The sequence below is a fragment of the Vibrio sp. St2 genome, from assembly GCF_947311885.1.
Classification (GTDB): domain Bacteria; phylum Pseudomonadota; class Gammaproteobacteria; order Enterobacterales; family Vibrionaceae; genus Vibrio; species Vibrio coralliilyticus.
This window is the reverse complement of the sequence record NZ_CAMZNA010000003.1, coordinates 173,015-230,685: the sequence shown is the minus strand read 5'-3', so window position 1 is coordinate 230,685 and position 57,671 is coordinate 173,015. Positions and strand designations below refer to the sequence as shown.

General features: G+C 45.3%; 52 protein-coding genes and 1 tRNA gene (2 of these 53 running past the window's edge). 25 read left to right on the top strand and 28 right to left on the bottom strand.

Annotation, left to right across the window (positions count from 1 at the left end):
* Positions 1 to 266, bottom strand: partial view of a TerC family protein gene (locus QMA41_RS12795; protein ID WP_281629848.1) — the 5' portion only. It extends 499 nt beyond the left edge of the window; only the first 266 of its 765 coding nucleotides appear in the window; the start codon lies at positions 264 to 266; its stop codon lies beyond the left edge, outside the window.
* Positions 267 to 1,219: 953 nt separating this feature from the next.
* Here QMA41_RS12795 and QMA41_RS12790 point away from each other — a divergent pair.
* A complete protein-coding gene (locus QMA41_RS12790) occupies positions 1,220 to 1,672 on the top strand; it encodes a cytidine/deoxycytidylate deaminase family protein (RefSeq protein WP_006960656.1) in 453 nt (150 codons plus the stop codon).
* Here QMA41_RS12790 and QMA41_RS12785 read toward each other — a convergent pair.
* Positions 1,655 to 4,303 (bottom strand): ATP-binding protein, encoded by a 2,649-nt coding sequence (locus QMA41_RS12785; protein WP_281629847.1) that lies wholly within the window; start codon positions 4,301 to 4,303, stop codon positions 1,655 to 1,657. The genes QMA41_RS12790 and QMA41_RS12785 overlap by 18 nt on opposite strands.
* 123 nt (positions 4,304 to 4,426) lie before the next feature.
* Between QMA41_RS12785 and QMA41_RS12780 the strand changes: the two genes are divergently transcribed.
* The 7 genes from QMA41_RS12780 (at position 4,427) to QMA41_RS12750 (ending at position 10,274) form a co-directional block, all read left to right on the top strand.
* Positions 4,427 to 4,855, top strand: coding sequence for a hypothetical protein (locus tag QMA41_RS12780; RefSeq protein ID WP_281629846.1), 429 nt, complete (start codon positions 4,427 to 4,429; stop codon positions 4,853 to 4,855).
* A 4-nt stretch (positions 4,856 to 4,859) separates the two neighbouring features.
* Positions 4,860 to 5,909, top strand: a complete 1,050-nt coding sequence (locus tag QMA41_RS12775) for a porin (RefSeq protein ID WP_281629845.1) — start codon at positions 4,860 to 4,862, stop codon at positions 5,907 to 5,909.
* 321 nt (positions 5,910 to 6,230) lie between these two features.
* Positions 6,231 to 7,667 carry a glyceraldehyde-3-phosphate dehydrogenase gene (locus tag QMA41_RS12770; protein ID WP_006960652.1) on the top strand — a complete coding sequence of 479 codons (1,437 nt, stop codon included), beginning with the start codon at positions 6,231 to 6,233 and terminating at the stop codon, positions 7,665 to 7,667.
* A gap of 174 nt (positions 7,668 to 7,841) precedes the next feature.
* On the top strand, positions 7,842 to 8,051 hold the full coding sequence (locus QMA41_RS12765; RefSeq protein ID WP_082314678.1) for a hypothetical protein: 210 nt from the start codon (positions 7,842 to 7,844) through the stop codon (positions 8,049 to 8,051).
* Between the two features lie 22 nt (positions 8,052 to 8,073).
* On the top strand, positions 8,074 to 9,243 hold the full coding sequence (locus QMA41_RS12760) for an alpha/beta fold hydrolase (RefSeq protein ID WP_281629844.1): 1,170 nt from the start codon (positions 8,074 to 8,076) through the stop codon (positions 9,241 to 9,243).
* A gap of 157 nt (positions 9,244 to 9,400) precedes the next feature.
* Entirely contained in the window at positions 9,401 to 9,886 is a 486-nt protein-coding gene (locus QMA41_RS12755) for an acyl-CoA thioesterase (RefSeq protein ID WP_006960649.1), read from the top strand.
* Positions 9,887 to 10,028: 142 nt separating this feature from the next.
* Complete coding sequence (locus tag QMA41_RS12750) at positions 10,029 to 10,274, top strand: hypothetical protein (protein ID WP_006960648.1); 246 nt, start codon at positions 10,029 to 10,031, stop codon at positions 10,272 to 10,274.
* A gap of 339 nt (positions 10,275 to 10,613) precedes the next feature.
* On the opposite strand, the gene malG is transcribed toward QMA41_RS12750, so the two are convergent.
* The 3 genes from malG to malE all read right to left on the bottom strand — a co-directional run bounded on the left by malG (position 10,614) and on the right by malE (position 14,341).
* Positions 10,614 to 11,504: a maltose ABC transporter permease MalG gene (gene malG, locus QMA41_RS12745; RefSeq protein ID WP_006960645.1), complete on the bottom strand. Its 891-nt coding sequence runs from the start codon at positions 11,502 to 11,504 to the stop codon at positions 10,614 to 10,616.
* A gap of 11 nt (positions 11,505 to 11,515) precedes the next feature.
* Positions 11,516 to 13,087 carry a maltose ABC transporter permease MalF gene (gene malF / locus QMA41_RS12740; protein WP_082314680.1) on the bottom strand — a complete coding sequence of 524 codons (1,572 nt, stop codon included), beginning with the start codon at positions 13,085 to 13,087 and terminating at the stop codon, positions 11,516 to 11,518.
* Positions 13,088 to 13,159: 72 nt separating this feature from the next.
* On the bottom strand, positions 13,160 to 14,341 hold the full coding sequence (gene malE / locus QMA41_RS12735; RefSeq protein ID WP_006960642.1) for a maltose/maltodextrin ABC transporter substrate-binding protein MalE: 1,182 nt from the start codon (positions 14,339 to 14,341) through the stop codon (positions 13,160 to 13,162).
* Between the two features lie 679 nt (positions 14,342 to 15,020).
* Here malE and malK point away from each other — a divergent pair.
* Positions 15,021 to 16,142: a maltose/maltodextrin ABC transporter ATP-binding protein MalK gene (gene malK, locus QMA41_RS12730; protein WP_006960640.1), complete on the top strand. Its 1,122-nt coding sequence runs from the start codon at positions 15,021 to 15,023 to the stop codon at positions 16,140 to 16,142.
* Positions 16,143 to 16,205: 63 nt separating this feature from the next.
* Here the strand turns inward: malK and QMA41_RS12725 are convergent, their stop codons facing one another.
* The 4 genes from QMA41_RS12725 to hutW all read right to left on the bottom strand — a co-directional run bounded on the left by QMA41_RS12725 (position 16,206) and on the right by hutW (position 19,315).
* Positions 16,206 to 16,739, bottom strand: coding sequence for an ATP:cob(I)alamin adenosyltransferase (locus tag QMA41_RS12725; protein WP_021455402.1), 534 nt, complete (start codon positions 16,737 to 16,739; stop codon positions 16,206 to 16,208).
* 76 nt (positions 16,740 to 16,815) lie between these two features.
* Positions 16,816 to 17,346, bottom strand: a complete 531-nt coding sequence (gene hutZ, locus QMA41_RS12720) for a heme utilization protein HutZ (protein WP_281629843.1) — start codon at positions 17,344 to 17,346, stop codon at positions 16,816 to 16,818.
* 80 nt (positions 17,347 to 17,426) lie between these two features.
* Complete coding sequence (gene hutX, locus QMA41_RS12715; RefSeq protein ID WP_019277742.1) at positions 17,427 to 17,930, bottom strand: heme utilization cystosolic carrier protein HutX; 504 nt, start codon at positions 17,928 to 17,930, stop codon at positions 17,427 to 17,429.
* Between the two features lie 11 nt (positions 17,931 to 17,941).
* Positions 17,942 to 19,315, bottom strand: a complete 1,374-nt coding sequence (hutW, locus tag QMA41_RS12710; protein WP_281629842.1) for a heme anaerobic degradation radical SAM methyltransferase ChuW/HutW — start codon at positions 19,313 to 19,315, stop codon at positions 17,942 to 17,944.
* Positions 19,316 to 19,478: 163 nt separating this feature from the next.
* On the opposite strand from hutW, the gene QMA41_RS12705 reads away from it, so the two are divergent.
* The 6 genes from QMA41_RS12705 to QMA41_RS12680 are packed head-to-tail and all read left to right on the top strand — an operon-like array spanning position 19,479 to position 24,043.
* Positions 19,479 to 20,243, top strand: coding sequence for an energy transducer TonB (locus QMA41_RS12705; RefSeq protein ID WP_171346471.1), 765 nt, complete (start codon positions 19,479 to 19,481; stop codon positions 20,241 to 20,243).
* A 2-nt stretch (positions 20,244 to 20,245) separates the two neighbouring features.
* The gene (locus tag QMA41_RS12700; RefSeq protein ID WP_281629841.1) at positions 20,246 to 20,935 is read left to right on the top strand and encodes a MotA/TolQ/ExbB proton channel family protein; all 690 of its coding nucleotides are present in this window, start codon (positions 20,246 to 20,248) and stop codon (positions 20,933 to 20,935) included.
* Positions 20,932 to 21,348 (top strand): biopolymer transporter ExbD, encoded by a 417-nt coding sequence (locus QMA41_RS12695; RefSeq protein ID WP_038158278.1) that lies wholly within the window; start codon positions 20,932 to 20,934, stop codon positions 21,346 to 21,348. Before QMA41_RS12700 ends, QMA41_RS12695 begins: the two co-directional genes overlap by 4 nt.
* 8 nt (positions 21,349 to 21,356) lie before the next feature.
* The gene (locus tag QMA41_RS12690) at positions 21,357 to 22,211 is read left to right on the top strand and encodes a hemin ABC transporter substrate-binding protein (RefSeq protein ID WP_064486100.1); all 855 of its coding nucleotides are present in this window, start codon (positions 21,357 to 21,359) and stop codon (positions 22,209 to 22,211) included.
* Between the two features lie 12 nt (positions 22,212 to 22,223).
* A complete protein-coding gene (locus QMA41_RS12685) occupies positions 22,224 to 23,261 on the top strand; it encodes an iron ABC transporter permease (RefSeq protein ID WP_281629840.1) in 1,038 nt (345 codons plus the stop codon).
* On the top strand, positions 23,261 to 24,043 hold the full coding sequence (locus QMA41_RS12680; RefSeq protein ID WP_038158284.1) for a heme ABC transporter ATP-binding protein: 783 nt from the start codon (positions 23,261 to 23,263) through the stop codon (positions 24,041 to 24,043). Before QMA41_RS12685 ends, QMA41_RS12680 begins: the two co-directional genes overlap by 1 nt.
* A 39-nt stretch (positions 24,044 to 24,082) precedes the next feature.
* On the opposite strand, the gene QMA41_RS12675 is transcribed toward QMA41_RS12680, so the two are convergent.
* Positions 24,083 to 25,279: a sugar efflux transporter gene (locus tag QMA41_RS12675; RefSeq protein WP_281629839.1), complete on the bottom strand. Its 1,197-nt coding sequence runs from the start codon at positions 25,277 to 25,279 to the stop codon at positions 24,083 to 24,085.
* 189 nt (positions 25,280 to 25,468) lie between these two features.
* Here QMA41_RS12675 and QMA41_RS12670 point away from each other — a divergent pair, with 189 nt between their 5' ends.
* Complete coding sequence (locus QMA41_RS12670) at positions 25,469 to 26,356, top strand: AraC family transcriptional regulator (RefSeq protein WP_006960624.1); 888 nt, start codon at positions 25,469 to 25,471, stop codon at positions 26,354 to 26,356.
* Positions 26,357 to 26,477: 121 nt separating this feature from the next.
* Entirely contained in the window at positions 26,478 to 27,731 is a 1,254-nt protein-coding gene (locus QMA41_RS12665) for a peptidoglycan DD-metalloendopeptidase family protein (protein WP_281629838.1), read from the top strand.
* Positions 27,732 to 27,845: 114 nt separating this feature from the next.
* Here the strand turns inward: QMA41_RS12665 and QMA41_RS12660 are convergent.
* Positions 27,846 to 27,936, bottom strand: a tRNA-Ser gene (locus tag QMA41_RS12660).
* 309 nt (positions 27,937 to 28,245) lie between these two features.
* On the opposite strand from QMA41_RS12660, the gene QMA41_RS12655 reads away from it, so the two are divergent.
* The gene (locus tag QMA41_RS12655; protein ID WP_095664255.1) at positions 28,246 to 28,938 is read left to right on the top strand and encodes a MaoC family dehydratase; all 693 of its coding nucleotides are present in this window, start codon (positions 28,246 to 28,248) and stop codon (positions 28,936 to 28,938) included.
* A 50-nt stretch (positions 28,939 to 28,988) separates the two neighbouring features.
* Here the strand turns inward: QMA41_RS12655 and QMA41_RS12650 are convergent, their stop codons facing one another.
* The gene (locus tag QMA41_RS12650) at positions 28,989 to 29,807 is read right to left on the bottom strand and encodes a phosphate ABC transporter substrate-binding protein (protein ID WP_021455391.1); all 819 of its coding nucleotides are present in this window, start codon (positions 29,805 to 29,807) and stop codon (positions 28,989 to 28,991) included.
* 138 nt (positions 29,808 to 29,945) lie between these two features.
* On the opposite strand from QMA41_RS12650, the gene QMA41_RS12645 reads away from it, so the two are divergent.
* Positions 29,946 to 30,299, top strand: coding sequence for a DUF3024 domain-containing protein (locus QMA41_RS12645; RefSeq protein WP_019277729.1), 354 nt, complete (start codon positions 29,946 to 29,948; stop codon positions 30,297 to 30,299).
* Positions 30,300 to 30,381: 82 nt separating this feature from the next.
* Here QMA41_RS12645 and rnb read toward each other — a convergent pair whose 3' ends face one another.
* Positions 30,382 to 32,385: an exoribonuclease II gene (gene rnb, locus QMA41_RS12640; protein WP_043010625.1), complete on the bottom strand. Its 2,004-nt coding sequence runs from the start codon at positions 32,383 to 32,385 to the stop codon at positions 30,382 to 30,384.
* A gap of 240 nt (positions 32,386 to 32,625) precedes the next feature.
* A complete protein-coding gene (locus tag QMA41_RS12635; protein WP_281629837.1) occupies positions 32,626 to 33,783 on the bottom strand; it encodes an FAD-dependent oxidoreductase in 1,158 nt (385 codons plus the stop codon).
* Positions 33,784 to 34,092: 309 nt separating this feature from the next.
* Here QMA41_RS12635 and QMA41_RS12630 point away from each other — a divergent pair, with 309 nt between their 5' ends.
* Positions 34,093 to 36,018: a DEAD/DEAH box helicase gene (locus QMA41_RS12630; RefSeq protein WP_019277726.1), complete on the top strand. Its 1,926-nt coding sequence runs from the start codon at positions 34,093 to 34,095 to the stop codon at positions 36,016 to 36,018.
* Positions 36,019 to 36,078: 60 nt separating this feature from the next.
* On the opposite strand, the gene QMA41_RS12625 is transcribed toward QMA41_RS12630, so the two are convergent.
* Positions 36,079 to 37,047: a hypothetical protein gene (locus QMA41_RS12625; protein ID WP_281629836.1), complete on the bottom strand. Its 969-nt coding sequence runs from the start codon at positions 37,045 to 37,047 to the stop codon at positions 36,079 to 36,081.
* 127 nt (positions 37,048 to 37,174) lie between these two features.
* Here QMA41_RS12625 and QMA41_RS12620 point away from each other — a divergent pair, with 127 nt between their 5' ends.
* On the top strand, positions 37,175 to 39,109 hold the full coding sequence (locus tag QMA41_RS12620) for an ATP-binding protein (RefSeq protein ID WP_281629835.1): 1,935 nt from the start codon (positions 37,175 to 37,177) through the stop codon (positions 39,107 to 39,109).
* Positions 39,110 to 39,119: 10 nt separating this feature from the next.
* Here QMA41_RS12620 and QMA41_RS12615 read toward each other — a convergent pair whose 3' ends face one another.
* From QMA41_RS12615 to rbsD, 7 genes are all read right to left on the bottom strand, one after another.
* Positions 39,120 to 40,667 carry a DUF3369 domain-containing protein gene (locus tag QMA41_RS12615; RefSeq protein ID WP_281629834.1) on the bottom strand — a complete coding sequence of 516 codons (1,548 nt, stop codon included), beginning with the start codon at positions 40,665 to 40,667 and terminating at the stop codon, positions 39,120 to 39,122.
* 158 nt (positions 40,668 to 40,825) lie between these two features.
* Entirely contained in the window at positions 40,826 to 41,830 is a 1,005-nt protein-coding gene (locus QMA41_RS12610) for a substrate-binding domain-containing protein (RefSeq protein ID WP_006960606.1), read from the bottom strand.
* 22 nt (positions 41,831 to 41,852) lie between these two features.
* The gene (rbsK, locus tag QMA41_RS12605) at positions 41,853 to 42,773 is read right to left on the bottom strand and encodes a ribokinase (protein WP_281629833.1); all 921 of its coding nucleotides are present in this window, start codon (positions 42,771 to 42,773) and stop codon (positions 41,853 to 41,855) included.
* A 136-nt stretch (positions 42,774 to 42,909) separates the two neighbouring features.
* Entirely contained in the window at positions 42,910 to 43,788 is an 879-nt protein-coding gene (gene rbsB, locus QMA41_RS12600) for a ribose ABC transporter substrate-binding protein RbsB (RefSeq protein ID WP_281629832.1), read from the bottom strand.
* 58 nt (positions 43,789 to 43,846) lie between these two features.
* Positions 43,847 to 44,830, bottom strand: coding sequence for a ribose ABC transporter permease (gene rbsC, locus QMA41_RS12595; RefSeq protein ID WP_006960603.1), 984 nt, complete (start codon positions 44,828 to 44,830; stop codon positions 43,847 to 43,849).
* Positions 44,827 to 46,332, bottom strand: a complete 1,506-nt coding sequence (rbsA, locus tag QMA41_RS12590; protein ID WP_281629831.1) for a ribose ABC transporter ATP-binding protein RbsA — start codon at positions 46,330 to 46,332, stop codon at positions 44,827 to 44,829. Before rbsA ends, rbsC begins: the two co-directional genes overlap by 4 nt.
* Before the next feature lie 24 nt (positions 46,333 to 46,356).
* A complete protein-coding gene (gene rbsD / locus QMA41_RS12585) occupies positions 46,357 to 46,776 on the bottom strand; it encodes a D-ribose pyranase (RefSeq protein ID WP_006960601.1) in 420 nt (139 codons plus the stop codon).
* Positions 46,777 to 47,083: 307 nt separating this feature from the next.
* Here rbsD and QMA41_RS12580 point away from each other — a divergent pair, with 307 nt between their 5' ends.
* Entirely contained in the window at positions 47,084 to 47,347 is a 264-nt protein-coding gene (locus tag QMA41_RS12580; protein ID WP_281629830.1) for a DUF3012 domain-containing protein, read from the top strand.
* A 91-nt stretch (positions 47,348 to 47,438) separates the two neighbouring features.
* On the opposite strand, the gene QMA41_RS12575 is transcribed toward QMA41_RS12580, so the two are convergent.
* Positions 47,439 to 49,907: an immunoglobulin-like domain-containing protein gene (locus QMA41_RS12575; RefSeq protein WP_281629829.1), complete on the bottom strand. Its 2,469-nt coding sequence runs from the start codon at positions 49,905 to 49,907 to the stop codon at positions 47,439 to 47,441.
* A 434-nt stretch (positions 49,908 to 50,341) separates the two neighbouring features.
* Between QMA41_RS12575 and QMA41_RS12570 the strand changes: the two genes are divergently transcribed.
* Positions 50,342 to 50,803: an RDD family protein gene (locus tag QMA41_RS12570; protein WP_281629828.1), complete on the top strand. Its 462-nt coding sequence runs from the start codon at positions 50,342 to 50,344 to the stop codon at positions 50,801 to 50,803.
* A 43-nt stretch (positions 50,804 to 50,846) separates the two neighbouring features.
* Here the strand turns inward: QMA41_RS12570 and QMA41_RS12565 are convergent, their stop codons facing one another.
* The gene (locus QMA41_RS12565; RefSeq protein ID WP_099608752.1) at positions 50,847 to 52,196 is read right to left on the bottom strand and encodes a UDP-glucose/GDP-mannose dehydrogenase family protein; all 1,350 of its coding nucleotides are present in this window, start codon (positions 52,194 to 52,196) and stop codon (positions 50,847 to 50,849) included.
* Between the two features lie 123 nt (positions 52,197 to 52,319).
* Entirely contained in the window at positions 52,320 to 54,608 is a 2,289-nt protein-coding gene (locus tag QMA41_RS12560) for an ATP-binding protein (protein WP_281629827.1), read from the bottom strand.
* A 283-nt stretch (positions 54,609 to 54,891) separates the two neighbouring features.
* On the opposite strand from QMA41_RS12560, the gene QMA41_RS12555 reads away from it, so the two are divergent.
* On the top strand, positions 54,892 to 55,440 hold the full coding sequence (locus QMA41_RS12555) for a hypothetical protein (protein WP_006960594.1): 549 nt from the start codon (positions 54,892 to 54,894) through the stop codon (positions 55,438 to 55,440).
* 27 nt (positions 55,441 to 55,467) lie between these two features.
* On the opposite strand, the gene QMA41_RS12550 is transcribed toward QMA41_RS12555, so the two are convergent.
* The 3 genes from QMA41_RS12550 to QMA41_RS12540 form a co-directional block, all read right to left on the bottom strand.
* Entirely contained in the window at positions 55,468 to 56,253 is a 786-nt protein-coding gene (locus QMA41_RS12550) for a transporter substrate-binding domain-containing protein (protein ID WP_052126595.1), read from the bottom strand.
* 73 nt (positions 56,254 to 56,326) lie between these two features.
* The gene (locus QMA41_RS12545) at positions 56,327 to 56,602 is read right to left on the bottom strand and encodes a hypothetical protein (RefSeq protein WP_095561426.1); all 276 of its coding nucleotides are present in this window, start codon (positions 56,600 to 56,602) and stop codon (positions 56,327 to 56,329) included.
* A 67-nt stretch (positions 56,603 to 56,669) separates the two neighbouring features.
* A complete protein-coding gene (locus QMA41_RS12540; protein WP_281629826.1) occupies positions 56,670 to 57,581 on the bottom strand; it encodes a DMT family transporter in 912 nt (303 codons plus the stop codon).
* 86 nt (positions 57,582 to 57,667) lie between these two features.
* Here QMA41_RS12540 and QMA41_RS12535 point away from each other — a divergent pair, with 86 nt between their 5' ends.
* A protein-coding gene (locus tag QMA41_RS12535) for a PLP-dependent aminotransferase family protein (protein ID WP_281629825.1) crosses the window boundary here: on the top strand, positions 57,668 to 57,671 show its 5' portion. The gene runs 1,445 nt beyond the window's last position; 4 of the gene's 1,449 nt are visible here — the first part of the coding sequence; it begins with the start codon at positions 57,668 to 57,670; its stop codon lies off the right edge, out of view.

Sequence of the window (57,671 nt, the reverse complement as noted above, 5' to 3'; positions counted from 1 at the left end):
AAGTCACGCCCAGTAAAGCTCGATGACATGATTTCCAATACAGGCTGTGTGAGCGACATTACCCATGAAATCGAGAAGGCTAGGACAATTCGAGCAATAACAGCCAACGAAATACCCAAGTTACGGGCTAGTTTTCTCTGATGAGCGGATAGGCGTTCGCAAAGCACAGATATAAACACAACATTATCGACACCAAGTACTATTTCCAGTGCGAAAAGTGTTGCGAAGATAACCCAAGTTTCGGGTTGCATGAAAAGTTCTAACATAGGGTTGCCTCCTCGGATGAAGAAGCCAGAAGTGTGTTCAGTCGACTAAAGGGGTCGTCCATTTAAGCTTGTTACCTTTATTGCTTAGGGATCGTCAGTAAACCACTCGCCAAGGTAATTCACAATAGCGCTATTTGTAACAATTCGTAAAAGAAAACCCCACTAAGCTTTCGCCTAGTGGGGCTTATTCTTACTCGCAGCAATCCGGCTACTATTAGGTGCTCCCTGCATCTATTCCTTGATAGTACGCTGATTCCTTCAGCACTTTCCTTATCATCGCCTTCCTAGCGGTGTCCTCGGCAATCCAGCCCGTTAGCTATCCTCGCTAACTCTCATCGCTTTATCCTTAAGCGGTGTCCTAAATCTATCGTCCTGATAGAAATTGCCTTATTCCTTTAAGCGTCCATTAACTTTCCTTGATGTAACCATCCTAGTTACTAGCGTCCAGCCAATGTCCTTTGCTTTCCATGCCGACCATTCGTCCTGAATAATCGAATCTTCGTCCTGAAGATGACCTATCCTTGGGTCTTTCCTGTTCCGTGTCTGCTTCCTGCTGACAACTTAAGATTAAGTCAGTAGCGCTTTTTCACAATGGTCGATTTCGTCTAATATGATATCGGCCCGAATGTAAAAAACTAAAATAATAAAATAATATCAATACCTTAAGATAAAGCAATGACTGTTTCCTAGCATTTTACCATCATTAAACTTACGTATTTGTAAGAGATCTCGCACAAGAGTCATGGTCGTTTACTCCTCTATCGGAACACCTTGTTAGCAAAAAATCGAGATGTAAATCACATTTGTGGCGCGCTATCATTTTCTGAAATCGCTAAGGTACTGAATTTTACTGGACTAACTCAGCCGAAATTAGGATATTATTACCTGATCTCTATCACATTACGTTTGTTTATCTCCCTAAACAGGGTTTTCTTTCCTAGAGGAATGACTGAATGATTTCTAAATGGGCACAACGCTTTTATCAGATGGCTGTCCTTGTGGGCTCTTGGAGTAAGGACCCTTCGACTCAGGTTGGCGCTGTCATCACGAAGCAAAACCGTATCGTTTCAGTTGGGTTCAACGGCTACCCACATGGAATCTCCGATAGTGCGATGACCGATGAGAGAGAGATGAAGTATCTCAAAACACTTCATGCAGAAGAAAACGCTATTCTTTTTGCTAAGCGTGATTTAGACGGATGTGAAATTTGGGTCACGCATTTCCCTTGCCCTAACTGCGCAGCCAAAATTATCCAGACAGGTATTTCAGCAGTCCACTGTCCTGAGCAGACCGAAGACTTCCTGTCTCGTTGGGGGGAGAAAATTAAAATCAGCCAAGATATGTTCCTTCAAGCAGGCGTTAAGGTAAACTGGCTACCGCTAGAAGATTTACAAGACAACGTGTAAACGTTCAAACGTGTCAAACAGTTGCTGGGACTTGTACGGTTTAGGTAAGTAGGCGTCCATACCCGCTTCAAAGCAACTATCAATCTCTTCAGGCAGGACGCTCGCTGTTAAAGCGATAATAGGCGTTCTGTCTCGTCCTTGCTCTGTTTCCCACTTTCTGATGCTACGCGTTGCTGTCAGGCCATCCATAACTGGCATCATGCAGTCCATCAGAATTGCCGTATACAATTGCCCCGACTGAAACATATTCACCGCTTCTGCGCCGTTACTGGCAATCTGGTAATTCATTCCAACTTTGCTGAGAAAGAAGCTAGCAATCTTCTGATTCATCAAGTTATCTTCGACAATCAGCACACAACGGCTTTCATTTATTGGGTAAGGCTGGGAGCGTTCATTATCAGAGTAACTGGTATTGATCTGGATAGAATTGAGAGCCTTGATGATGGCTGCTTCAAATCGGCTTCCCAAGAAGGGCAAAGTCAGATTAGATGATACAAGCGCTTCTGCATCCGGCAACATAAATAAGTGATGCTGCAGGCCGATGATCTCTGAAAAATTAAAACGAGCTCTAAGAGATGCTAAATCGCGGCGCGAGCTGTGATGTGGATGGTAACAATAGAAAATCAAATCAAACTGTTCATCAAGCATCGTCACTTCATGAGTGCTCTCAGCAACTGTCACTGCTAAACCAAAGCGCTCCGCTTCACTCTTTATCAACGACTCATATTTGCTGTCATTTACAATAAACAAAGCTTTTCCCTTTGCTTTGTCCTTACTCGTTTCAACAACAGATTGCGCAGGTATGACGAAGCTAAAGCGGCTACCTAGACCAGGCGTGGAGCTTGCTGTAATACTGCCTCCCATTAATTCAGCAATTTGACGGCAAATCGCTAACCCCAAGCCAGTGCCTCCATAACGACGGGTAATGCTGCCATCTTCTTGAGTAAATGGCTCAAAGATCTCTTCCAATTTCTCTTCATTTATTCCCACTCCAGTGTCCACCACACTGCAGTGCAAATACGCCTTTTCACCTTCATTCATGAGCTTGACTACCACAGATACAGAACCATCTTGGGTAAACTTCACTGCGTTACTAAGCAGGTTCATCAAGATCTGTTTAAAACGAAATTCGTCAATGTACAAACTATCCGGAATATCTGGAGACAACGTTGCTCTGAGTTCAACTTGCTGTTTAAGAGCTTTAGTACTGACCATGTTCATCGCTTCAAAAACCGCTTCACGAACATCCGCATGACTGGGAGATAAAGTCAGGTTGCCAGATTCGATTTTCGACAGGTCAAGAATGTCATTGATAAGTACTAATAGCGCGTGAGAAGAAACATCAATGTCACTGAGAATATCTTTTTGCGAGGAATTAAGACGACTATCCGATAGGATCTCGGCCATGCCGATAATGCCATTGAGCGGAGTTCTGATCTCATGAGACATGTTAGCCAAAAATACGCTTTTTGCTTGGTTGGCAGCCTCTGCATTTTCCTTGGCGACGACTAGATCCCGTTCATGGTCTTTCTGAGCCTGAATGAGATAATTGATGCTACGAGCAAACTTAGAGAACTCATCCTTGCCATCCACAGACACTAATTCAGTACTGCGGCTATTACGCATGCTGCCCATTACAGAGAGAATTTTTGCCAGCTTGGAATTAATACGATAAAGCGTACTCGTTCCCCAAAAAAACATCACGGAGAACACAATGAAACCGCCAATAGCGATGACGAGAAGCGTGTTTTCACTGCGCTGAATACTGCTCTGCAGTTCTTCGTGCAATTTTGATGAAAACAGGCCAAGTTGTTTTTCTACCAGGGCATTACGTTGCTCGATCGCAAGTGCAAAATCCCCAAGGCGTCCACGGCTCCCCTCATTAAGCAACATGTGCTGTTTGTAATAACTACCACGCTGGAAATCGCGACTCGCGAAAATGTTAAGTAGCGTGTTTATCTGGTCAGAATCTGCCCCTAAATTGATGAACTTATCGAGGTAAAATTGCTGCCTTTCGCTGATCTTGAAATACTCGGTGGCATACTCCGCATAAGAAAGGCGAATACCTTTTATTTCCTGGGCCAACCATGCCTCTTGCTCCATCCAAAAGTACAGCCAGCTGAGGTCACTCAATACAAGATCAAGTTTATGCACTTTTAGCTCGGTGCTATGGCTTTCAATGGACTGAACGTCACTGTACAGATCATACAAAACCGCGTAAATCAGCCGACCTAGCTCTAAGCTTCCGTGAGAGCTGACTGTGGCGAGCTCAGGTAGGAGATCGTTGAGTTCCTCAATGTAGCTCAAAGTGTGATTCGACTGGATCATACTGCCGCTAACGTGTTCTTCAGCGTGCGTCACGCTCGTTATTGAATTCAACGATTGCTGCGCCATCCCAAGCGCAATGGCTGCGCTTTGCCCTTCAATGCGGAGTGCAAGCGCTTCGTAGACGTAACGAGAAAAGGCAGACAAATGCCTTAGTGTCTGATTTTTTTCATTGATAACCGCGTAGCTGTGAAGCCTGTCCTGAATATGCACTACCGTATTGGCGGTGAACAAAATAATAACTAATGTAGGAATAAGGCATAAAATCAACAACCGACTTTTTATTGATATGTTAGTGAGGAGCATTGAGACTCGTTCCTTCGAATCATTTTTTGAACCACTAGGCCTATAATATTAGTTCATATTAAATTCGCTTCTTATTAACAAGAGTAAAATTAAGGTGATTTTTTCGAGCAACAAGGGATATATTTGCTTAAGCATTTGACAGCATTAGCATTACTACTTTTCTGTATTCAGTCTCTGGCATGTAATTTTGCCATCGTCACCCTGAACCCAGAGATAAACGTATTGCGCTCTAATCAAGTTAAAATGCTCTATCGAGGCCGTACTTCAAGTATTGGCGGTCAACCTATTAGGCTGATGGATCTCCCTAAAAACTCCACACAACGCCAAGATTTTTACTATTCGTTATTGAATAAAAGCCCAGCCCAGATGAACGCTATTTGGGCACGCCAAAGCTTTTCAGGCAAAACACCAGCCCCCAACGAAATCGCTCACACTTCAATGAAAAATATTACCTTATGGCTGAGCGAGCATCCCAACGGCATAGCCTATGTTCCAGTCGATATGATTCCAGAACAAGCTAATGTCCTCTTTACACTCTGTAATAAAGGCTAGGATTATGGAGCTACAACAAAAATCATTTTTAATAATCGCACTGGCTAGCTGCCCTGTTACCGCTCAAACTCAACTGGCTAACGAGCTGAATCTAAGCGGCTTTGGTACCGTTGCTGCTGCCAAAAGCGATAACAATACGCCTGTGTTCTATGGCCGCGATATCGCCGATGACTGGTGTTTCGATTGTGATACCACTTTCGGTCTGCAGTTGGATTGGCAGATTAGTAATGAGCTGCGCTCAGTATTACAAGTGCTCAAGCGACCTCAGGACACTTTCTCATCCCCAATTCTAGAGAGAGCCTTTATCGAGTATTCAGACTCAGGGCACCGCTATAAAGTCGGACGATTGAGGTCACCGATGTTTATTATGTCTGAGTACTACTACGTCTCCAGCGCCTATCCATGGTTACGATTGCCCATAGATGTCTATGGGGGCAATCTAGGTATCACCCATTTTGAAGGTGCATCTGCGGAGTTTAACTTCGAGTTGTTTGAGCAATTTCAACTCAGCCTTACCCCCTTCTACGCTCTGGATAACGAGGAGAATTACGAACTTTATGGACGCTCTTTCACCTTAGACGTGAAAAATGCATATGGCTTCAGTGCAGATATCTATATAGAAGACAGCCAGCTCCATGTCTCTTATACCGATGTTGAGGCACGACAGATTTTTGCTAACCAACCAGACGTATGCTTTAACCTCCACTTAGTCAGCTTTGGGGCAAGCCATACGATTGGTAATTGGCATCTCCAGACAGAGGCAGTGCTTTCTGAAGATATACGCGCTAACTGGTATGCGGGTATAGACTATCGAATCGATATGTTTACGCCTTACATACAATATGGGCAATCAAGAAGAACCAAGGAGAGTAATAGCTACTTACTCGGGGTCAGATACGATTTTACACCTCAATTCAACGCCTCATTTGAGTGGCAACAAATACAAGGTCGAAAAAACGTGATCAGCGGCCAGTTCACCTTGCCACAAAACACGAGTGAATCGTTTGCTTCTAAGGTCGACTTGGTGTCTATAGGTTTGTCGTTTACCTTTTAAGTAGTTTACGTGCTACAGATCAACATACATTCAGTTTTTACAATAAGCTTTGCATACTTTTTGTGTGTTGAGTATTTTTTATCGAAAAATAAGTAACACGCCCTGTAAAAGTCAATAGGTCATATCGACAATAAACCATGACTAAATCGTAACAAAACCAGCCAATTACTCTGCAATTATTTTTTCTAGCAGAATAAGATGTTAGGTATTACAATCCTGCCGCATAAAAATTACATAATTAAAACACTTTTTATCTCTGCTCACTCCCCCTACACAGTGAAGTAGAGTCAGTCCCCAAAACGTGAAAGGTCCAAACAAACAATGAGTCCAGAGAAACACCTCCTTGACTGGCAAACGAGCCAAACGATTGCGGAAACTATCTCTCCCCTACTAGGTCAACTTTATCGCGAAAAAGGCGTCGAAGTTCTACTGTTCGGTAAAACTCTGGTGAATGCAGCGACCATCGATATTATCAAGACGCACCGTCTTGCTCGTCGCTATACAGGAACTCCACTATCTGCAGATCAAACGCTTCCTCTGATTAAAGCACTATCAGAAATGGAACTGTCACCATGTCGTATTGATGTAGGCCAACTGGCTCATCAATTCTGGCAAGGTCGCGATGATGAGCACGGTGTCAAAGACTTCCTACATTCTTCTCTAATGGGCGCGATGAACGGAGAAACCGTTACTGAGCCTCGTGATGTTGTTCTATATGGCTTTGGCCGTATCGGCCGTCTACTTACTCGCCTATTGGTTGAGAAAAGTGGCCCTGGCTATCCGCTACGTTTACGTGCGGTTGTTGTTCGTGGTGGCAAGAAAGGCGATCTTGAAAAGCGTGCTAGCCTACTTCGTCGTGATTCAGTTCATGGCCAGTTCAACGGCAGCATCATTGTCGATGAAGAGCGTAAAGCCATCATTGCAAATGGTAACTACATTCAGTTCATTTACGCTAACAAGCCTGAAGAAATTGACTACACCACGTACGGCATCAACAACGCTTTGGTTGTCGACAACACAGGTGTTTGGCGCGACGCTGAGGGCCTAGGCCAACACGTAGCCTGTAACGGCGCTGAAAAAGTGCTACTTACGGCACCAGGTAAAGGCGATATCAAGAACGTTGTGTTCGGCGTTAACGAAGAAGTTATCCAAGCTGAAGATACCATTATCTCTGCAGCAAGCTGTACCACTAACGCTATCACGCCAGTACTAAAAGCCATCAACGACAAGTATGGTGTACTATCAGGCCACATTGAAACAGTTCACTCTTTCACTAACGACCAGAACCTGATTGACAACTTCCATTCAGGCGAGCGTCGTGGCCGAAGTGCATCACTCAATATGGTTCTGACCGAAACAGGTGCAGCGAAGGCAGTCGCTAAGGCTCTACCAGAACTTGCTGGTAAGCTGACTGGTAATGCTATTCGTGTCCCTACTCCTAATGTTTCAATGGCGGTCGCTAACCTGAACCTAGAAAAAGGCACCGATAAAGAAGAGCTGAACGAATATCTTCGTGAGATGGCGCTAACTTCTAAACTGTCTGCGCAAATTGACTACACAGACTCGACAGAAATCGTTTCCAGTGACCTTGTTGGTTCTCGCCACGCGGGCGTAGTAGATGGCGCAGCAACAATCGCTCAAGACAGCCGCTGTGTATTGTACATTTGGTATGACAACGAGTTTGGTTACAGCTGTCAGGTTGTTCACTGTATGGAACAAATGATGGGTGTACGTTATAAGACTTACCCTAGTAAGTAACCGAATATCGCCCCTGAAAGATTCAGGGGCAAAACTCCACAACACAATTATAAAGATATACCCCCGTACTTGCCGTTTTCTTGATGAAAGCGGCTTTTTTGTTGCTGACGAATTTATTCATCTTTCATTCATTTAGATTTGTTTAATATTGAGGATAAAAGAGAGGTGTAAATTATGAATAGAGTGATTTCGAGCGCATTGGCGCTGTTTATTGGCTTCTTTACCATCATTTTTGGCCTGGTCCTAGCAATTCCCTTAACCATCGCGGCTCTGATTACAGGTAAGAAGATCGAAAAAGCGATTAAGAAAAACGCATCAGCATTTAACAACCAGCCATCGAAAGGATCTGTGTTGGAGGGAGAGTATGAAGAAGTGTCAAAGTAAAAAGGAAAAGCTGGAATACATCATGCGAAAAAAAATCGCGCTGGCATTTTACTTTGCTGCAGCCGTCACCGCAGGTCTTGTGGGCTGTAGCACGCCTTCGAAGGATCCAGCTTACGACAAAGCTGACACTTTACCTGAATATCAGCAGAATAGCTTTCAGGAATACATCGCTGACACCAAAACTTGGCTGACGGAAAATCGCTTGTTTCTAACGGGAAATCAGCAGCAAGAGCTAGCACAAGTTTTACCACGAGAGTATGTCCCTTCTGAGCCAAACGGACAAGGTGTGCTTCTGGTACACGGTTTGGGCGACTCTCCATACTCTTTTACAGATATCGCCACACATCTAGCTGAGCAAGGTTACTTGGTGAGAACGGTCTTGCTGCCCGGTCATGGTAGTAAAGCTGGCGACCTGCTGCTACCTAGTTTAGAAGACTGGCAAGGAGTCGTTCATCATCATATTGGCCTTCTTAAGCAAGACACCGATTCTATTTGGGTTGGCGGTTACTCTACGGGCGCGAACCTTGTCACTTCTGAAGCATTGTCTGATGAAGACATCAATGGCGTATTATTGTTTTCACCCGCCTTTGAGCCAGGGTCAACGACAGTCAAGTTTGCCGAGCTCGCGAGCTACTTCATTACATGGGCCGATCAGGATCCAGAAGACAATCCTCTGCGCTACAACTCATTACCAATGAGTGCGGCAGCTGTTTACTACCAAACGTCAGCACAAGTAAGAGATAAACTCGCGACAGCCAATTACGACAAGCCCGTGTTTATGCTCATGAGCGAAGCGGATAGTGTCATCGACACTCAGTTCTCAATTGATACCTTTACGCAAAAAATGAAGAACCCAAACAGTCGTATTGTCTGGCAAGGGGAGCACGATCTCACGGAGCCACGTTCAACCCGATTCTCAATGAACCTGCCTGAACAGAGAATTTCTAACGGCTCTCATATGGGGCTGCTCTTTTCGCCAAATAACCCCAATTACGGCATCAATGGAACGAATATAATTTGCTCCAACGGTCAGGAAGAAACCGACGCAGCAAAATGCGCTCAAGGTGAACAAGTCTGGTATTCCGCTTGGGGTTACACCGAACCCGGTAAGATTCATGCTCGCCTGACGTATAACCCTTACTTTGACGAAAGCATGCAGATCATGGATTCCGTCATGTCATCTCGAATCTAACCACTCTTCATCATGCCCTGAATTATCAGGGCATGATGAGCACCACTCCATTTCTGGGGCTCCTGCGTTTTTTCGACTAAGCTGGAATTATTGATTGCAGTTTATTGAAGTGTTTGTTAATAAGTTTAACAAACACATAAAAACAAAGGATTGACAGATGAGTAATGGTCAACGCGATATAACACTAAGATTTCTAGCTGAACCCGGAGATGTCAACTTTGGTGGTAAAGTTCATGGCGGCGCCGTCATGAAATGGATCGATTTGGCAGCCTATGCCAACGCAGCGGCATGGAGTGGTAAGTACTGTATTACAGCATATGCAGGTGGTATCCGCTTTGTTGCTCCAATACACGTCGGTAATTTAGTTGAAGTCAGCGCCAAAGTCATTTACACAGGCAAAACCTCAATGCATATTGCCATTGATGTCCAAGCCAGTGATCCAAAAGAGCTGAAAAATCGCCTGACAACGCATTGTATTGTCATCATGGTCGCGGTAGACGGAGAAGGCAAACCCTCACCTGTCCCTGAGTGGATTCCAGAAACCAAAGACGATATTGAATTAAGAGATTCAGCGATTCGTTTAATGAACATGCGTAAACAAATCGGTGAAGAAATGGAAGCGCATGTAAAGTATCTGAAATAACATTCCTATCAAAAAAAGAGGCTTAAAGGCCTCTTTTTCGCTTTTTTATGTCAGATTAATATCATCGCAACACATCTGTCATTTTTCCTTCATCTTGGTTTGATTAAATCCGCAATCGATTAAGTAGAATGAAGGAACTGGCGTGAACCTTAGCCATACAACACTTAGCGAAACCACCTTAGCCAACCCAAAGGCTGTTGAATACCAATGGGTACGCACTATGTATGTTGAAGGCTACGCCGATTCGGAAATCAACCACTATATTCAAACCTGCTTTGGTGGTGACGATACCTTTGCTGACCTGTTCCGCCGAGTTGCGCTTTCGCAAGAAAGTATTTACGTGCTACTTCAGTATTTAGGATGTGCTCCATCCAACCGAGAGTTCTAAACTTCTTTTCACGACTCCCAACAAAAGTGTGCAAGTATATACTGCGTTGCACTCAGTTATGATTATTGACTCGCAATCGGTATAGCCCACTCTATATATTGTTCATTCCATCAATATACTGCTTGAGCAAAACAGACAAACTACAGATATAAAAAAACCCGATTAAACTCGGGTTTTGGTTACAAAAACTGCTAGTAGTGAAATAGTAAGGAATCTAAGCTAACAGCCAGCTATGCGTAACGCCAGTTTTGCCCTCTTCTTAACTGATCGGCGGCCAAACCAAAAGTGTTAAGTCGAGAAACAAAATGGGCGACCTCACGGTCGCCCTTATCGTTCTTATTAGCCTTTCACACCACCGGCGGTTAATCCTCCGACCAACCAGCGCTGCGCAAGTAAGAATACGATGGTAATTGGTAGTGCAGATAATACTGCTGCTGCCGCAAAATCACCCCATAGATAGTTTTGAGGGTAAAGATACTGCTGCATACCAACCGCTAATGTATATGAGTTTACATCAGAAAGTAGCAAAGATGCCACCGGAACTTCACCGACCACCATAATGAATGACAAGATAAACACTACCGCAAGAATTGGCACCGACAGAGGAAGTAGAACCAATCGGAACGCCTGCCAAGGTGTTGCTCCATCCAATGCTGCCGCTTCTTCTAGCGAATTATCTATCGTCTCGAAGTATCCCTTAATCGTCCACACATGAAGCGCGATACCGCCGAGGTAAGAGAAGATCAAACCGCCATGAGTATTCAGACCTAGGAATGGAATATACTGGCCTAGCTTGTCAAATAGAGCATAAATCGCCACCAATGCTAGTACAGCTGGGAACATCTGAAAGATCATCATCGCCTTAAGGATGGTATTCTTACCTTTGAACCTCATACGAGCAAACGCGTATGCCGAGGTTGTAGAAAGTGTCACGATAAGAATCGAGCTAATCCCAGCGACTTTTACCGAGTTCCACAACCATGTTAGAACAGGGAATGGCGGTGGAGTAACTGAACCATCCGCATTAGTTACGGAAAAGCCTAATGCCAGCTTCCAGTGCTCTAGAGATGGGTTTTCTGGAATAATGCTCCCCGTTGCGAAGTTACCTTCACGGAAGGAAATCGCGATGATCATCAACAGCGGGAAGATAATCAGTGCTAGGAACGCCCACATTGCGATGTGAGTAGCCCAAACACGGTATTTTAATGACTTGCCTTGTACCATTGCCATTGTTTTTCTCCTTAGTCCTGAGCTACTTTTGTTACGCGAAGGTTCAATAGCGCTAGCGCACCAACCAACAAGAAGATAAGCGTAGCGATTGCACTTGCCAGACCAAAGTCCTGACCACCAGCACCTTCAAATGCGATGCGGTATGTGTAGTTAACCAATAGGTCGGTGTAGCCCGCAGGCTCCGACGTACCAATCATGTTCGGACCACCTTGAGTCAGAAGCTGAATCAATACAAAGTTGTTGAAGTTAAACGCAAAGCTCGCAATTAGTAGTGGCGTCAGTGGTTTGATCATAAGTGGTAGCGTGATGCGACGGAAGTTGTCGATAAAGTTCGCTCCATCAATCGCCGATGCTTCATACAAATCTTCTGGAATCGCTTTAAGTAGGCCCATACACAGAATCATCATGTAAGGGAAGCCTAACCACGTGTTCACGATGATGATCATCAGTTTCGCCAAGAACGGGTCAGAGAACCACGTTGGGCTGATGCCAAACATCGCCTCCAAGACCATGTTCACTTCACCAAAGCTCTGGTTGAACAAACCTTTGAAGATAAGAATCGAGATAAAGGCAGGAACAGCGTAAGGCAGTATCAACAATACGCGATAAATCGCTCGCCCTTTCAGCTCTTCCCATTGAACAACACTTGCCAGAACCAAACCAATCAGAACAGTCAGAGCGACACTGACTGCCGAGAATACAATCGTCCAGATGAAGATACTAATAAAGGGTTCTTTGATGCCGTCATCTTTCCAGACACGCTCAAAGTTATCAGTACCAATCGTTACAATGAAACCTGGTGAGACGGTTGAGCCTACAAATTGGCCATTTTCATCAACTGGTTGGTAAAAGCCGACTTCATTGTTAGGGCGTAGGTTCTCTTGCGTTTCATTGTTGTAGAGCGTCTCCCCATCCGCTTGCAAAGTGTAAAGTGGGACAACTGCCGCAAACTTGCGCAAACCGCTCATACGAATGTCTTCACCTGACGGCAAGTGCAGGTCTACAGCGCCAAGAACAGATTTGTTCTTGATGATGGCTTTAATTTTCTCTTTTTCACCTTCAACTTGCTCGACAGGAGTCAACGACATATCACCTGATAACGTAGCGAGGTTGAATTCTTCTGTTGCGAATAGCTGATCACCTTTTTTCACAGAGATACGGTGGCCATTCTCTGTCTTGATAAGAGAGAACGGGTAGCTATCACCACTTTGATAAGTACGATCAAGCAAAACAGACTGAGCACGTTCAAAAGAAAGCTGGTTTTTCGCACTGTAGTTAGTGAAGGCAAGACCAACGGTGTACGCCAGCGGGAACAGGATGAATAAAATCATGCCTGCGATGCCCGGGTAAATGTAGCGATGTGCGTAAGTCTTTTTACTACCAAAGATATAAAGGGCAAGTGCGGTTACGATAAGGGTAAGAAGTGCGAACGCAATCTCACCACGTGAATACATTAGAATCGTCGCGTAGCCATTAAGAATACCGACTGAGCCAAGAAGCGCCCACTTTATGAATACATTTTTACTTGAAGGCAAGCTCGTTGTTGGTGATGTCATAGCATCTGTACCTTGAACTGACTGCATAAAAGAACCTGCTAGCGATAATAAAACAAAGAAATGAAGGAGGGGTTACCCCCTCCTTAAAAAGGTCGACAATTATTTTGTCATTTGTTTTTCTGCGTCAGCCAGTGCTGCATCTACAGACTGACGACCATCAACGATGTTGATGATGGCGTTCTTAGCACTGCCCCAGAACGCGTTCATTTGTGGGATGTTTGGCATGATTTCGCCATTCATCGCGTTGTCCATTGTCGCTGCAATACGCTTGTCTGCATCTAGCTCACGTTGGAAAGAGTTAAGCGCTACCGCACCTAGTGGCTTGTCATTGTTAACTTTACGTAGACCGTCGTTAGTCAGTAGGTAGTTTTCGATGAACTCAACCGCTAGATCTTTGTTTGGAGAAGCTGTACTGATACCCGCCGTTAGTACACCAACGAATGGCTTAGAAGACTGACCGTTAAACTTAGGTAGCGTCGTTACACCGTAGTTGATACCAGATTTCTCGATGTTGCCCCAAGCCCATGGGCCGTTGATGGTCATCGCTGTGTTGCCCTGGTTAAACGCAGACTCAGAAACAGAGTAATCCATATCAGAAGAGATCACGCCTTTGTCTACCAGACCTTTTACAAAGTTCATAGCGTCTTTTACGCCATCGTTCGCGATACCCGCGTCTTTGATGTCGTAGCCTTCTGCGCCGTATTTGAACGCGTAACCACCATCAGCCGCCATTAGTGGCCATGTGAAGTATGGTTCTTTCAGGTTCCACATGATGGCAGACTTGCCTTCTTTCTTCAGCTTAGTGTCGAGTGCTTCAACTTCTTCCCAACTCTTAGGTGGGTTTGGCACTAGGTCTTTGTTGTAGATAAGAGACAGAGATTCAACCGCAACTGGGTAACCGATGATTTTGCCGTTGTATTTAACCGCATCCCACGCGAAGTCTACGATGCCTTCTTTCACTTCTTTAGACGGTTTAATTTCACTTAGAAGACCTGCTTCAGCGTAACCACCAAAACGGTCGTGAGCCCAGAACACAATATCAGGACCATCACCGGTCGCTGCAGTTTGAGGGAACTTGTCTTGAAGTGCGTCTGGGTGAGCAACTGTTACTTTGATCCCCGTTTCTTCTTCAAACTGTTTTCCTACTTCAGCAAGTCCGTTGTAACCTTTATCGCCGTTGATCCAGATAGTTAATTGACCTTCTTCGATAGCAGCATTTGCACCAAATGAGCCAAGAGCAACTAGGGTACCTAGTGCCACTGTGCTTAGGGCGTTTTTCATGATCATATCCTTTTTATATTTGTGTTGTAGGGTTCCACCGTTCAGAGGTTTCACCGTATTTCGACATACATTTTTAGCTAAACTGTCAATTAGCTCATCCTCCTACTCCCTACGCCCTCGGTATTATGGCCTATTTTCGTGATCGTCATCCTTCGACGAAGGCGACAATAATCACAAAAATGACGCTTAACGTGATCGATTTCACTATCAAACCCCAGATTTCTTTGAACTCGATCTAACTCCGTGCGATCAGCCCTCCTCTCCCTACTCCCCGCCTACTACCCCTTTAAAAAAAATCATCAGGAGGATGCAGTAACAGTCCAAGAAAGCCAAACTACAGTCATCCAAGAGTGGATGGTAAGAACCCTTTCCAGTGTGTTTATGATTGCTTTGCAATCAAACTAAAGCTGGTTTGCAATGCCGTGGGGTTCGCTGTTATGAAGTAGATGTTCGTAGTGATTCTGGTGTCATTACCAGTTTGGATTCAACGGGGGAGACAGTTACTTTCATACGGGGGAAGCGAACTTTATTTTGGCTTTGACGGGTGATGCGATTGAATCCATCACCCTTATTTTCTTACACTTCAATTCACCTTACCGAATTCCTACACTTACTGCTCGCGCGATAATTCATATAATGATGGGCAGTAAAATAAAAATATTGATCGAGGGCGAGCTAGATGGCGAGTGTCACGTTAAAAAATGTATGTAAAGCTTATGGCGACGTTTTAATCTCAAAGAACGTTGATCTGGACATTCAAGAAGGCGAGTTTGTTGTCTTCGTCGGTCCATCAGGCTGTGGTAAATCAACTCTGCTACGTTGTATTGCTGGTCTAGAAGACATTACTTCAGGTGATCTTTACATTGGTGAAGAGCGCATGAATGAAGTTGAACCTTCTCAGCGCGGCGTAGGTATGGTATTCCAGTCTTACGCGTTATACCCACACCTGAACTTATACGACAACATGTCGTTTGGCCTCAAGCTGGCGAAAGCCGACAAAGGTGAAATCGACAAGCGCGTTGAACACGCAGCGGAAATTCTTCAACTTAGTCACCTGCTAGATCGTCAACCAAAAGCCCTTTCAGGTGGTCAGCGTCAGCGTGTAGCTATTGGTCGTACTCTGGTTTCTCAACCTAATGTTTTCCTTCTTGATGAACCACTATCAAACCTAGATGCAGCTTTACGTGTTCAGATGCGTTCTGAGATTACTAAGCTTCAGCGAAAACTAGGTTGTACCATGATTTATGTAACTCACGATCAGGTAGAAGCTATGACTATGGCTGATAAGATCGTGGTATTGGACGCAGGCTATGTTGCTCAGGTTGGTAAACCACTTGAGCTATACCATTACCCTCAAAACCGCTTTGTGGCTGGTTTCATCGGCTCACCTAAGATGAACTTCATGAGTGTCTTCATTGAAGCTGTAGAAGACGATCGAGTCATGGTTCAACTGGCTAACGGAACCACTTTCTGGATTCCGGTTGATGGCCGCACGGTAACACGTGGCGAGCGTATGTCACTGGGTGTTCGCCCAGAACACTTGCTTCCAGCTGATCAAGGTGACGCTGCCATTGAAGGTGAAGTCAACATCGTAGAGAAGTTGGGTAACGAAACTCAGGTGTACATGCACATTGATGCAGCTGACGCGGATATGATCTATCGCCAACCAGATACGCTAGCGGTAGAAGCTGGAGACAAACTGATGGTAGGCATTCCAGCACACCGTTGTCACTTGTTCCACAGTGATGGTAAAGCTTGTCGCCGCCTGTACAAAGAAGCAGGTGTTGATTTCGAAGCATAATCATCAACCGATTAAAACAACGCCCGGCTCAATGCCGGGCGTTTTCATTTCCGTTACCCCATACTATTTTGGCATTGGATAACTTTTGCTAACGAATTCCGTTTCAACGACTTGTTGCATGCGGTTAGTATAAGAAGCCAACGTATACATGACATTCGCTAGCAAATTAGCATATCGAAACAAAATAGGATCAGGCGATTTTTTACCCGCATGTTCGATCGCCACAAGAGCACGCACAACTTTCTTCGCTTGTGTCCTGCACAAATGCAACTCTGCTGAAATAGGATGCCCTCCGGGCAATACAAAGCCTTTAAAACCTCCGTCTAGCTTTTCACGCAGTGTATTGTAATCATGATAAAGCTCCTGCAGGTTATCCTCAAAAATTGCCAGTTTTCCGCGCACCGAACCATTCAAGTGATAAACATAAGGCTGGACTCGTTGCAGTACATCTCGGCTATAGTCATCCAGATCCATCGTCAGGACCAGACCAATCCTTGTACACAGCTCATCTGCCGCAATCTCAAAGTCACACACTGGGCTGTCTTCATAAATAAAGGGATAACAAATTTCCCCATGATCCTTGCTTACAGGTTTCACGCTTTTCCCTTTCAGATACAACAAAGGGAGCCAGTATAGCTCCCTTATCAGACAGTTTTCGACTTAATTGGACAGCTTAAGCGTTTTCTACCTGCTTATGACCTTCTTCAAGGTGGACAAAATCAACCAGATCATCACCTGATACCTGATAAGCCTGACCAAAACCTTTTACAAACAGACCTTTCTCCGCTTTCAGGTTGAAAAGAACAAAGTCTTGCAGTTGGCTCAGACCATCAATGATTTCACCGAAGCGTTCTTTCATCTGGGTCACAATTTGTTGCCATTGTTCAGACTCACGCTCAACGACACTGGCTACCGCATCAAATGTCAGACGCTTACGCGCAAACAGCTGCTTTGACGTATCTTCGTCTTCGATCATCATGATAGAAACATTTGGGTTAACCTGAAGGTTGCGAGCGTGGCGCGCAATTTCTGAGATCAGAACGAAATAACCTTCTTGGTTTTGAACAAATGGCGCGTAGCTCACGTTCGGTTGACCATCAGCATCAACGGTGGCTAGCTGAAGCGTGCGGCGCTCTTGGCGAAACTCTTTGATTTCCGGACCAAGACGACCTTGAAGACGCTCTTGTTTTACTTGTGGATCCATTTTGAACTCCTGACTTTTCAATACTTTTTATTTCTAATAATGTTGGCTTCCGGCATAATCTGCCATGCCGAAGCTCCTATTTATTTGCGTAGCTCTTGCTGCCACTGCTTGAATGTTTCTACCTGTTCAGCGATCAACTCACGCTTTTCGTTGCGTCCTAGATAGATTTTAAAAATGTTATTCCCTTGTTCACAGAAGAAACCAAAGTAGTGACTCTCACGTCCCATGAACGGTTTGCTAACTAACGCGATATTTTTCACGTTGTCTAACTTAAGGTGACCATGAAGCTCACCTTCTTTACCCATCAGGTTGTAGTAGCCTCTAGCAACCTTGCCTTTCGGGAATGGGGCCTTCACTTCAAAAATTGAACCGAACGAATGAACAATGGTTGTCACTGGGCCAAAACCGACCAGGTTTTCTAAGACAGACTGAGCCTGCTCTCCCGGAGCCAAAGCAATCATCTCTTCTGGTAGAGCCGCTACCGCTTCGAATTCAGACACCTCTAAACGCTCTGCAATTGCAGCGGGTAGAAGTGTCGGTTCTTGCTCGATCAGTTGAGCGACTTGTTGTTTTAGTGCTTCCATAATAATTCCACTTAGAGTGCCACTTTGTGTGACGCGGTTACTTCAGAATGTGTTTTTTGCAATACTTGAATGCAGGCTTGCGCCAGACTGACTGCCCAGAAGCTGCCAGCTAAAGTCAACGCTAGGTAATCCCCTTCAATACGGGCTAAGCCTTTGTTCTGCCATACTTCAAACAGCGGCATAAAGAAATCAAACGTATCTTCACCTGCTAACAAAGGTAGTTGATGACGGCTAACGACACCTTTGTCGAAACCAGATTTAATGGCAGCAAACAAAGGTTCCAGCGCATGTTGCTTGGTCATCATCGCGACGACTGACTCACCAGACTTCATCGCGTTCATGTAAGTTTCTAATGTACGGTGGTTCATTATTCCATAGCCACCAATGTTGCCACCAGCGCCACAACCGATAGGTAATACTTCAGCGTATGTCTTAGCGAGGCTGTTGTACTGGCTGCGCTCTCGATTGTCTCTTGCCCAGTGATTAACACTTAGCTGGCGCATGTAATGTTTGTCCATAAAAGCGACGCCAAGTTCATACATTGATGCTTTATCTGGTGTCGTTGCTGGTGGTGGCATCTTGCCTTTTTCAACCAAATTCAGCATCGGCGCGGTTCCACCGACCACAAGCTGATAGAGATCTAACCCGTGAGCGCCTGTCGACATGAAATCATTCAAGTCCTGCTCAAACACATCTAGCGTCTGATACGGAAGACCATATAGAAGGTCGAGAATGATTGGCGCCTCTTCGGTGGCAGAGAGCTGCGCGACACGCTCCAAGACGACTTCACGATCATCCAGACGTTTTGCGCTACGGCGGACTTTGGTATCAAAACTCTGAATACCAAAGGAGAAACGGTTAAAGCCGCCTTCCAGAGCTCTTTCAAACATTTCGTCGCTGAATCGATTGATTCGCCCTTCTAAGGTGATCTCACAATCTGTAGCCAGCGGGAAGTACTGACGAATGGCTTTACCCAGACGTTCCACTTGCTCAGCCGAGAGATCGGTCGGTGTTCCACCACCAATATAAACCGCATGGAAAACACCGGTCTGTGTCCAAGGCAAAGCGCTCTTCAGTTTGATTTCATTAATCAGTGCTTCGAAGTAGTCATCGACCAGTTTTCGGCTCGCAGCATTTTGGAAGAAATTGCAGAAAGTACATCGGACCCGGCAGAAAGGAATATGAATGTATAGGCAACGCTTTTTGTTACGTTGACCTTGTTGTTCATACAAGGTGTTGAGAAGTGGCACTTTTTGCTCAGGCATGATGGGAGATGCCATACCGCCCGCATGAGCAGAATGCTTTTTGGGGAACGCAAATCGCAACGGATCAGGCGTATCCTCTCCCAAAATAGATTCATCAAATTTATCAATATCTAACATCACATAACATCTCTTAACGCTTATTCCACAAGGGCTCGCGCTAAATCTTTCAAAACTGCGAACGATCATAAAATGACGCAAATGATAATGCAATTGATAATTGATCTTATTTCGATTGTAAGTAATAATCTCATTCCATGTTGTAAAAAATGATTCATTCGTGAGGCTGGTAGTGAACCTAAAAAGATATGCGATAGCAGGAGGTGTTTCCCTTGCTCTTCATACCGCAATTCTCTTTGTCGCTGATGAGCCAAAGCTTCATGCGATGCCTGCTGGTGCACAATCTTCCACGGTCTCTATCAATTTCAAAGCCGTACCCACTCCACAACCACCAGCAGAACCGGAGCCTGTCGCTGAACAACCCGTAGAAGCACCTGAGCCTCCTAAACCAGTTGAGCCGGCGAAAGTCGAACCGCCAGTGAAAAAGCCGGTGGTGAAAGAGAAGCCGGTAGTAAAGAAAGAGGCACCTAAACAACAAAAAAAGGTGGTTGAGAAAAAGACTGACAGACCCGTTAAAAAAACAACGCAAAAGAAACCACAAGATCAGCCTGTTGCTAAAAAAACTGTAGAGAAGCCAGAAAAGAAAAAAGAGGTTGTGGAACAAACGAAACCTCAACCTGCTGAGGTAAACCAAGGCGTTAGCCAAGAACCGGTACTGGTAAACAGACCTAGCTTCTTATCTAAACCGACTCGACCTGTCTATCCACGACTCGCACAGAAAAGAAAGCTTGAAGGCGTAGCTATGTATGAAGTCTGGCTGGATGAGAACGGTGATCAGGTCAGACAAATCTTAATTTCTTCTTCCGGAGCAACCATCTTGGATAACTCTGCTCTGAAAGCCATCAAAAAGTGGAAATTTTCCCCGCACATCGTTAACGGACAAAAAATGGCCCACCGCGTCAGATTACCCGTTCGCTTTAAATTGGATTAACAATGGAACAACTACATCAATTACAAGAACAGCTTGGCCTGATGACATGGCCACTGATCATTTGTTCAGCATTAACCGTTATGATCATCACCGAACGTTTGTTTCAAGTCATGATCAGTTTGGGCGTGGGTAAGCGCGCTATCCGCAATGAGCTCAACCAAATTTCCCCTTCCGACAAGCAGCAACTAGAAGCCCTAGCAGAGAAACTCTCTCCACGCCGCCCACTGCTATATAAAGGCGTAGCGATGCTGTTAGCCCACCATTCGTTTTCCAAAGTTTTGCGTGAAGATGCCGCGGGTATGTGGCTTCAAGAAAAGCGTCATCAACTCAATTCCGGTCTTCGTTTGCTGACTCTCATCGGTGTGATCAGCCCATTGATTGGTCTGCTCGGGACGGTACTTGGCCTTATTGAAATGTTCAAAGGTGTTGCCGCATCAACAGGCAATATCACGCCCAACGATCTCGCTGATGGTCTTGGTTTGGCAATGCGCACAACCGCTGCTGGCCTGCTGATCGCCCTACCTGCCATTGCTGGCGCTCAGTTGCTTGGCCTGTGGGCGGATAAAGTCATGGCGAAGCTAGAACACACACTCAACTACGTTAACTTGTGGTTGGAAGGCATCAGTCTCCAACACGTTTCACCTCAGGTATCAGCGAAAGCCCCAATACCAGTGACCGAGGCGTCATCATGATTAAAGTATCACAAGAGAAGAGTAACTTCGGTCTAACTCCTGATCTCACTCCTCTACTGGATATTATTTTTATCGTCATGGTGTTCCTGATGCTCACCGCAGCCGTCAAGCTCGATTCACTGGAAGTCGATCTTCCAACGACTGACTCACAAGCGGTCGCGGAAGTGGATACTAAGTCTATTACCGTCAATATTCTCGAAAATGAGCCCTACTGGGCAATCAATGGCAAAGAATACATTGATTGGGAAAACTTCAAACTTGCTCTGCTGGAAGAGCATAAATCAAACAATCATCCGATAGTGATTGGTGCAGAGAAAACCGCTGACGTGCAATACCTCGTCAAGCTACTCGCCTTCTTACAAGAAAACAGTATCCAGGCGACACAACTACTTACGGAAGAATTAAAACAATAGAGTCTATTATGCTTAAGAAAACATTGATCAAAGGAATTGCCGCCCTATCCCTTTCTGCAGTTGCTGCAACAGCAATGGCGAATGAACGTATCATTAGTGCGGGTAGTGCGGTGACAGAACTTATCCTCGCCTTAGAGCAGCAAAACCAGCTGGTTGCCGTAGATGTCACCAGCGAACTGCCACAAGATCTAAAGCTTCCAAAGATTGGTTACCATCGCCGTTTATCCTCTGAGGGCTTGATGGCACTCAACCCAACACGATTGATTGGTTCCGATGAAATGGGGCCAGAAACGAGCCTGAGCCAACTAAAAACAGCGGGTGTTGAAGTCGATATCGTCAATACCCTACCGACTCCTGAAGGCTTGCTGGAACGCATTGATGAAATCGCGGCGCTAACCGATAGCCAGAAGAACGCTGAAGCACTCAAAGCGGAAGTAAACCAGCAGATTTCGAGCCTTGAGAAAAACAAAGCTAAAACCAAAGAAGCCAAAAAAGTCCTGTTTCTGCTGATTCATGAAGGACGCCCGGCCAATGTAGCGGGAGCAAGCACAACGCCAAACGCGATCATCGAGCTGGCGGGAGGCATTAACCCAGCGGCAAGTAAGCTGGATTCATACAAGCCACTGTCTACCGAAGCCATGGTAGAAATGCAACCTGATGTCATCCTGGTTAGCGGTCGTAGCTATGAGAAGATGGGGGGCGCTGATGCCATTCTGGCTAAAATGCCACTATTGGCGGCCACACCTGCTGGTCAATCAAAGAACATTATTACTGTTGACGGTCATGCACTTGTCGGCGGCCTTGGTCTGAAGAGTCTTTCTGAAGCTGAGCGCCTAAGCCAGATCCTGACTACCGTAGAATAAACGCCCGTATTTATGTTGTTACGTCGTATTCCTCTATCCGCAATTTTAACGCTGTTCGGCTCCATACTGGCGCTGACAGCGTTAACCTCTGTGACCGTCGGTCCCATGAACATCAGTTTTATGGACAGCGTATACAGTCTGATTATTCGCTCTAACGATCTCGCGCCTCACATCAACATGGTCATTCACGAGATTCGCTTCCCTAGAACCGTGCTTTGCATGCTGGTTGGTGCCATATTGGCGATTTGCGGCACAGTGATGCAAGGGCTGTTTCGTAACCCACTCGCAGAGCCGGGCATCATTGGTGTTTCTGCCGGTGCTTCTTTGGGTGCCGCTTTCGCGATCGTGATGTTTGCAAAATTCAGTATTGATTATCCTCAATTAATGAACTTTGCCGCCGTACCTCTTTTCGCTTTCTTTGGTGGCGCTCTGACAACCGTCATGGTGTATAAGCTCGGGACCAGCAAAATGGGGACGTCAGTAACCATTATGCTCCTAGCAGGCGTAGCGATCAGTGCTTTGTCTGGCGCAGGTATCGGCTTTATGAGTTTTGTCGCCAATGATCAGATGCTTCGGGACTTATCGCTGTGGCAAATGGGCTCTCTGGCTGGTGCTAACTGGACCAGCATTACGCTTTGTGCCGTCACTCTATTGATACTGATGGTTATTTTTATGCGTAAAGCCATGCCTCTCAACGCCTTATTACTCGGTGAGGCGGAGGCCAGCCACCTTGGTATCCCCGTACAGAAGCTCAAACGCCAACTCATACTGCTTACTGCCATTGGTGTCGGCGTGACAGTCAGCGTATCTGGCATGATCGGTTTCATTGGTTTGGTTATTCCGCATTTAGGTCGGATGCTGTCTGGCCCTGACCACCGTACACTACTACCAATTTCTGCGTTGATGGGCGCATTGCTCCTCACCTTCGCTGATATGTTCTCTCGTGTTGCTTTTGCGCCCGCTGAACTCCCTGTAGGTATCGTCACCGCTATCATTGGCGCGCCATTCTTTATCTATCTGCTGTTCAAACAAAAAGGGAAGATCTTGTAATGGGAAAAGTTGTACTGTCCGGTGAAGGTATCTCAATGCGTTTTGGAAAACGCAAAGTTTTGGATGATGTGGATATCAAGATTAAAGCAGGAGAAGTGACTGCGTTACTTGGCCCCAATGGAGCAGGAAAGAGTACGTTGCTCAAATTGCTCTGTGGTGAAATCCCATCCAACAATAACATTCAGTATTTTGGTAAGCATCGAGAAGAGTGGCAAGCAGGCACACTAGCCAAACATCTTGGAATGCTGCCTCAACACAGCACCTTGAGCTTCCCGTTTCTGGCGCATGAGGTGGTTGAGCTAGGCGCCATTCCACTTAACCTGCCTAACAAAGAGACTCAAACGCTAGCAAAACAATACATGGAGATGACGGATGTTGGGCACCTTGCCGAGCGGCTCTACCCTTCTTTATCTGGTGGCGAAAAACAACGCCTGCACCTCGCACGCGTATTAGTGCAATTATCTCACTCAGGCGACGAGAAAATTTTGATGCTCGATGAGCCGACATCTGCACTGGATCTAGCCCATCAACACAATACGCTGAAAATTGCTCGCCAACTCGCAGACGAGCAGAACACCGCCGTAGTCGTGGTCTTGCATGACCTCAATTTGGCTGCTCAATATTCTGATCGCCTTGTGGTACTGCACGACGGAGGGCTGGTGTGTGACGCAACACCTTGGGAAGCTCTGACATCCGAAATGATTGAATCCGTCTACGGCTATAAGTCTTTGGTAGACAAACATCCATCACTGGATTTCCCCATGGTTTACCCAGCAGCATAAAAGTAAGGAGCGCATAAAGCGCTCCTTTTCATTGGTTGATTAAGCGGACGCTGGACACAGGGCTTGGCGTTGCTTTTTGTTTAACTTGTAAGAGAATAGAGATAGCAGCAGATAGGCTAGCACTATCGCGAACAAGCAGACATAAAAAGCACTGTAGTAACTGAAGAGCTCTCCAACAATGCCAACGGCTAAACTGGCGGCTAACATACTAACGTTGAGTAAATTTGAAAACAGCGTTGATGCAGTTCCCAACCTGTCACGCATCATGTCCTGTAGCGCAACCATTCCCAACGTAGCACAACTGCCAATGAAAATGCCATTGAAGATCTGGGCAGCAATCAGCATGGCTTTGTCTGTTGCGATCAACATGGTCACAAAGAACAAACAACCACTCACCAAACCGACCGACATAACACGTACGGTACCGAACCTAGCAGCCAGCTTTCCGGCGTAGAACATGACTGGGATCTCGCACAACGCTGCCACTCCAAACAGCACTCCAAGCCAGTTTGCTTCCACTTTTAACTCCTGAGACAAATAGAGCGGCATACTGACGATGTATAAGTTGTTTGCCGCAAAGGCGAACACCACAACAAAGGCATACAACACAATCAGAAAGTTTATTGAACTAGGAGCTGTCACTTTATCTTTTTCTTCGATATCAGGCTTTACAACACTATCTGGCAGGTAGCATGCAATAACGACAATCGCTGTACAGACAATAAAGGCAGACGCAGCAAAAGAAGCATTGAAACCAAACTGTGCTTTAAGGATAAACGCCAACGGAGGGCCAAATACCCAAGCAATCGCAATCCCTGCCCGCATTATCGACAAAAAGCTGGTGCTATCTTCAAACCGACTGTCGCCATACTCTCTGCCTAGCGCAAACAATTGACCAAAAGAAGCACCACTGACACTGCCAAACAGCGTCACAACCACTATCGCCAACCAAAATTCGCGAATAAAGATAAAGCTCACCACGGTCACCAAATAGCAGCTCAACGACACAATCAGTATTCGCTTTCTTTGCCACCCCTGATCGGAGTAGCGGGCTATGACCTGCGAGACAATCACTGAGCTAACAACCGCTGTCACCATGTAAGCAGACAGCATCATTGGAGAAGCCCCTAAAGCTTCCACTATAAACAGGCTCGAAAGCGGGTAAAAAAAGGCACCACAAAGCCCAGAAATGAAGGCTGTGATAATAAAAAGTATCGCGGTTCTGTCTTTATGCATATTCTGCTCTTTATGCTATCTGGAGATAGAGATTCACTTTAGAAAACCGCTTAATTTTAAATAGTATCGTACGGCTAAATTAATAGTATTCGACCTACATCTGATACTTTTCCACCAATAGATGTATTTTCATTGACAGTTTTCGCGCAGTTTCATTAGCCTAGTAAGGTGTCAGGGGAGAACTTCGAATTGAAACCGTTTATAGAAAACATCAGCAATCACCCTAGCTTTAACTGGTTGGTCAAACACTATTGTTGCGATGTTATCAAGCAAGAGTATGCCTGTGCCTGGCACTACCATTCTGAATATGAACTGGTGCTCTACCTAGATCCGCACGACGCCTTTGAAGGTAATTACTTTGCGGGTGATGCAGTGGGTAAGATCGATCACAACACACTGCTGTTATACGGGCCTGGATTACCGCACATGCTGAGTGGTCGTTTATCACGAGAGGAACAAGGCACACATCACACCGTTGTCATCTGGTTTAAACACCAATGGCTAGAGAAACTGCAAGACCTGATTCCAGAAGCCCATCACTTTAAACGCATATTGGCAGAAGCCGCCTACGGAGTCAGGTTTAGTAAGGAAACCGCCCAGAGAGTCAACGTCATTACTCGAGACTTAGAGCAACAATCCCTGCCAATACAGGCCGTCAGAGTCATGGAGATTGTTTTGCTCCTAGTGGAAGATCAAACTCGGCAAACCTTATCAGCGACTCCCTACCATTTACACCGCTTTGAAGATGATAAAGAGTCCTATCAAAGAATTCAGCAAGCTAGGTTCTATATAGAGGAGCACTACGCCCGCCCTATTAAGGTTTCCGATCTTTGCCAACTTCTTCATATGAGTGAGAGCTCTTTGTATCGCATGTATGAAAAGCATTTTGGGGTGAGTTTTTCCGAACATTTGAAGCAGTATCGAATAGGCAAAGCGTGTGAGTTGCTCGCAAGTTCTGCAAAGCCAATCGCGCTAATTGCCGAACTGACAGGTTTTCAGAATCTTTCTAACTTCAATCGCCAGTTTAAAACCATGAAAGGCATAACGCCTTCAGCATTTCGTAAGCAATTTCTGTAATACTGCCCAACTTAGGCCGTCACCTTAATCAATACGGCTCACTGACATTGACACAACAACACTACACACACTCAAAATGTTATGTTATAACATTTTGATAATTTCATAGATAACACCTGCTATGCTTTCAAAACGCTCTCTACTAGCACTCATCGCTGTCACTTGTTTTTCCATCGCTGCATTCATTCAAGTTGAAACAACCAAAGAAACACCCTCACCTGAAGTTAAAATCCCCATAGTCCCCTACCAATCTCTTCCCGATGCGGTGACTCCAAAGTTTCAACCGATGAAAGTCCACTACATCGTGAAAGTAGGTGACACATTAAGTTCAATTTTCTCAGCTTGGCATCTGCCTTATCAGACGCTACAACACATTCTAGAAGCCGATCTGGTTTCACTTAAGCTGGATACGATCAAACCCGGCGATCATTTAGAGTTCGTTATTGATAATGAAACACGCAAACTCAACGCACTGATCTTCCATGAGAGTTTGGTAGAGCAAGCAATTTACGAAAAAGACGACAGTGGGCAATTTAGCTATCGTTTTGATGAACAGCCCGGTAGCTGGCGTTCAAAGCTCTACTCTGGTGAGGTCAATGGCAGCTTCTCTGTGGCGGCGCATCGCCTAGGATTAAGCACAACGCAAATCGCAAACATCACACGAGTGTTAAGGGACAAGGTAAATTTCGCTCGTGATCTGCGCGCGGGTGATTCGTTCAACATTCTAATTAAAGAACAGTACCTCGATGATCATAAAACTGGGAATGCCGAAATTGAGGGGATTTCCTTGTCGATGCGAAGTCACGAAATAGCCGCTTTTCTCGCTGACGATGGACGCTTTTATGACAGAGAAGGTAATAGCTTAGAACAAGCCTTTGATCGATACCCGATAACCAAAGCCTATCGCCGTATCACTTCGCCTTTTAACCCTAAAAGGAGGCACCCGGTCACAGGCAGAATTTCACCTCATAACGGCACCGATTTCGCAACGCCGGTCGGCACTCCTATCTACTCTACGGGAGATGGAAAAGTGATTGCTGTACGAAACCACCCTTACGCAGGCAAATATCTGGTTATCGAGCATAACAGCGTATACAAAACCCGTTACCTACATCTCAGCCGTTTTCTGGTTAAAAAAGGACAACACGTGAAGAGAGGACAGAAGATCGCCCTCTCCGGAGCAACAGGTCGTCTGACGGGGCCACACCTTCACTTTGAAGTACTGGTGAGAAACCGTGCCGTTGACCCAATGAAAGCCAATCTACCGTTAGCCACTTCTATTCCCAAAAGCATGTCAGCGGCATTCACAGATCGAGTTGCCAACTTTGACGCAAGTGTTGCCGCGCGGCAAAAGAGCCCAGAGAAAAATGCATAAAAAAGCGGAAGGATAAAGGGCTAGTCTCACCCTATGAATTCAGATGAGCTAAGTTCAGACTAATAGACCAGATACGAAAAAACCGCTGTATAAACAGCGGTTTTTTATCGAAAGTGGCGGAGAGATAGGGATTTGAACCCTAGATACGCTATTAACGTATGCCGGTTTTCAAGACCGGTGCTTTCAACCACTCAGCCATCTCTCCGTTGCGGGACGTATACTAGGTATTGGCATGAGTTTTGTAAAGGATTAATTTGCAGTTATCTGTTTAAGTGACGACAAACTAACCATCTGGTTTTTTGGACAAAGACGACAAAAAGAAGGCAAGTTTACTGTGTAAATACTCTAAACTGCATTTTCTAATAAAATAATGTTTTATTAGAAAACCTTTGATTTATATAAGAAATAGTGCTTTGAGATAACACATGTACGCCCGAAAGTCATTGCACATAATTGTGAAGTATTTCAAAATTAACGAGTTGACCTTTATCAATATAAGATTTCTGAGGTTTATATGAAAGTCGCAGACCTATTTAAACATCGTGGTGATAAGCAGCACTCAGAGCTCATGCAATGGGTTTCTCCTGCTGTACGTGAATATTGGGGTGAGTTTTTACACAAGACAAACAACCGCCACCTGTTTACTCGCCTCAGAGATCTGCAACGTCCAGCAGTCAACGATGAAGTGCAGGCACCTGCCGTGTCACCTAAAGCTGAGCCAAAGCCTATTGAGTTGAAGCCAGAAGCACAAAAACTGTTTGACGAACTGCAAGACAAACTTGGTGAAGTTATTCATACAGGTGACTGGCTCGACATGTCTCAGGAGCGCATTAACCAGTTTGGTCAGGTGACGGAAGATATGCAGTGGATCCACACCGATCCTGAGCGTGCTGAAAGCGAGTCTCCATTCAAAACGACCATCGCGCATGGCTTTTTGACTCTGGCAATGCTGCCAAAATTAACTGACAGTGTAGACCCAGACCACTCATTATTCCCAACTGCAAAGATGGTGGTGAATATTGGTCTTAATCAGGTTCGTTTCCCGTATCCAGTTAAAGCCAATAGCCGAGTTCGTGCGGTAAGCCGACTATCGAAAATCACGCCAATTCGCAAAGGCTTAGAAATAGAGCGCGAGATTAAAGTCGAGATCGAAGGGGTTCGTCGCCCTGGCGCCGTGGTGGTATCCGTAATTCAATTGCACTTTTAAAGACTGGCAGTTTAAAAAAGGAGAGCCGAAGCTCTCCTTTTTTGTATCTATTACTTACTGATTGGTGTGTAGCCGTACTCGCTAATCAGTGCTTTGGCTTCTTTACCTTTCAAGTATTGGATAAACGACTGGGCATCTTTACCTAAGTTTGCTTTTTTGTATAACACAAGAAACGGACGGGAAAGCTCATACTTGCGGTTAGCAATCGTCTGGCTGCTCGCTTCAACGCCTTCAAATTGAATCGCCTTGATTGAGCTATCAACAGAACCAGTCGAAATGAATCCAATTGCCTGCTTATTGTGGTTCACAATGGTCTTCACCATGCTGTTGCTATTGACCACTAAGTTGTCTGGGTTGATATCAGAGACCTGACGGCCGTTGACGATCTTAGTCAAACCCAGCAGGCTCTCAAAGCTGTAACGTGAGCCTGAAGACGCTTCACGCGTTACCACGGCAATTTTCTGATCGGCACCACCAACCTCTTTCCAGTTTGTGATTTTGCCTTTATAGATATCAAACAACTGCTCACGACTTACGTTCTGAACCGGGTTCGACTTGTTCACGACAACCGCCAAACCATCAAACGCCAATGGAGTCACCGTAAGCGTTTCATCCTGCTCGCTCTCAGTTAGGTACCTTGAACTCATGCCGATGTCAGCCACGCCCTTTTTAAGCAAAGTGATACCTGCTGAAGAGCCGATGCCTTGAACAGCAATATAAGTATCAGGGTGAGTGGTGTTGAAATCTTCTGCCAAAACGTCCATGACGCGTGCCACGGACGTTGAACCAGACACATTGACTTCACTCGCTAGCGCAGGAAAAGTGAGTAAGGAAGAGGACAATATTGCCGCCAGCGCAACACGAATCATAATAATCTCCAATCTGATGCGGATAAGTTAACTGGCGCTATCATATTTCGATTAGATGACATTTTTGTGAAAACCTATGCAGACTCTTCATATTCTTGTACATACTATGAATAGGTTAGCGAAAATAATGGAGCCGGTATGGGACTGGTCAGTTTGCTGCAAAAACAAGTAGAGAGCCGCGCACAAGTCATTTGTGAACAGCGTAATAAAAGCTTGCCTGCCGAGTTAGGTAAAGCGAGTTATGAAGTGACGGATAACGGAGTCGTGTTCATTAAACAGCACTTTTTGCTGGATTCAGCCCATTGTGACTACATGTTGCCTGTGGCTAAAGTGCAATGGAACGATGAACACAGTACATGGCTGCTATTTATGGCTGACGAATTGAAAGAAGAGAATTGGTTGCCCTACCCTTATCTAGCACAAAGCCATGATCTTACAGCTATTATGCGTGAAGTGGACAAAGATCCTAAATCAGTATTCTGGGAAGACTAATCTAGACTTAGTCTAATTTACTCATAAAATCACGAGCAAAAAAAGGGCGCTTTGAGCGCCCTTTTGTTTATCAAGAATCGAATTATTCCGCTGGTGTTTCTGCCGCTTCAGGAGCCTTTACATCTTCAAAGACTTGAGTTGGCTTCGCGACAATACTGCGTGTTTCTTGGTTGACATCATTCAATACCAACTCAACCACATCACCCAAACGGTAGATAACTTCCTTATCGATAGATACAGTACCCGCTTCACCATTGCATTCTAGACGTTCTTTGTTTGCCAGAATCAAGGAGCCTGGAACAAACGCCGCAGCACCATTTTCAATCAGGCGAACGCGAATGCCTGCACGAGACACGTCAAAGATTTCGCCATTAAATACCGTCTCTTTTGCCGGTTCTTCAGCTAACGTGCGGGCATACAACCAATCACCAACATTGCGCTCTGCAATCTTATGGTGTTTACGATGCAGTGCGAGTTCTTCGCCAACACTTTCATCCGCTGTTTGTACCGGCGCTTTACCTAGAATGTGTGCTTTCAGCATACGGTGGTTAATCATGTCACCGTACTTACGAATTGGAGAGGTCCATGTTGCGTACAGCTCTAAGCCCATTGCATAGTGAGGCAAAGGTTGGTTACCAATTTCGCTGTAAGCTTGGTATTTACGAATACGGTTATCGAGGTAACTCGTCTCTTGTTTTGCTAACCAGCGACGAAGTTCCGCAAACCCTTCCAGAGTCACCACACTCTCAGCGGTAAATGGCAGCTCACCTTCTGGGTTAACCAGCTCAATCACGTCAGCGATCTTTTCTGGTTTGAAACCTGCGTGAGTATTAAATACACCTGAATCAAAGCTCGCCTTCAGCGCTTTACCTGCACAGATGTTTGCCGTAATCATAGATTCTTCAACCAAGCGATTCGCTGAGCGGCGCATATCTGCATGAATAGCTACGACGTCGTTATCTTCACTTAGCTCGAATCGGTAATCAGGGCGATCTGGGAACACTACTGCGTGTGTTTCACGCCACTCAGCGCGAGCTTTAGAAAACTCATACAAGTCACGAACAATTTCTGCAATCTCTTCCGTTGGCTGCCACGCTTCAGATTGACCTGTTTCAAGCCAATCAGACACATGATCATAAGCCAGACGTGCGTGAGATTTGATATTCGCAGCGAAGAACTTAACGTCATCGCCAATAACACCATCTTTGCTAATTGTTACTGTACAGCAAAGAGCCGGACGTTCTTCGTTCTCAATCAGAGAACACAGCTCATCAGCCAAATCACGCGGTAGCATCGGGATGTTGCGACCCGGAAGATAAATGGTAAAGCCGCGCTCTCGGGCGACCTTGTCCATATCGCTGTCCGGCGTGATATAAGCCGTTGGGTCGGCAATCGCAATTGTCAGCTCAAAATCACCAGTTTCAGTCTTCTTCGCGTACAGTGCATCGTCCATATCTTTGGTTGATTCACCATCGATAGTCACAAACGGCACATGCGTCATGTCGACACGTTCTAAATCCGCGTCGTCTTTGATTTCCCAGTTGTCGATACCTGCAGGTTCACTGTTTGGCAAATCATTTTGCGCTAACGTTACCCACCAAGGCGCGATTTTGTCGTCCGCATCAGTGATCTTCTCTGAGATTTCGACAAAAAAGCCGTTGTCACCTTTTAGTGGGTGGCGAATTAAATGCGCAACAACCCAATCACCTTCTTTAAAATCGTCACTTTTTAGGCCTTTTTTGACCCTAGCTTTCAAAGAGAGTTTTTTAAGCTGTGGATGATCAGGCGCAACATTCAGTTTGCCTTTAAATAACTTAACGCGGCCGATAAAGCGAGTAACGCCTTGTTCCAACAGCTCTTCTGGCTCCGCCACTTCGCGCTCTTTTTCCGTGCGGATGATGGCTTTTACTTTGTCACCATGCATACATTTTTTCATGTATGGCGGCGGAATAAAGAAGCTGGTCTTGCTGTCGACTTCTAAGAAACCAAAGCCTTTTTCAGTCGCTTTGATCGTGCCTTCCTTCTTCGGAAGGGTTTCCTGGATTTGCTGCTTAAGTTGAGCCAGTAGAGGGTTATCTTGGAACATTTTAACTTCTAACTAATTCGTTCTTTATTCCGAATGCCAAACGCATGCGGCGCTATGTTGTTCCCAAGTCAACAAGCTTTCGTCACGAGGTAGTGGCGAGCCCATTTTTGGGAGTCAATCTATTGCGCCACATGGTACTAGGTAATGTGCTGAATGTATATTGCAGAAGCGTTTTATCATCGATTGTTCATACTAAAACCGCAATCACAACGCTTTGAAATATCGCCATAGAAAACGCCGTTAATTAAACTTATGGTGAGTGAGCATCTCCACCACATTTCGCGCCGCCCGCGCAGCATTGTGTACCCCGCCCCAATCCTCTTCATCGGTGTGGTAGGCTTCACCGGCAAAGAACACTTTATCCTTCACAGGTTTAAACAATTTTGACGGCCAGCGATACGATGCGCTGTCGGCGAGGTACGCACCCATCACAAAAGGTTCCTCATTCCAATTTTGAACTGTGTGTTTCACATAACCATTGCGAACTTGCTCACCATAAACAGGGGTCAATTCGGAAAAGATTTGATTGATCAGATCAACGTCATTGAGACTTTGATAGCGACGTGCCTGCTCTCCAACGGCAAACAAACCCATCACGTGTTTAGAGCTATTGTGTCCGTAAGCGGCATCGTAATAAAGATACTGGCCTTCATCAGTCTCGCTATCGGGAAAGGCTAAAAACGTCGGGTAGAAGTGATGCTTAAATTCAATAAACACCTTAATTCCTCCCCAAAACGAAGCCTGATTTATCGCATCTCGCTTGTAGTCTGGAAGTGAGGGTGAAAAGCGAAGGCGTTCGTTACGAAGAATTAGCAGTGGAACAGTGACGACGACAACATCAAATTTGTGATGCTTCTGTCGACTATCAGTCAGCACTACGCCCGCGTCAGCATAGTTGACTTGAGTAATCTCAGTATCGAAATGCAGATTGGATTTTACTTCTGGCAATAAATATTGCTCAAAGAAGCCAAGCCAGCTGCTGTTGGTAAACCTTGCATCCCGATAGTCTCCAATTTCGTCTTCATAGAGATTGCCGTCTTCAAAATAGGCAACTTTGGCCGTTTTTGGATATGGGCTAAGCCGAACATTAACTGACTTTTGAGCGATACGGTCGAGCTCACGCGGCGCGACATGTAACCATTCTGCGCCCATTGATAAGGGAAAGTCAGCGAATGTGTTGTCTTCTTTGATTCGTCCCCCAATTCTTGATGAAGCTTCGAATAAGGTATATTCAACACCAAGTGCCTTGAGCAGATAACCAGTACACATTCCAGCAGCACCAGCCCCAATGATACCTACCCTTTTGTTTTTCAGTTGTAACTTGAGCGCTGCATTTAACGGGAATGCAGCGCTAATGCCGAGCAAACCGCAAAGTTTAGTAAAGCTTCTCCTATCCATTGATTTACCTATCCGTTTCGAAAGTTAATAACGACTATTTTGCGCGCTAATAGATTCATATATTCACTATTTTTGGTCATTGAATACTCGCTTTAATCAATAGTGAGAAAAATATGTGATGTATTTCAATTTTTTCTGGCTTTTTTTGTGCATTTAGGGAATAATTCCGCCCCCTTAGATATGTCCCTAGCGGCTTGATGCGATTTACGACTTATCCGCATCTGAACGGATTCAGCAAAGAACTGGATTGGTAATGGAATTGGTAGAGCTCGTGGGACCTTTTGTTGACATTAATTTAGTAGGATCCCAATGACAGATTCTGTAATTCAGTTTAGCGACTTAGCGCTTAACGACTCTATCCTTTCTGCACTTGACGGAATGGGTTTCGTTTCACCAACTCCAATTCAGGCAGCGGCTATCCCACACCTGATGGAAGGTACTGACGCACTAGGTAAAGCTCAAACTGGTACCGGTAAAACGGCAGCTTTCTCTCTACCACTTCTGAACAAGCTTGATCTTTCTCAGCGTAAACCACAAGCCATCGTTCTAGCGCCAACTCGTGAGCTAGCGATTCAGGTTGCTGCTGAAATAAAGAACCTTGGTCAAAACATTTCTGGCCTTAAAGTGCTTGAAATCTACGGTGGTGCTTCAATCGTTGACCAAATGCGTGCACTTAAAAACGGTGCTCACATTGTTGTTGGTACACCAGGTCGTGTTCAAGACCTTATCAACCGTGAACGTCTGCACCTAGACGAAGTACACACATTCGTTCTTGATGAAGCGGATGAGATGCTAAACATGGGCTTCGTCGACGACGTAACTGAGATCATGGAGCACGCTCCTGAATCAGCACAACGTGTACTTTTCTCTGCAACTATGCCTCCAATGCTGAAAAACATTGTTGAGCGCTTTCTACGTGATCCTATCACTATCGACGTTGCAGGTAAAAACCACACTGTAGACAAAGTAGAGCAGCAGTTCTGGGTTGTTAAAGGTGTAGAGAAAGACGAAGCAATGTCTCGTCTTCTAGAAACAGAAGAGACTGACGCATCAATCGTATTCGTACGTACTCGTCAAGATACTGAGCGTCTTGCTGATTGGCTATGTGCTCGCGGCTTCAAAGCGTCTGCACTACACGGTGACATTCCTCAATCTCTACGTGAACGTACTGTTGATCACATCAAACAAGGTGTTATCGACATCCTAGTTGCAACTGACGTTGTAGCACGTGGCCTTGACGTTCCTCGTATCACCCACGTATTCAACTACGACATCCCATTCGATGTTGAGTCTTACATCCACCGTATCGGCCGTACAGGTCGTGCTGGACGTAAAGGTAAAGCGATCCTTCTAGTTCGCACTAACCAAATTCGTATGCTTCGCACTATCGAGCGCGTGACTAAGTCTTCAATGGAAGAGATTCAACTTCCACTACGTGACAAGGTTGCAGAAGCTCGTCTAGTTAAACTTGGTGCTGAGCTAGAGCAAGAGAAAGAACACAAATCTCTTGAGAAATTCGGCGAGCTTGTAGAGAAGCTACAAGACACACTAGAGATTGACGCAGCAACGCTTGCAGCAATCTTACTGAAGCGCCAGCAAGGCAAACGCCCTCTATTCTACATTGGCGAAGACCCAATGATTGAAGCGATTGAGCGTGACAAGCAACGCCGTAAAGAGCGTCGCGAAGGTGGCCGTGATGGTCGTGGTCGTGACCGTAACTTCAACAACCAAGACTGGGATACTTACCAGCTTCAGGTTGGTCGTGAGCAAGGCGTTCAGGTTAAAGATATCGTTGGTGCATTGGCAAACGAGCTTGGCCTAGTTAAAGGTTCAATCGGTGCGATTAAACTAGCACAAGGCGAGACTTACGTTCAGCTACCAAAAGCAATGTCTTCTGAAACGGCTAGCAAACTACGCAAACTACGCATCCGCCAGAAACAAGTAGATGCCGTAGTATGTGACTTCAACGATTTCCGTGAACCACGTCGTGGCGGCGGTCGTGATGGTGGTCGTGGTGGTCGCGATGGTGGTGGTCGTCGTGACGGTGGTTACCGTGGTAACCGTGACGGCAATCGCGAAGGCGGCTACCGTGGTAACCGTGAAGGCGGTCGTGGTGGACGCGAAGGTGGCCGTCGTGATGGCGAACGTCGCTTTGATCGTAACCGTGGTGGCGATCACCGTGGTAACTACCGTGGCGAACGTGGTCATGGCCGTGACCGTCGCAGCGAAGCTTAATTAGCTAGCATTCTAGAAGCTCCACCAGCGCAAGCTCGTGGGGCTTTTTGTTATCCTGTGTTAATCAATAGGTAGCCAATGAGAAGGAGGCTTTAATCCCCAGCGATGCATCTCTGTTGTCGAATAAATAGCTCGACCCTGCTCACCAATAGTGATCGGAATTTGATCGGCTCTTTCACCAGCTAATATCCGATTGATCAGAGTGCCCGCCTGTTTACCTTGGCTTTCTCCGAATAAGACAACTCCACCGCTTGTTTTCCCAGCGCCGACTGAAAAATCCCAGAAAGAAAATAATGGAATCGTTGAATGCTCATTAGTCCACTGCAACACCAGATCAGAAGGCACACTCTCACCCCCTTCGTCAATCAAGGTATGGTATAAACCAATGATAATGAAGGCCACACCGTCAGCTTCAGCACCCATAATTGCCGCTTCCCATTCACTCCGAGTCGACAATAATAAAATTTCCGTTTCTATACCGAGATTATCTTTGATCATCTCGTACTGCCGTTGAATGTGCTTAGCCGCAATTTTAGAAGTCACCCCTGAGTCAAACATCACACGGACTTTAAAATATCGCTCTGGATGGATGAAACTAAGATCACCAAGACTTTTAATATAAAGCGGGAGCTCTAACACGCCAGTAATCTTCGCTTCGCCTCGATATTGGTACAGAATGTAACGAGGGTTGGAGTTAACCCCTAAAAACACAATAGAAATAGGCTCTTTATATAGTCTAGGTAACATGTAATTCAACGCATTATCGTCACCTAAGACCACAACGTCAGGCTGCAAACTGTAATAGTACGATAAAGCTTCATCAGCTTTTGATTCAAATTGATCTTTAGGTAGACGTTTGGTGTCCATTTGAAATCGAAATAGCTGCGCTGTGCTGGTCAATACTTCCTCAATCCCTTTCACGTAGCTCGCATCCCAAGGATACTCAGCATGATAGCTCTCTATAAGTAGCACTTTCTCCGCTTGGGCAAAACTGCAATGCAGTAGCAACAAAAACGTCAGCACTCTCATAGAACCCCCTTAAAATCACATTTCATACTTTAGTTTAGGATTGAAAACTATCTTTGGTATGAATAGGTCGTTATAAAAGTTAATCAGTGCAGGCTATACTCAAGTAAAAACACGACTTTAGAGTCCTATGAGCCGCAGCAAAAAAGTAGAAGAAAGCATAAATAACCCTTTGTATAGCCGAATTGGTCGCCGCATCATCCTACTCATGGTGACATTGAGTAGTGTAGTAACACTGCTTACCACTTTGTTGCAGCTATCTTGGGACTATGAAAAAGAGTTTAGTGATGTCGACCAAAGACACATTGAGATACGCGACGTACATGCCAGCTTGTTGGCTTCTTCCCTTTGGTCTTTCGATTTAGTCGTCCTTCAGGAACGACTCGATGGATTAGTCAACCTTCCTAAAATTGACTACCTCGAAGTCCATTCTGGAAATTACACCTTCAACTCAGGTAAAGAAGTTAAAGGCAATGTCGTCAAAGCTACTTATTTACTCACCTATCGCGATCCTGAAGATGGTCATACTGAAGATATTGGTTCAATTTATGTCGAATCAAACGCACAGGAAATCTATGACTATCTGATTCAACAGTTTATTTCCACACTTCTTCTCAATGCTTTTAAAACGCTACTCGTTTGTTCAGTGATGCTGTTTATTTTTCACGCTAGTGTTAATCGTCGTCTCTTCCAGATTGCGCAGTATTTGAGAGCATTTAATCCTCGTCATCCGAGTCCCCCATTGGTTTTGGAGCATACTCGTTGGATCACAGAAAAAAATGACGAGCTGGACTGGCTGGGAGAAGGCGCTAATAAGATCAGTAACAACATTACTCTGCTCTACAACAGTATTAAAAGCGAACAAGAACGCTTGGCGGACTTCACGCATGTGTCGTCGGATTGGTTGTGGGAAACTAATGATCTTGGTCAGCTTATTTATTGCTCTGAACCAATGAAAGAAACGCTTGGCCTAACTGCGGTTAATGGCCTCAGCTTTTCTGACATAGAAGATTTGCATGACTCGACAGGCCTGCATCAGGCAATTGCTAGGCGGAATGATTTCACGCAAGTCGAAGAAAGTGTCACCATCAACAGCATCACTCTACATCTTTTGTTCCAAGCTAAAGCGCGTTATGAAAATAGTCAGTTTTTGGGCTTTAGAGGCACGGCCATCAATATTACTGAACTGAAGCTGACACAAATTGAGCTTGAAGAACTGAACCAAAATCTGGAACGCATGGTCGCTTCAAGAACACTCGACCTCAAGCAAAGTATGGAACAACTTCAAGAAACTCAGGACAAGTTGGTTGAGTCAGAAAAACTCGCAGCCTTAGGCGGCTTGGTGGCAGGTGTTGCTCATGAAGTTAACACTCCATTAGGTATCGCCGTAACCGCAACTTCAGTGATAAGAGATGTAACCGGCGAACTCAACGCAGCCTTCGCAGCCCAGACTCTAACCAGTACGCAATTTGAGACACTAATGAAACGCATGTCTGACAGCAGCCAAATGCTCGAGCATAACCTCAGCCGCGCAGCAAAACTGGTGAAGGATTTCAAACAAACCGCCGTCGATCAGGTATCCGAGGCTCGTTCTCAATTCAACGTTTTGCAAGTATTGGAGGCACTATTAGCTAGCTTGCATCCTGAAACTCGTAAGATCCCCGTTGAACCTAGATTAACGGGTGACCGGACTATTTTGATGAACAGCTTACCAGGTGTGCTAACTCAAATTATCTCTAACCTCGTGATGAACAGTATCAACCACGCCTTTGATAACCAACCTCAAGCGGAGATCACTATCTCATTCTACCAAGTAGATGAATCAATAATCGTTGAGTACCGCGATAACGGCAGTGGCGTGGACGCCTCATTGCATCAGAAGATTTTTGAACCTTTCTACACTAGTAAACGCGGGTTGGGTGGCTCTGGATTGGGGCTTAACTTGGTGTTTAACCTAGTGAAGCAAAAGCTCCAAGGAGAGCTGGAATTCAACTCTCAACCGGATGAAGGGGTGTATTTTAAACTCACACTTCCAGAAAATTTACCTATGGAAGATGAACACTAACGTTAGAAATTTAATCTGGTAGGGAATTGCGAATTTCAATAAACTCATCCCAATGTAAGATGAGCAGCTCAACCAATTCAGGTTCGAAATGCTTACCTTTTTGGGCAACCAGCTCTAACATAATGTCTTCATCACTCCAAGGCTCTTTGTAGCTGCGTTTTGCCCCTAGTGCATCAAACACATCGGCTAAAGCGGTAATACGACCCGTTACGGGTATATCCAGACCAGATAAACCATTCGGATAGCCTGTCCCGTCCCACTTTTCATGGTGATAACCGGCAATTTCCTTAGCAACAGTAATCAAGCGACGCTTAGATTTGCTGAGAATATCCACGCCATAATCAACGTGTCTCTTCATGATCTCCCACTCTTCCGCATTGAGCTTACCGGGTTTGTGAAGGATCGAATCAGGTACTGCGACCTTACCTACATCATGTAATGGAGAAGCGTGCTTGATGACAGATGCATCTGATTCACTTAGACCATACAGTAGAGCCAGTTTTTCACAGAATAAAGAGACTCGTTGAACATGAGCACCTGTTTCTTTACTCCGCGCTTCCACTGCATTAGCAAGGGTGTAAACCAACTCTTTAGAAGTTTCACGAATATCCAACATTAGGCTGAGGTTTTCAAAGGTTAAACCTATGTTCTGCATGTAAATCTCAAGCAACTGCATGTCCAATTCTGTAAGCTCACGCTTAACATTCACATATAAAATACAGTCTACGCCTTGTTCATCATGCGTATACAACACGTAGGCATCACCAAACTTCTCTGACTTTTGCGCTTCAAATACATGCTTACAACGCTCAGACACCTCTACGGGTAGCTTTTCAAAAGCACACTCACTATAGAAATCAACAAAATCACCAGTCGCAGCAAGCGTTAAGGCTCGCGACTCTTCACCATTTGGTCGAGGTTGAACAATGCAGTACAAAGCGGACTGATCCAGCTTAAGCAGCGAGGTCAATTGCTCTAGCACGGAGGTAGCATAGGTCTGAAGAGTGGTGGTGTTTTGAACATACGCCGAAGCTTCAATCACTTTACTAAGTCCCTTCTTTTGTTGCTCAATCAGGCAAAGGTCGCGATAGGAACGAAGCATAGAATAAAGTAGGGTTTTGAGTTTTTGCGTAGTTAATTCAGTTTTTTCTTTGTAGTCATCGATTTCATATTCACGAATGACGGTATCTTCTGGAGCCTGACCCGCCTGCCCTGTTCGCAGAACGAGACGGACTAAGCTGTTACCAAGCTCTTCACGGACGTACTTAACCAGCTCCAGACCCGCGTGCTCTGTTTCCATAACCACATCAACAAGCGCGAGAGCGATGTCATCTGAATTCTGAAAAATACCTTTAGCTTCCGTTGCGGAAAAAGCGGATATCAGTTCCAGATGTCTACCTTCAAACTCAAAATCAGAAAGGGCCAGCTTAGTGACTTGATGCATTTGCTCATCGTCATCAATCAACAGTACTTTCCATGGGGAAGCCAACCGCTCTGCTGAGTCTCGTTCACTGGTAGCAGGTTGCTGTGACTGTCGATGGTCTGCAAACAATTCCATTTCTTGTCTAACCCCTAATACTATTTCTCTAACTTAAGGTTTAGCACAAACTTATAAAAAAAGTGTAAATGGCACTCAATATGCAGTTCTAGTCCACAAAAATTAATTTAAAAATTCGCACTAAAAAAGCTGTGGAAACTTAAAGGCTTGCGATAGTTCTAGGAGAGCGCACGAACCGTTTTACGTTCGATTAAAGTCGGCTCGAGTTGGACAACTTGCGGTTCCGTCTCTCCACCGTCCAGTTTTTTCAACAACGCTTCCACTGCTGCCTTACCTAAACGGTATTTTGGCTGATGGATTGTTGTCAGTGCCGGGGTCATGAATTTGGAGATTTGAATATCGTCATAGCCGATGATCGATAAATCTTGAGGTACGCGAATACCTTTTTCGTTGGCAGCATTAATCACGCCCATTGACATCATATCGTTACAAACAAAGATGGAACTTGGCAGCGGTCCTTTCGCGTGCATCTTATTAAAAGCGTCGTAGCCGCCTTCACATTCAAAGTCAGATTCAATAATCCAATTTGGGTTGAATTCTAAATCCGCTTCTATTAATGCGCGTTTGTAACCTTCATAACGCATCTGAGCCTGATGCTTCACTAACGGACCGGTAATACAGCCGATATCCTTATGGCCTGATTCAATCAGATGCTTGGCGGCAATATAGCCACCACGCAGTGAGTTGTCCTGAATCTTGTCGCTGGTGAACAACATCGGGCCCCAGTCCATCACAACCACCGGAATATCAGGGTATTTCTCGAACACGTCAATGCGTTCGCCCTCCAAGGAAGAACACATGAGGATCAAACCGTCGACGCGTTTTTGCAGCAAGGTGTTAATTGACTCACGCATGCGCTCATTATCACCTTCGGTGTTGCACAGAATGAGGTTATAACCTTGTTGATAGCAACTGCGTTCAACCCCCTTAACCACTTCGCCAAAGAATGGGTTTGTAGAGGTCGTTACTAACATGCCAATGGTTTTGGTACGATTAATTTTAAGGCTACGAGCAAGCGCGGAAGGTGTATAGTTGAGTTCCTGAGCGGCTTTGTTCACCCGCTCAGAAATTTCTTCACTTACATAACGAGATTTATTAATGACATGGCTGACAGTTGAAGTGGAAACACCGGCAAGCCGGGCAATATCTTTCATCGTAGCCATGTAATTATCTCCTTATATTTGACTAATTATGTTGCTCCAGAAAAGCGTCAACTTCATCTCGACTAGGGATTGAAGTCTGTGCGCCAAAGCGTGTGACGGAAATGGCCGCGGCAGCATGAGCAAACTTTATCGCAGATTCTAGAGGCAAATCTTCTAATAAACCAGTGACCAAGGCCCCATTAAAGGTATCGCCTGCGGCCGTTGTGTCTGTTGCTTCGACTCTGAAGCCTGGGATTAGTTCACCACGTCCATTCTGACTTAGCCATACCCCTTTAGCTCCGAGCGTAATCAACACGATTTCAATACCTTTACGGTGAAGCGCATTTGCAGCTTCTTGTGCTGACTCATTATCTGTTACCGTCACACCAGTAAGCACTTCTGCTTCAGTCTCATTTGGCGTAATCACATCAATACAAGCAAGCAGCTCATCCGATAACTCGTGCGCTGGCGCTGGGTTAAGAATAACGTTGGTTCTCGACGCTTTCGCTACTTGGGCGGCTTTTTCAATGCCACACATCGGCGTTTCCAACTGCATAAGCAGATAGTTGGCCTGACGAATTCGCTCTAAATCAACCTCAATCGCGTTTTCAGTCAACTTCGCATTCGCCTCTGCTGAAATACAAATACTGTTCTCACCGCTTTCAGCTACCTGAATCATGGCAATTCCGGTCGGACAATTTGGCTGCATTTTGACGCCAGCAATGTTGATGTTGTCCATTTTGAAATTTTCACGAATATTGATACCAAACGCATCATCACCAACGCAGGCGATAAATCCTGTGTCTGCGTTTAATCGGGCTGCCGCAACGGCTTGGTTTGCCCCTTTGCCACCTGGGATAACTTGATAGTTGCGACCATGCAACGTCTCGCCTGGGCGAGGAAAAGAAGGCACTTGGAGAACATGGTCAGCGTTAACACTACCTAATACCACTAACTTATTCATACGGTTGTCCTCGGTTCAATTGAACCTTACTAATTTGGAACGGGAGTAATAAGTTTGCGCTCTCGCAAAAGCGCAAGCTTATTTGCCCTCCTCCCCGAAACGACAGATTAAAATGGGGAGAAGGGAAAAATTCACATTACTTAGTGATTACTTTCAGAGGTACTGGGATGTACTCTTCAACAGACTCACCTTTCAGTACTTTGTCTGCAGTTTCGATACCTAATGAACCGATAAGATCTGGCTGCTGTGCCACTGTCGCAGCCAGTTTGCCGCGGTTAACTGCAGCGATACCATCATCGGTTCCATCGAAACCAACGATCATCACGTCTTTACCAGAGGCCTGTACAGCACGCAATGCGCCGAGCGCCATCTCATCATTTTGGGCAAATACCGCTTGTACATTTGGATTCGCAGCAAGCAAGTTTTCCATTACGTTTAGGCCTTTGGTGCGGTCGAAATCAGCTGGCTGGCTGGCCAGTAGTTCCATCTCACTACCCTTCACTGCGTTCATGAAACCTTCGCCACGTTCACGTGCAGCCGACGTGCCCGCAATACCTTCTAGCTGAATAACTTTCGCTTTTTCACCCACTTTTTCCATGATGAAATGACCCGCCATTTCACCGCCGACTACGTTATCTGAAGCGATGTGACTTACAACGTCACCACGGCTTGCACCTCGGTCTAGAGTCAGTACAGGAATGTCAGAGCGGTTTGCCATGCGAATCGCATTTGAAACGGCATCAGAATCTGTCGGGTTGATCAGAATCGCCTTTACGCCACGTACCGTCAGATCTTCAACATTAGACAGTTCTTTACTAGGGTCATTTTGTGAGTCCAGAATAATCAGGTCGTAGCCCAGCTCTTTCGCTTTTGCTTCTGCGCCATCTTTCATCGTAACGAAGAATGGGTTGTTCAGCGTCGACAGTACGATTGCGACCGTGTCTTGCGCCTGTGCTGAAATAGAGACGGTGGATGAAAGAAGTGCAGCAGAGATAAGAGTTGCGAGTTTTTTCATTGTGTTTAGTCCTTGTGTAGGGTGGCTCGGAGTACTTACCTCCAAGCCTTTTTATGAATTACTTGTTCTTGTTGTCGACCAGTACAGCCAGCAAAATAACCACGGCTTTAGCAATCATCTGGTAGTAAGATGAAACGTCGAGCAAGTTCAGAGCGTTGTTTAGGAAGCCGATGATGAGTGCACCGATTAATGTGCCCATGATTCGACCTTTACCGCCCATTAAGCTAGTACCGCCGAGTACTACAGCTGCAATGGCATCCAGCTCATAGCCCATACCAGCGGTTGGCTGAGCAGAAGAAAGACGAGATGTGATAATGATGCCAGCCAGTGCCGACAGCAGGCCACATATAGCGTAAACACCAATCTTAACGCGATCGACGTTGATGCCAGATAGGCGTGTCGCAGATTCGTTACCACCTAATGCATACACATAGCGACCAAAGCGCGTGTGGTTAAGTAGGTACCAAGCCGCAGCGAAAACGATGACCATCAACCAGACTGGAACCGGAATTCCCAAAGCGTAACCTGTACCGAACCATGCGAAAGCATCAGCGGTATCGGTAAAGCCAGTCGAAATTGGACGGCCATCGGTGTAAACCATAGTGACACCACGCAACAAGGTCATGGTCACCAGTGTTGCGATAAATGCTTGTACCTTGCCTTTGGCGATAATGATACCGCTGATGGCACCCAGTGCAGCACCGGCAAACAAGGCCGTTGGAACCGCCACCAATACAGGCACTTCCAAAGCGATTAAACTGGCGGCAAAGGCGCCACATAAGGCCAGAACCGAGCCGACACTCAGATCAATACCTGCGGTCAAGATAACCAAGGTCATACCTACCGCAATAATTGCGTTTACTGAGGTCTGACGCAGAATGTTAAGAATGTTATCGACCGTAAAAAAGTTGGGGTTAAGGAACGATACAACAACAATCAGGAAGATAAGTGCAATGAGCGACTTTTGTTCAATCAGCCACTCTTTGCTGAACAGCTTCTTGCTGCCCGCTTCGTTTGGTTTGCTCATGGTATTAGTACTCATGCTGCTTCCTCATTTATTTCTTTGCCTACTGCACACGCCAACAACTTCTCCTGATCGGCGTCTTTGGCATCAAACTCACCACTAATGCGGCCTTCATGCATCACAATGATACGGTCGCTCATTCCCAACACTTCCGGCATTTCTGAAGAGACCAGAATGATACTCATGCCATCGGCTTTGAATTTGTTGATGAGCTGGTAAATTTCTTTCTTTGCACCGACATCGACACCACGAGTGGGCTCGTCAAGGATCAGTACTTTAGGTTTAGTCATCAGGCCTTTCGCTATCGCCACCTTCTGCTGGTTACCACCAGATAGGTTGCCAATGATCTGATCGCGAGTTGGAGTCTTGATGTTGAAGAGCTTGATAAAGTCTTCTACGGCAACCACTTCATCGCTATGCTGAATTCGACCACCTTTGGTCAATTTATCCAGAGAGCAAAGCGACATGTTCTCTTTTACTGACAAGCCCAAGACTAAGCCGTCACCCTTGCGGTCTTCAGAGATGTAAGCAATACCGTTTGCAAGGCCATCTTGTGGGCTCACAGGGTTGATGGTTTTGTTATTCAGATTGATTACGCCACGCTCACTAGGCAGAGCACCATAGATGACTTTCATCAATTCAGTTCGACCAGCCCCCATCAAGCCCGAGACTCCGAGTATCTCACCGCGCTGGAGTTTAAAGCTGACGTCGTGAACGCCAGAGCCTGTCAAGCCAACCACTTCAAGGCAGATGTCACCGTGTTGAACGTCAATGCGAGGGTATTGCTCTTCCAACTTACGGCCAACCATCATCTCAATCAGTCCATCTTCGTCTGTCGACGCTACAGCGCACTCGCCAATGAACTTTCCGTCTCGAAGCACTGTGATGTCATCGCAGATTTCAAAAATCTCTTTCAGACGGTGAGAGATATAAACAATGCCACAGCCCTGCTCACGTAATTCTCGAATCACGGCAAACAAAGACTCTGCCTCGGTATCCGTCAGTGCATCGGTCGGCTCATCCATAATGATGACTTTCGACTCAAACGACAGTGCTTTAGCAATCTCAACCATCTGCTGTTCACCGAGGCTGAGCTCACCTAACAGTTGTTTAGCACTGTGCTTTACGTTCAGTCTTGCTAACAATTTGTCCGCTTCAGCGTACATTTTGTCCCACTGAATTCGACCCATCGCGCCTGTAAACTCTCGGCCAAGGAAGATATTTTCTGCAATCGTGAGTTCAGGAATCAGGTTTAGCTCTTGGTGAATAATGCTGATTCCCGCTTCCTGCGAATCACGCGGGCCTTTAAACGCAGCTAGTTGGCTTTGGTAATGGATGCTACCCGAATCTTTGCTGTAGATTCCCGTCAACACTTTCATCAACGTTGACTTGCCCGCACCGTTTTCACCCATCAAAGCCATCACTTTACCGGGATAAACGTTCAGGCTCGCTTTATCCAAGGCTTTTACGCCGGGGAAAGCTTTCTCAATCTCACTCAGTTGTAGAATAGCTTGAGTCATAATTGGTCCTCAGTCTCAAACGGCTTAAAACACAACACCAGCTTGAAAAATTACATTGGCGTAAGGCGTACACTCACCCGTTCTTACTACGGCACGGCTTTGCTGAGTGCGCGTTTTGAATTCTTCATGTGGTACATAAACCACCGAAATAGATTTTCCTGTCTGCGCTTCTTCAGCACGCAGCTCAGCAATCAGAGTTTCATGATGCGCAGGACTGACGGAGGCAAACTCTTCAGCGATGATCACCCCTTCTATTTGCGACTCTGAAAGAATCACTCGCACTGTTTCCAAAAAGCTTGGCACGCCGTGAGTCAACGCAAGATCTACACGTTGCACCTGCTCGGGAATTGGTAAGCCTGCATCACATATCGTGATTTCATCAGTATGGCCTAGTGTCGCCACGAGGTAAGAAAGTTCAGAGTTTATCAGGGTACTTTTTTTCATTTCATCGACCTATCGATTACACGTTCAAACTGCGTTGAGTTTCTATTTCGCACTGCATTCGCTATTAATAGAAAACCCATCGAAACGTTTCGATGAAATCATAATCGTAGACTTCAGTTTTGCGAGTCACTCATCTTTATAGTGTGAAACGGATCCTTAATTGATGGTTTTGACAGCGCCAAACAGTGACATCATTCACCAAATTTGATGCATTTTTTAACGCAGCAGGCGGTTGATTCAGCCGTAAATAACACACTTGAGACGTAAATTTGGGTATAGTGGCGCAAACAAAAAACTGAGAGAAACGATGAAAAGAATAGTTTTCGTTCTTGCCGCAGCGATAGCACTGAGTGCATGCCAAGAAGAAATCGGCACACAGAAATGGTGTGACAACATGCAGGATAAACCGAAGAGCGAATGGAATGCTCAGGGAGCGCTCGACTTTGCCAAGCACTGTGTATTTCAGAATACGGTCGGTAGCGAAGCTTGGTGTAAGGACTTAGCTGATAAACCGAAAGGCGAATGGACAGCAAACGAAGCCACCAGCTACGCCAAACATTGCATTCTTTAGTCACTCAACGAAAAAGCCACTAACAAGAGGAATTCAACCTGCCTGTTAGTGGCTAAATAAATGAACCTTTATTCCGTCGCTAGAAACTTTGCTACTCGCAAGACCCCAAAGGCTTCCACCAATGATCTGCGGTACCCGGCTCTATGTTGTACAAGTTATCGGTTAGCGCTTCATACTTATCGCCTTTATGCGCAACCTGATCACCCGTCATGTAAATACCTTCTCCTGTTGAAGGATCATAAGTTTGGTAAGCGGGAATGCCTTCACAGACACCTGGATCAGTCCCACCATCATCAGACGTCACATTCACCGTATGTTCCACTGAATCCGTTAAGCCTTCGTTGTCCGCGACGACCAAAGTGAAAACATTTTGTCCTAAATGCCCCTGTGTGAAATCCACATTTAGCGAAGGACTCGATTCACTGAGCACAACCCCATTCCAGCTCCACTGATAGTTAGAAATAGAACCATCATGATCCACAGACTGACTACCATCTAGAGTGATAGAAGAACCCACAATGGCATTTGCCGGGCCATTGATAATAGCGTCTGGCGCTTGGTTTCCTTCGCTTTGGCAATCACCATCAGCCACAATCCAGCTCGAATCACTGCCAGGAACTGTTGTGGTGTACCATTGAGCTTCGTAGACCACGCCTTCGTAGCGCATTAAATCACCCTTATCTGCGTGATTATATTCGCCACCTTCCCAGTCCTTTCTAGGCCAGTCTGGGTAGTCGTGAATAACACAAACCGACGCTTCATTCACTGTCACATTTCTGTTTTCAATGGTGGTTGCTCCGTTGAAGTCAGAAACAGAATAGACCAAAGCATAACGGCCTGGTTCGGTTGAGTTTACCTCACCATCGACTAGAATTCGGCTGGTTAAATCGCCATCTGTCGAGTCATGTGCGGTGACGCCATACAATGCATCAAATTCATCGCCCACGGTAATTGATACATCACTGATACCATGAAGTACTGGCGCCTCGTTAATCACTTGGACATTGCGCACCTCAACCGCCTCATTACCATCACTATCTTCCACACGATAAGTCAAAGTGTTATCGCCAATATTGGCAGTATCAACATTGCCTTCGATCGTTACCTGAGCAGTGATGTTGCCATCTTCACTATCTAGCGCAGATACCCCTAGCATGGTATCGAAGAACTGGCCAAGAACAGATGTTGTGTCTTCCACTCCATGAATTTCTGGTTTAGACCCAATCGTCCCATCATCATCTTTTACCGTTACAAGGCGAGAATCAGTTGTGGTATTGTTACCGCTATCCGTCACACGGTAGATAATGGTATACACCCCTTTTCGGGACTCATCCACCTCCCCTTCATGAGTGATTTTGCTGGTTAGATCGCCATCTTCTTCATCCGATGCGGTCACACCTGCCATTTCGTCAAACTCAGTATTGACAAAGATTTCGGTATCTTGAGTACCAGAAAACACTGGCGGCATGTCAATATCGCCACCATGAATGAAAGGTCCATACGTGTTTACAAACTGTTGATCATAGGGTTTGTCCGCTGAATCTTTTCCCAGATCCCAGTTGACTGACCAAGTCATAATACCGCGTAAACCCAGCCCTTCAGCCTCTAGCTGAGCAAAAGCATCAAATAGGTCTTGAGGATCTTTTACGAAACCATTGTTAGCTGCGTCATTGTTAGCGGGAATTCCATATACAAGCTTATCGTGCGGAATCTTCACGTAACCGTCGATACCATTTGCAACGTTGTATGAGCTCCAATAAATGAACTCTTTCTTACACTCGTCATTGTTTTGAGCTAGCCAGCCACTGCATGCTTCACCGCTATAATCACCATTCACACCATCGCCAGCTTGATTATAAAATTGTGGGCTGATCCAGTCGTAATAGCCCTCTAAATTTTCTATGTAAGCTTTATAAGACTGATTTGCGGCGTGCCTTAAATTGGGGAACTCAGGTGCCATAGCAATGATGAAATTCTTGTCAGACTTTCTGTAATGCTCTTTGACGATTTTAAGCGCATCAACAATAACTTGCTCGTTGTCTTTCTCTCTGATCGCTGATTGTTCAAGATCGATATCCAACCCGTCAAAACCATAGAGATCAGTCAGTCGAATGATTTCCTCAGCTAAAGGCTGCTCATCGCCTGATTGCATTGCGATGTGCGCATTTGCGCCACCCATAGAGATTAACACTGAGCGGCCCTGAGCATTTAACTCACCAATTTGCTTGATAAAATCTTGTTCAGACATCCCCAGAGCAGGGTCTAAACGAAATGTTGGTATACGTCCTTCTGTTTCATCAAACACTTTCATGAAGGAAACCATCACGACATTATAATCTCGTGGTACCTCATTGAGTTGGATACATGCAGATGAGCCTTGTTTATACCCATCTCCGCCACTAACATTACACCAATTGTGCCAATAGCCTTCTAAGATCATCCCAGTGGGATTAACCATTTCCTGACCAGCTTGAGCACTTGCTAACGCTGACATAGGAGACAATGTCGCCCCTACTGCAATAGATAAAGCGAGTAGTTTTTTGTTTTGTCGCTTGTTCATAATAAACCTCGAGTGGTTGATACATACACACTGCTTATTCAGCCAACAGACCGTGTTCGCAAAAATTATGTTAGCCACAAAAACAACAAAGTTTCACACCTTCGAGCACTCTTTTTAGCTTATGGACACAAGCTTGCAGTATTGGAAAAATTCACAAAATTTTTGATTACACTTCACACCCAACCAAAAAGAGCTTAACTAATTGATTTTAATAAATATATCCGGAATTTTCGTTATTATCTTTAGCGATTTTGACGGTTTTCACGATCCGTAAAACGTGTTTTGACGGAGAGGTTTACGTCATGATTTGGTTAGATTCACCTTAAACAAAACACTTCTTCCTCAGCTTCTGATACATTCCTCTTACTACTTATGACTATCAAAACAATCAAGCCTATCTATAAATGGGCTGGTCTACTGGCTAGAAGGTAAAAATGAAAGAAACATCAAAGGAATACGCAGGCTTTTGGATCCGTTTTGCTGCGTCACTAATCGATACCGTACTACTGTTACTCCTAATAACACCCTTAATGCACTGGGTTTATGGTGAAGTCTATTGGAGCTCAGATGACTTTTTGCTTGGAGGTTGGGACTTAGTCCTAAACTGGATTTGTCCTCTGATAGCCACCGTTGCATTCTGGGTTTACCGCTCGGCAACACCCGGAAAGATGGCTTTAAAACTAGAAGTATTAGATGCAGATACAGGCCATCGGCTGACGCTTTCTAAATCAGTCATCCGTTACCTTGCATATTACATCAGCGCTATTCCTCTTTGCCTCGGCTTTATCTGGATAGCTTTTAATGGTAAGAAGCAAGGCTGGCACGATTTGATTGCTAATACAGTCGTAGTGCTTAAAGTCATTCAACACGAGAAACAAGCAGAATTTCTTGGATAACCAGTGAGTTGAAAAAGAAGGGGAAAACTTCCCCTTCCACTTCCTAGATTCGGCGACCAATAGAATAATATTGAATACCTCGGCTAGAAAGACGCTCTGGCTCGTACAGGTTACGACCGTCAAAGATAACAGCCTGATTTAGAGCCTGCTTAATAAAATCAAAATCTGGCGCCTTAAAATTCTGCCACTCTGTACAGATGATAAGCCCGTCCGCACCACTGAGAGTCGCCTCTTTCGTCCCCATCAAGCGCAAGTCTGAACGTGGGCCATAGATTCGCTGCGCTTCTTCCATTGCTTTTGGATCGAAAGCCTGAACCGTTGCACCCGCCTCCCATAACGCTTCCATCAAAACTCGACTCGGGGCTTCACGCATATCATCTGTTCGAGGCTTAAAAGCTAACCCCCATAGTGCCAACGTCTTGTTTCGCAACTGCTCTCTACCACCAAAATGTGTTTGCACTAGGTCATACAACTTGTGCTTTTGATAGAAGTTAACGTTCTCGACCGCTTTCAATATTTCACTACTGTATCCGAAGCTTTCGGAGGTCTTAATTAACGCCTGAATATCTTTAGGAAAACATGAACCACCATAACCACAACCAGGATAGATAAAGTGGTAACCAATACGCTCATCACTGCCAATACCTTTACGAACATCTTCAATATTCGCTCCAACGCGCTCCGCAATATTCGCCATTTCATTCATGAAGCTGATCTTAGTTGCCAACATGCTGTTCGCGGCGTACTTAGTTAACTCTGCTGATTTTACATCCATAAAGATCAACTTTTCATGATTGCGATTGAATGGCGCATAGAGTTCACGCATCAGCTCTTTAAGTTGCTGATAGTGCGCATGATGTTTGTCTACACCAACAATGATGCGGTCTGGGCGAGTACAGTCGGTAACTGCGGTGCCCTCTTTAAGAAATTCAGGATTAGACAATACCGCCACGTCCAATGAGTTCAATCCTCGACGGGCCAGTTGAAGCTTAATCTCACACTCTACGGCTTGAGCGGTTCCCACAGGTACCGTGGATTTATTCACCACCACTTTGTCTTCATGAATGTACTTACCAATTTCTGACGCTACCGCAAGCACATAATTGAGATCGGCAGAGCCATCTTGATCCTGAGGAGTGCCGACAGCAATAAAAATGACGTCTGATCGATTCAGCTCATGCTCTGCGGAGGTCGTGAAAGTGAGCCGACCCGCAAAGGAGTTTTCAGCGACCAGCTTTTCTAGTCCTGGTTCGTATATTGGGACAACACCATTTCTCAATTTTGCAATACGTTCTTCATCGACATCGATACAGCACACATTATGCCCAGCATCACTCAAAACCGCGGCTTGTACCAACCCCACATAACCACTACCAAAAATTGCTACTCTCATTGTCATACCAGCTTCTAATGTTACCAGTACTCAGTGTCCCGGGGGAAAATGACAAGCTGCTTACGCTTTTGAGGCAGTAATTTGACAAGCGTTGTGAATCGAACTGAGAAACAGGGAGTAGAGTTATTGAGCCGCAGCGGCTCCCATAGTATCGAGAGAAAGCGCGATGCGAGTGCCTTTATTCACTTCGCTCTGAACATTAATCGCACCTGCAAGTTTCTGTGTACAAATGTTATAGACCATATGTAGGCCAAGGCCTGTACCACCTCTTGCACGTAGGGTAGTAAAAAACGGCTGAAAGATTTTTTTCTGGTTTTCTGGCGCAATGCCGACACCATTATCCTCTACGATAATATCAATACGGTTACTGGATTGGTGCACATTAACCATAATCACGCGTTGCTCTTCATCTTGCTCTTCACCAAAGCCATGCAGTGCACTATTGTTGAGAAGCTCTTCTACCACACACTGGAGCGAGATCGGTGGTAAGAACGCTTGCAATGTCTCTTCACATTCGATTTCAACCTCGATCGATTTCTGCAATAAAGTATCTTTAACATGCAAAACGGCATCATTCAGCATGGGTTTGAGATCAATCAGCTTAGGCTCTTCTGTCGTCATTTTCTGATTGACTTGCTTAAGCTTACTGACCAAATCAACCGAGCGTTCGATATTGTTCACTATCATTTCAATACATTCATTAGCGACGTTGAGAAAGCGGTTCAGGTCATCTGTAGTAATAGTCCGTTCCGAAAACTTCTTCGCCACTTCATCAAGCTGCTCGCTGAGAACAGAAAGACTCGTAACAGAGATGCCCAGCGGCGTATTCAACTCGTGCGCCACCCCCACAACCATCCCAGTCAGTGCAGACATCTTTTCTGCTTCCATGAGTTGATCTTGAGTGCGTTTAAATTTCTCAATGAGTGTTTGGATGGAGTGCTCACTGGTTTCAATTTGCATGGCTTGATTTTCAATTTCGCCTTCCACTTCATCAATCAGCGAGCGTAAACTGACAATCATTGAATGAAGTGAGTTCGCCATTACGTCTTTATCACTACTCGGAACAATATCCACATCATCAAGGTTACCTTTTGCTACGTGGTGTAACACATCGATATTGGCCTCTAGCCTATCCATTAAATGATTGAAAGAAATGGCAACGTCACCCGCTTCCGTACCGATTTCCACCGGCACGCGTTTTGAGTAATCACCGTCTCGACTGATGCCTTCAATCACTCTAAGGGTCTCAAGCCAACTCATCTGGACACCATGCTCTGTGACATTCAAACCAAGCTCTTCATCCTGAGGAGACACCCTGTCGAGATGAAAACACTTCAATAGTTGAAAACATGCATAAGAGTTAATGCCAGACCAAAACAAGATCACCAGAATACCAACAGCTTGCACCATCAAGTCCCAGACCAACTCACCATTTTGCGTCAAGCTGAGTGAATAGCCAGTGTATATAACGCCTAAAATACCGCAGAACAAATGAACTGGGATGGCACCAACAGGGTCATCTATCTTAAGTGCTACTAGGATTCTTTCGCCGTAGTACACCGTAATGGATGCCAGAAAACCCAGCAGAGCAACCTCTAATGTATTAAAGATATTGGCGCCCGCTGTCACGATAACTAACCCACCCAAAACACTATTGAGCGTGACAAACACTGGCACGTGTTTGGACCGATGGACAAGAATCAGAGTGACAAATCCTGACACGGCACCACAAAGGACAGTATTAAACAAAACGACAGGAACACGTGCATCGAATTGGTAGAAACTCCCACCATTAAAACCGAGCCAAGCAAACACCATTAAAAACACGCCGATCGTAACCAGAGTGTGATTATAGGAGGGGATTTCATTTACTTGCTGTGTGCCAATGAATCGGTCTTTGCGTGGCCCTATGATCATCGTACCGACTAAACCAATCATGCCACCTACAACATGAACCGTCGCACCTCCAGCAAAATCTTGAAAGCCAAGTATGTAGAGCCAAGAATTGGGGTTCCAAGTCCAGTAGGACACCACTGGGTACGTCAGTATACCAATGAAAGCCGACGTATAAATATAACCGCGAAAACTCATTCGCTCGGCAACACAACCTGAGACAATAGTCGCGGCGGTCGCAACAAACATCAGGTTAAACATCACAACGGGAAAGTCTTCAGTTGTTAGAGGGAAAGTGTCGAATGAGAAAAGCGAGCTACCCTGTGCTAAATGGAAACCGACGAAAACATAGACGACAGAAACCACTAGAAAATCTGCCATGTTCTTCATCGCGACATTGACAGAATTCTTCGCGCGAACACAACCTGTTTCAATTAGGGTAAAGCCAGCTTGCATGAAGAATGCAATACAAGTGCAAACCAGCAACCATAGAAGAGACACAAAGTCCGTCCCAGCCATACTTACCTTTAGAGTTATACTTCCCTACTTATCAGTAAGCGTAGTCGATCACTACGAACTCTGATACATATCAGTTATAAATGTTAAAACGCACATTTAAGCCGTGACTGCTCTTTACCAAAAATTGACCAATAAAGTGTGGCAGCCTGTTTAAGAATTCACTAAGATAGTCGTTGTTGTGGGCACGCATCTCATCCCACATTTCCTATTTCGAAGCGCCTAACTCTGTTTTCTTACCTTTGAAATAGGCTCTCTCATAACTAGAAGCAATTTGTGTATTCATATGGACCAAGATAAGTTTACTCATATCTATCGCTTACCGACTGCGACACAGATACGTATAGCCAAATGGCAGCAGACATTTAATGGCACCTCTGATCTGGTCATTCATCAGGCGATTGAAACCCGGAATAAGCAATATCGTAAGCCTAACTTCTTTCCATCTGGTTGGAGCGTAACGCTATTCGATAAAGAGGATATCTCGATCACCAATCATGGTAAGTACATCCAGACTGCAATGCGTACCATGCTTGATCGAAAGGTGTCTTATAAACGGATCTACTTGACTCGCCTACCGCTTGAGGAAGCCGAGCCCGCTTTGAACAACTTTAAGTTGGAGTGGATCTCAAAGCACAATCGTGTCGCACGAAAGTACAACCAAATCAAGAAGAAAGAGTTTCTTCGCTACGCCCGTGAAGAAGAAGAGACTTTGTACCCTTCTATCCCCAAAGGTGAGTTCGACCGAGCCTTGTGGAACAGACTGGTTATTTCAGAACTGGGGCCACAAAAGAAATTCGATAATCCTTATTTCGTTAAAAAGGCCAAAGTTTAAATACAAAAGCAGCCATTTGGCTGCTTTTTATCGCTCGTATTTGTCCATAATTTCCTGATATAAAGACTTTCCAGACTGACCTTTGGTGTTCTTGAGCATATCAACACCCTTTTGCAGCTTAGCAAGTACTTCAGGTTTAACATCAACGTTAAAAGCGTAATAGATCAGACCTTCCCTCACAACATAAACAGATTCAAACAAACTCGGATCGACCTCAGCTTGCTTAGACCACCAAATTGCTGCGCGATGGGCGTAAACCAAAAGGTCAATACGCTTTTTCATTAGCTGCTCCGCCAACGTTGTCACGTAATTGGCTTCCTGCATTGAGTTCCTTGGCAAACCCATCGCTAGCAGGGTTTGCTCACCGATATCATCTCTGATCACCCCGATACGGTAATTGGCCATATCCATTGGCTTTTCAATTGTAATGTCCGCATCTTTTCGCGCCAAAACGACAATTTTTATATCAGCGATAGGGCCAACCCAATTAAACAGCGTTTCTCTGTGTTCTGAACGTGTCGTAGAAAACAACACCGAATTATCATGAGTTAACACCGTTCGATATGAACGAGCCCAAGGTTGTAAAGTCACCTGCGACATATCAATCTCTTCCCCGACCATCTTACTTGCGGCAAGGAGGATTTCCACGGCATAACCTGTAATTTTATCGCCTTCCATATAATTGGCAGGGGGATAAGACTCAGTAAAAAATGACAGCTCACGAAGGTCATCGGAGTATCCGGCTACAGATACCGAAGAGAAAGAAGCAGACAACGCAATGAGTAGTGACAGAAGAGAATACATTCGCTTCATGACAAACTCCCAGTTAGTGAGTACTTTATAAAGTTAGCCCACACAACGGGAGTTCTAAAGAAAAATAGCGGATTTATACCAAGCCGTTGCGCTCTAAACCTCTACGAACCCCATTGCACATCTTACCAAAGCGGCGAATTTCATCGAATTGAGGCGTAATACCCCGCTCCATCGCCGATTCCCAATAGGTCAGTTCAGAATCAACCAGCTCCAGTAACTTTTTCGGGCACCCCACACAACTGCCCTTTGAACCACAAACAAAGGTTTCCGGTGCGTACAAAGGAAGCTCTTGCTTCACTTGCTGAATGATGGAAAGCATTGCGCTCATCCTATCTGGCTTTTTGCTCATCACCTGATTTTGGGGTTCATTAATAATGCGGGAAGTATAATGCGCCTACAAACAATGCCAATACCCATTAAGAATTAGTGGTTAGTAGCTTAGAACGACGTTTCCTCATGAACGGCCGGCTTGGTGCCTTAACCACCAAGTAGACTGCAGTCGCTGCCAGCGCAAACCCTAGCATCCCAAGACCATCAAAAGACTCACCAAATACGAGCCATGCTTGGATTGCCGTCGTTGGAGGCACGAGATAAAAAACCGAAGCCACTTTCGACGATGCACCATTTTCCACCATATAGAGCAGAAGCAGAATCGCAACGCAGGACAGCACAACAACGAGCCAAGTTAGCGTAAGAATGAACTCTGTTGTCCATTGGACTTCCATGGTTTCAAAATGCATTGCATAAGGGAGGAATAAGCAAGCTGCCGCGAGATACTGGACCATAGCACTACCTACCATATCGGCCCCTTTGCAAAAGCGTTTTTGATACAAAGTCCCCAAAGTGATCCCGATCAGCGACAGCACACACAGGGTGATGGCTGCAAACTTATGCGTTTCCTCTTGCCATTGAGTTTTGCCAATCAAGACTAAACTGATACCTACAAACCCCAGAGCTAAGCCTATCCACTGCGATACTTTGAATTGTTCGCGGCTGAAAGCGACTAATAAGATAGCGGTTAATATCGGCTGAATACCAACCAGAAGCGAGCTCAACCCCGCAGGCATTCCTAAATCAATCGCAATATAGGTACCACCCAGATAAAAGCCATGAATTAAAACTCCTACCACGCAGCTATGCCAAAACAACTTGCCTTGGGGTATCGAGCGACGCAGTAAAGCAATCAGCAATAAAAAGAACCCTACATTGGCTAGCATGCGAATCGTGAGCAGTGTCGCGGGCTCCGCATATTGCAGACCCAACCTAGCTCCTACAAAGCCCGATGCCCAAAGCACCACAAATACAAACGGGATTAACCTCACCAACATGTCATTTCCTCTGGCTTTTTCTCTCCAATTAGCGCTACTTTAATAAGGGACAGATAAATCAAAAAGACACAGATTGAGTATTTTTAATGG

What these genes read in the sequence shown, in the direction of transcription:
- QMA41_RS12570 (WP_281629828.1), top strand. Translation starts at nt 50,342, where the DNA reads ATGAAAGAAACATCAAAGGAATACGCAGGCTTTTGGATCCGTTTTGCT.
- QMA41_RS12635 (WP_281629837.1), bottom strand. Translation starts at nt 33,783, where the DNA reads ATGGATAGGAGAAGCTTTACTAAACTTTGCGGTTTGCTCGGCATTAGC.
- QMA41_RS12760 (WP_281629844.1), top strand. Translation starts at nt 8,074, where the DNA reads ATGCGAAAAAAAATCGCGCTGGCATTTTACTTTGCTGCAGCCGTCACC.
- QMA41_RS12785 (WP_281629847.1), bottom strand. Translation starts at nt 4,303, where the DNA reads ATGCTCCTCACTAACATATCAATAAAAAGTCGGTTGTTGATTTTATGC.
- QMA41_RS12540 (WP_281629826.1), bottom strand. Translation starts at nt 57,581, where the DNA reads ATGTTGGTGAGGTTAATCCCGTTTGTATTTGTGGTGCTTTGGGCATCG.
- QMA41_RS12630 (WP_019277726.1), top strand. Translation starts at nt 34,093, where the DNA reads ATGACAGATTCTGTAATTCAGTTTAGCGACTTAGCGCTTAACGACTCT.
- hutZ (WP_281629843.1), bottom strand. Translation starts at nt 17,346, where the DNA reads ATGGATCCACAAGTAAAACAAGAGCGTCTTCAAGGTCGTCTTGGTCCG.
- QMA41_RS12565 (WP_099608752.1), bottom strand. Translation starts at nt 52,196, where the DNA reads ATGAGAGTAGCAATTTTTGGTAGTGGTTATGTGGGGTTGGTACAAGCC.
- QMA41_RS12620 (WP_281629835.1), top strand. Translation starts at nt 37,175, where the DNA reads ATGAGCCGCAGCAAAAAAGTAGAAGAAAGCATAAATAACCCTTTGTAT.
- QMA41_RS12770 (WP_006960652.1), top strand. Translation starts at nt 6,231, where the DNA reads ATGAGTCCAGAGAAACACCTCCTTGACTGGCAAACGAGCCAAACGATT.
- malF (WP_082314680.1), bottom strand. Translation starts at nt 13,087, where the DNA reads ATGCAGTCAGTTCAAGGTACAGATGCTATGACATCACCAACAACGAGC.
- rbsK (WP_281629833.1), bottom strand. Translation starts at nt 42,773, where the DNA reads ATGAATAAGTTAGTGGTATTAGGTAGTGTTAACGCTGACCATGTTCTC.
- malK (WP_006960640.1), top strand. Translation starts at nt 15,021, where the DNA reads ATGGCGAGTGTCACGTTAAAAAATGTATGTAAAGCTTATGGCGACGTT.
- rnb (WP_043010625.1), bottom strand. Translation starts at nt 32,385, where the DNA reads ATGTTCCAAGATAACCCTCTACTGGCTCAACTTAAGCAGCAAATCCAG.
- QMA41_RS12610 (WP_006960606.1), bottom strand. Translation starts at nt 41,830, where the DNA reads ATGGCTACGATGAAAGATATTGCCCGGCTTGCCGGTGTTTCCACTTCA.
- QMA41_RS12675 (WP_281629839.1), bottom strand. Translation starts at nt 25,279, where the DNA reads ATGCATAAAGACAGAACCGCGATACTTTTTATTATCACAGCCTTCATT.
- QMA41_RS12695 (WP_038158278.1), top strand. Translation starts at nt 20,932, where the DNA reads ATGATTAAAGTATCACAAGAGAAGAGTAACTTCGGTCTAACTCCTGAT.
- QMA41_RS12685 (WP_281629840.1), top strand. Translation starts at nt 22,224, where the DNA reads ATGTTGTTACGTCGTATTCCTCTATCCGCAATTTTAACGCTGTTCGGC.
- QMA41_RS12700 (WP_281629841.1), top strand. Translation starts at nt 20,246, where the DNA reads ATGGAACAACTACATCAATTACAAGAACAGCTTGGCCTGATGACATGG.
- QMA41_RS12550 (WP_052126595.1), bottom strand. Translation starts at nt 56,253, where the DNA reads ATGAAGCGAATGTATTCTCTTCTGTCACTACTCATTGCGTTGTCTGCT.
- QMA41_RS12765 (WP_082314678.1), top strand. Translation starts at nt 7,842, where the DNA reads ATGAATAGAGTGATTTCGAGCGCATTGGCGCTGTTTATTGGCTTCTTT.
- QMA41_RS12690 (WP_064486100.1), top strand. Translation starts at nt 21,357, where the DNA reads ATGCTTAAGAAAACATTGATCAAAGGAATTGCCGCCCTATCCCTTTCT.
- rbsB (WP_281629832.1), bottom strand. Translation starts at nt 43,788, where the DNA reads ATGAAAAAACTCGCAACTCTTATCTCTGCTGCACTTCTTTCATCCACC.
- rbsC (WP_006960603.1), bottom strand. Translation starts at nt 44,830, where the DNA reads ATGAGTACTAATACCATGAGCAAACCAAACGAAGCGGGCAGCAAGAAG.
- QMA41_RS12655 (WP_095664255.1), top strand. Translation starts at nt 28,246, where the DNA reads ATGAAAGTCGCAGACCTATTTAAACATCGTGGTGATAAGCAGCACTCA.
- rbsA (WP_281629831.1), bottom strand. Translation starts at nt 46,332, where the DNA reads ATGACTCAAGCTATTCTACAACTGAGTGAGATTGAGAAAGCTTTCCCC.
- QMA41_RS12575 (WP_281629829.1), bottom strand. Translation starts at nt 49,907, where the DNA reads ATGAACAAGCGACAAAACAAAAAACTACTCGCTTTATCTATTGCAGTA.
- QMA41_RS12615 (WP_281629834.1), bottom strand. Translation starts at nt 40,667, where the DNA reads ATGGAATTGTTTGCAGACCATCGACAGTCACAGCAACCTGCTACCAGT.
- QMA41_RS12665 (WP_281629838.1), top strand. Translation starts at nt 26,478, where the DNA reads ATGCTTTCAAAACGCTCTCTACTAGCACTCATCGCTGTCACTTGTTTT.
- QMA41_RS12560 (WP_281629827.1), bottom strand. Translation starts at nt 54,608, where the DNA reads ATGGCTGGGACGGACTTTGTGTCTCTTCTATGGTTGCTGGTTTGCACT.
- QMA41_RS12580 (WP_281629830.1), top strand. Translation starts at nt 47,084, where the DNA reads ATGAAAAGAATAGTTTTCGTTCTTGCCGCAGCGATAGCACTGAGTGCA.
- QMA41_RS12755 (WP_006960649.1), top strand. Translation starts at nt 9,401, where the DNA reads ATGAGTAATGGTCAACGCGATATAACACTAAGATTTCTAGCTGAACCC.
- rbsD (WP_006960601.1), bottom strand. Translation starts at nt 46,776, where the DNA reads ATGAAAAAAAGTACCCTGATAAACTCTGAACTTTCTTACCTCGTGGCG.
- hutX (WP_019277742.1), bottom strand. Translation starts at nt 17,930, where the DNA reads ATGGAAGCACTAAAACAACAAGTCGCTCAACTGATCGAGCAAGAACCG.
- malE (WP_006960642.1), bottom strand. Translation starts at nt 14,341, where the DNA reads ATGAAAAACGCCCTAAGCACAGTGGCACTAGGTACCCTAGTTGCTCTT.
- QMA41_RS12775 (WP_281629845.1), top strand. Translation starts at nt 4,860, where the DNA reads ATGGAGCTACAACAAAAATCATTTTTAATAATCGCACTGGCTAGCTGC.
- QMA41_RS12650 (WP_021455391.1), bottom strand. Translation starts at nt 29,807, where the DNA reads ATGATTCGTGTTGCGCTGGCGGCAATATTGTCCTCTTCCTTACTCACT.
- QMA41_RS12625 (WP_281629836.1), bottom strand. Translation starts at nt 37,047, where the DNA reads ATGAGAGTGCTGACGTTTTTGTTGCTACTGCATTGCAGTTTTGCCCAA.
- QMA41_RS12545 (WP_095561426.1), bottom strand. Translation starts at nt 56,602, where the DNA reads ATGAGCAAAAAGCCAGATAGGATGAGCGCAATGCTTTCCATCATTCAG.
- QMA41_RS12790 (WP_006960656.1), top strand. Translation starts at nt 1,220, where the DNA reads ATGATTTCTAAATGGGCACAACGCTTTTATCAGATGGCTGTCCTTGTG.
- QMA41_RS12680 (WP_038158284.1), top strand. Translation starts at nt 23,261, where the DNA reads ATGGGAAAAGTTGTACTGTCCGGTGAAGGTATCTCAATGCGTTTTGGA.
- QMA41_RS12555 (WP_006960594.1), top strand. Translation starts at nt 54,892, where the DNA reads ATGGACCAAGATAAGTTTACTCATATCTATCGCTTACCGACTGCGACA.
- QMA41_RS12645 (WP_019277729.1), top strand. Translation starts at nt 29,946, where the DNA reads ATGGGACTGGTCAGTTTGCTGCAAAAACAAGTAGAGAGCCGCGCACAA.
- malG (WP_006960645.1), bottom strand. Translation starts at nt 11,504, where the DNA reads ATGGCAATGGTACAAGGCAAGTCATTAAAATACCGTGTTTGGGCTACT.